At 70.5% G+C, this 54,686-nt stretch carries 53 protein-coding genes, 1 tRNA gene, 2 pseudogenes and 1 riboswitch (2 of these 57 cut by a window edge); of the genes and pseudogenes, 20 read left to right on the top strand and 36 right to left on the bottom strand.

The window, feature by feature from the left end; translation table 11 throughout:
• Together ACFTZC_RS06820 and ACFTZC_RS06815 are read right to left on the bottom strand one after the other, a co-directional pair.
• Positions 1-599: the 5' portion of a YidC/Oxa1 family membrane protein insertase gene (locus ACFTZC_RS06820; RefSeq protein WP_382887513.1), read on the bottom strand. 172 nt of this gene lie to the left of the window's left edge; 599 of the gene's 771 nt are visible here — the first part of the coding sequence; the start codon lies at positions 597-599; its stop codon lies beyond the left edge, outside the window.
• Positions 600-728: 129 nt separating this feature from the next.
• Positions 729-1,049, bottom strand: a complete 321-nt coding sequence (locus ACFTZC_RS06815; protein WP_382887511.1) for a DUF6412 domain-containing protein — start codon at positions 1,047-1,049, stop codon at positions 729-731.
• Between the two features lie 252 nt (positions 1,050-1,301).
• Between ACFTZC_RS06815 and ACFTZC_RS06810 the strand changes: the two genes are divergently transcribed.
• The 3 genes from ACFTZC_RS06810 (at position 1,302) to ACFTZC_RS06800 (ending at position 4,410) form a co-directional block, all read left to right on the top strand.
• Positions 1,302-2,303 carry an SEC-C metal-binding domain-containing protein gene (locus ACFTZC_RS06810; protein ID WP_382887509.1) on the top strand — a complete coding sequence of 334 codons (1,002 nt, stop codon included), beginning with the start codon at positions 1,302-1,304 and terminating at the stop codon, positions 2,301-2,303.
• Positions 2,304-2,542: 239 nt separating this feature from the next.
• Positions 2,543-3,781, top strand: coding sequence for a DUF262 domain-containing protein (locus ACFTZC_RS06805; protein WP_382887507.1), 1,239 nt, complete (start codon positions 2,543-2,545; stop codon positions 3,779-3,781).
• Positions 3,782-3,789: 8 nt separating this feature from the next.
• Positions 3,790-4,410: a HEPN domain-containing protein gene (locus ACFTZC_RS06800; RefSeq protein ID WP_382887505.1), complete on the top strand. Its 621-nt coding sequence runs from the start codon at positions 3,790-3,792 to the stop codon at positions 4,408-4,410.
• Between the two features lie 68 nt (positions 4,411-4,478).
• Here ACFTZC_RS06800 and ACFTZC_RS06795 read toward each other — a convergent pair whose 3' ends face one another.
• From ACFTZC_RS06795 to ACFTZC_RS06785, 3 genes and pseudogenes are all read right to left on the bottom strand, one after another.
• A complete protein-coding gene (locus ACFTZC_RS06795) occupies positions 4,479-5,594 on the bottom strand; it encodes an MrcB family domain-containing protein (RefSeq protein ID WP_382887503.1) in 1,116 nt (371 codons plus the stop codon).
• Between the two features lie 150 nt (positions 5,595-5,744).
• Positions 5,745-5,960 carry a hypothetical protein gene (locus ACFTZC_RS06790; protein WP_382887800.1) on the bottom strand — a complete coding sequence of 72 codons (216 nt, stop codon included), beginning with the start codon at positions 5,958-5,960 and terminating at the stop codon, positions 5,745-5,747.
• 69 nt (positions 5,961-6,029) lie between these two features.
• Positions 6,030-6,380: pseudogene (locus tag ACFTZC_RS06785) on the bottom strand (ATP-binding protein); the annotation flags it as partial.
• A gap of 192 nt (positions 6,381-6,572) precedes the next feature.
• On the opposite strand from ACFTZC_RS06785, the gene ACFTZC_RS06780 reads away from it, so the two are divergent.
• The 3 genes from ACFTZC_RS06780 (at position 6,573) to ACFTZC_RS06770 (ending at position 8,757) form a co-directional block, all read left to right on the top strand.
• Entirely contained in the window at positions 6,573-7,421 is an 849-nt protein-coding gene (locus ACFTZC_RS06780) for a helix-turn-helix domain-containing protein (RefSeq protein WP_382887500.1), read from the top strand.
• Complete coding sequence (locus ACFTZC_RS06775; RefSeq protein WP_382887499.1) at positions 7,418-7,636, top strand: DUF397 domain-containing protein; 219 nt, start codon at positions 7,418-7,420, stop codon at positions 7,634-7,636. The genes ACFTZC_RS06780 and ACFTZC_RS06775 overlap by 4 nt, the downstream gene beginning before the upstream one ends.
• 269 nt (positions 7,637-7,905) lie before the next feature.
• Positions 7,906-8,757: a DUF1963 domain-containing protein gene (locus ACFTZC_RS06770; RefSeq protein WP_382887497.1), complete on the top strand. Its 852-nt coding sequence runs from the start codon at positions 7,906-7,908 to the stop codon at positions 8,755-8,757.
• A 15-nt stretch (positions 8,758-8,772) separates the two neighbouring features.
• On the opposite strand, the pseudogene ACFTZC_RS06765 reads toward ACFTZC_RS06770, so the two are convergent.
• Positions 8,773-9,187, bottom strand: a pseudogene (locus tag ACFTZC_RS06765) (TipAS antibiotic-recognition domain-containing protein); the annotation flags it as partial.
• Between the two features lie 109 nt (positions 9,188-9,296).
• On the opposite strand from ACFTZC_RS06765, the gene ACFTZC_RS06760 reads away from it, so the two are divergent.
• Positions 9,297-9,833, top strand: a complete 537-nt coding sequence (locus tag ACFTZC_RS06760) for a hypothetical protein (protein WP_382887496.1) — start codon at positions 9,297-9,299, stop codon at positions 9,831-9,833.
• Positions 9,834-9,836: 3 nt separating this feature from the next.
• Complete coding sequence (locus ACFTZC_RS06755) at positions 9,837-10,142, top strand: hypothetical protein (protein ID WP_382887494.1); 306 nt, start codon at positions 9,837-9,839, stop codon at positions 10,140-10,142.
• Between the two features lie 66 nt (positions 10,143-10,208).
• Here the strand turns inward: ACFTZC_RS06755 and ACFTZC_RS06750 are convergent, their stop codons facing one another.
• The 4 genes from ACFTZC_RS06750 to ACFTZC_RS06735 all read right to left on the bottom strand — a co-directional run bounded on the left by ACFTZC_RS06750 (position 10,209) and on the right by ACFTZC_RS06735 (position 13,181).
• Positions 10,209-10,487, bottom strand: coding sequence for a hypothetical protein (locus ACFTZC_RS06750; protein ID WP_382887492.1), 279 nt, complete (start codon positions 10,485-10,487; stop codon positions 10,209-10,211).
• Positions 10,488-10,663: 176 nt separating this feature from the next.
• A complete protein-coding gene (locus ACFTZC_RS06745; protein ID WP_382887490.1) occupies positions 10,664-11,131 on the bottom strand; it encodes an NUDIX hydrolase in 468 nt (155 codons plus the stop codon).
• 77 nt (positions 11,132-11,208) lie between these two features.
• A complete protein-coding gene (locus tag ACFTZC_RS06740) occupies positions 11,209-12,084 on the bottom strand; it encodes an NAD(P)-dependent oxidoreductase (RefSeq protein ID WP_382887488.1) in 876 nt (291 codons plus the stop codon).
• 641 nt (positions 12,085-12,725) lie between these two features.
• On the bottom strand, positions 12,726-13,181 hold the full coding sequence (locus tag ACFTZC_RS06735) for a hypothetical protein (protein WP_382887487.1): 456 nt from the start codon (positions 13,179-13,181) through the stop codon (positions 12,726-12,728).
• Positions 13,182-13,292: 111 nt separating this feature from the next.
• Between ACFTZC_RS06735 and ACFTZC_RS06730 the strand changes: the two genes are divergently transcribed.
• Positions 13,293-13,724 carry a hypothetical protein gene (locus ACFTZC_RS06730; RefSeq protein ID WP_382887485.1) on the top strand — a complete coding sequence of 144 codons (432 nt, stop codon included), beginning with the start codon at positions 13,293-13,295 and terminating at the stop codon, positions 13,722-13,724.
• 96 nt (positions 13,725-13,820) lie between these two features.
• Here ACFTZC_RS06730 and ACFTZC_RS06725 read toward each other — a convergent pair whose 3' ends face one another.
• From ACFTZC_RS06725 to ACFTZC_RS06715, 3 genes are read right to left on the bottom strand one after another with little or no spacing between them, the layout of a single operon-like run.
• Positions 13,821-14,858, bottom strand: coding sequence for an ABC transporter ATP-binding protein (locus ACFTZC_RS06725; protein WP_382887484.1), 1,038 nt, complete (start codon positions 14,856-14,858; stop codon positions 13,821-13,823).
• Entirely contained in the window at positions 14,855-17,836 is a 2,982-nt protein-coding gene (locus ACFTZC_RS06720; RefSeq protein ID WP_382887482.1) for an ABC transporter permease, read from the bottom strand. Before ACFTZC_RS06720 ends, ACFTZC_RS06725 begins: the two co-directional genes overlap by 4 nt.
• A gap of 1 nt (position 17,837) precedes the next feature.
• Positions 17,838-21,443 (bottom strand): FtsX-like permease family protein, encoded by a 3,606-nt coding sequence (locus tag ACFTZC_RS06715; RefSeq protein ID WP_382887480.1) that lies wholly within the window; start codon positions 21,441-21,443, stop codon positions 17,838-17,840.
• Between the two features lie 259 nt (positions 21,444-21,702).
• Between ACFTZC_RS06715 and ACFTZC_RS06710 the strand changes: the two genes are divergently transcribed.
• Positions 21,703-22,368 carry an ABC transporter ATP-binding protein gene (locus tag ACFTZC_RS06710; RefSeq protein ID WP_382887781.1) on the top strand — a complete coding sequence of 222 codons (666 nt, stop codon included), beginning with the start codon at positions 21,703-21,705 and terminating at the stop codon, positions 22,366-22,368.
• Between the two features lie 189 nt (positions 22,369-22,557).
• Here the strand turns inward: ACFTZC_RS06710 and ACFTZC_RS06705 are convergent, their stop codons facing one another.
• Positions 22,558-23,985 (bottom strand): DUF445 domain-containing protein, encoded by a 1,428-nt coding sequence (locus ACFTZC_RS06705; protein WP_382887478.1) that lies wholly within the window; start codon positions 23,983-23,985, stop codon positions 22,558-22,560.
• A 155-nt stretch (positions 23,986-24,140) separates the two neighbouring features.
• Here ACFTZC_RS06705 and ACFTZC_RS06700 point away from each other — a divergent pair, with 155 nt between their 5' ends.
• Positions 24,141-25,550, top strand: a complete 1,410-nt coding sequence (locus ACFTZC_RS06700; RefSeq protein WP_382887476.1) for a GDSL-type esterase/lipase family protein — start codon at positions 24,141-24,143, stop codon at positions 25,548-25,550.
• A 148-nt stretch (positions 25,551-25,698) separates the two neighbouring features.
• Here ACFTZC_RS06700 and ACFTZC_RS06695 read toward each other — a convergent pair whose 3' ends face one another.
• The 4 genes from ACFTZC_RS06695 to ACFTZC_RS06680 all read right to left on the bottom strand — a co-directional run bounded on the left by ACFTZC_RS06695 (position 25,699) and on the right by ACFTZC_RS06680 (position 29,280).
• Complete coding sequence (locus ACFTZC_RS06695) at positions 25,699-26,415, bottom strand: DUF1707 domain-containing protein (RefSeq protein WP_382887475.1); 717 nt, start codon at positions 26,413-26,415, stop codon at positions 25,699-25,701.
• 32 nt (positions 26,416-26,447) lie between these two features.
• Complete coding sequence (locus tag ACFTZC_RS06690; RefSeq protein WP_382887473.1) at positions 26,448-27,437, bottom strand: ATP-binding cassette domain-containing protein; 990 nt, start codon at positions 27,435-27,437, stop codon at positions 26,448-26,450.
• Between the two features lie 96 nt (positions 27,438-27,533).
• Entirely contained in the window at positions 27,534-28,370 is an 837-nt protein-coding gene (locus ACFTZC_RS06685; RefSeq protein ID WP_382887779.1) for an ABC transporter permease, read from the bottom strand.
• Between the two features lie 109 nt (positions 28,371-28,479).
• Positions 28,480-29,280 (bottom strand): ABC transporter permease, encoded by an 801-nt coding sequence (locus ACFTZC_RS06680; protein WP_382887471.1) that lies wholly within the window; start codon positions 29,278-29,280, stop codon positions 28,480-28,482.
• A gap of 197 nt (positions 29,281-29,477) precedes the next feature.
• Between ACFTZC_RS06680 and ACFTZC_RS06675 the strand changes: the two genes are divergently transcribed.
• Positions 29,478-31,943: a transglycosylase domain-containing protein gene (locus ACFTZC_RS06675; protein ID WP_382887777.1), complete on the top strand. Its 2,466-nt coding sequence runs from the start codon at positions 29,478-29,480 to the stop codon at positions 31,941-31,943.
• Here the strand turns inward: ACFTZC_RS06675 and sugE are convergent.
• The 3 genes from sugE to ACFTZC_RS06660 all read right to left on the bottom strand — a co-directional run bounded on the left by sugE (position 31,927) and on the right by ACFTZC_RS06660 (position 33,166).
• Positions 31,927-32,247 carry a quaternary ammonium compound efflux SMR transporter SugE gene (sugE, locus tag ACFTZC_RS06670; RefSeq protein ID WP_365813014.1) on the bottom strand — a complete coding sequence of 107 codons (321 nt, stop codon included), beginning with the start codon at positions 32,245-32,247 and terminating at the stop codon, positions 31,927-31,929. The genes ACFTZC_RS06675 and sugE overlap by 17 nt on opposite strands.
• A gap of 34 nt (positions 32,248-32,281) precedes the next feature.
• Positions 32,282-32,353: riboswitch (guanidine-III (ykkC-III) riboswitch) on the bottom strand.
• 65 nt (positions 32,354-32,418) lie between these two features.
• Positions 32,419-32,721, bottom strand: a complete 303-nt coding sequence (locus tag ACFTZC_RS06665) for a co-chaperone GroES (protein ID WP_329827408.1) — start codon at positions 32,719-32,721, stop codon at positions 32,419-32,421.
• A gap of 115 nt (positions 32,722-32,836) precedes the next feature.
• Positions 32,837-33,166 carry a DUF3618 domain-containing protein gene (locus ACFTZC_RS06660; RefSeq protein ID WP_382887469.1) on the bottom strand — a complete coding sequence of 110 codons (330 nt, stop codon included), beginning with the start codon at positions 33,164-33,166 and terminating at the stop codon, positions 32,837-32,839.
• Positions 33,167-33,302: 136 nt separating this feature from the next.
• On the opposite strand from ACFTZC_RS06660, the gene bcp reads away from it, so the two are divergent.
• The 3 genes from bcp to ACFTZC_RS06645 all read left to right on the top strand — a co-directional run bounded on the left by bcp (position 33,303) and on the right by ACFTZC_RS06645 (position 35,566).
• On the top strand, positions 33,303-33,770 hold the full coding sequence (bcp, locus tag ACFTZC_RS06655; RefSeq protein ID WP_382887467.1) for a thioredoxin-dependent thiol peroxidase: 468 nt from the start codon (positions 33,303-33,305) through the stop codon (positions 33,768-33,770).
• Between the two features lie 114 nt (positions 33,771-33,884).
• Positions 33,885-35,381, top strand: a complete 1,497-nt coding sequence (gene proP, locus ACFTZC_RS06650; RefSeq protein WP_382887465.1) for a glycine betaine/L-proline transporter ProP — start codon at positions 33,885-33,887, stop codon at positions 35,379-35,381.
• Positions 35,382-35,482: 101 nt separating this feature from the next.
• Positions 35,483-35,566, top strand: a tRNA-Leu gene (locus ACFTZC_RS06645).
• A gap of 58 nt (positions 35,567-35,624) precedes the next feature.
• Here ACFTZC_RS06645 and rdgB read toward each other — a convergent pair.
• From rdgB to ACFTZC_RS06630, 3 genes are all read right to left on the bottom strand, one after another.
• Entirely contained in the window at positions 35,625-36,227 is a 603-nt protein-coding gene (rdgB, locus tag ACFTZC_RS06640; RefSeq protein ID WP_382887463.1) for an RdgB/HAM1 family non-canonical purine NTP pyrophosphatase, read from the bottom strand.
• A 76-nt stretch (positions 36,228-36,303) separates the two neighbouring features.
• A complete protein-coding gene (gene rph / locus ACFTZC_RS06635; RefSeq protein WP_382887461.1) occupies positions 36,304-37,035 on the bottom strand; it encodes a ribonuclease PH in 732 nt (243 codons plus the stop codon).
• Positions 37,036-37,170: 135 nt separating this feature from the next.
• Positions 37,171-37,404, bottom strand: coding sequence for a PTS glucose/sucrose transporter subunit IIB (locus ACFTZC_RS06630; protein ID WP_365813002.1), 234 nt, complete (start codon positions 37,402-37,404; stop codon positions 37,171-37,173).
• A 179-nt stretch (positions 37,405-37,583) separates the two neighbouring features.
• Here ACFTZC_RS06630 and ACFTZC_RS06625 point away from each other — a divergent pair, with 179 nt between their 5' ends.
• Positions 37,584-38,864, top strand: coding sequence for a PTS transporter subunit EIIC (locus tag ACFTZC_RS06625; protein ID WP_382887458.1), 1,281 nt, complete (start codon positions 37,584-37,586; stop codon positions 38,862-38,864).
• A 152-nt stretch (positions 38,865-39,016) separates the two neighbouring features.
• Positions 39,017-40,303, top strand: coding sequence for a PTS transporter subunit EIIC (locus tag ACFTZC_RS06620; protein WP_382887456.1), 1,287 nt, complete (start codon positions 39,017-39,019; stop codon positions 40,301-40,303).
• A gap of 143 nt (positions 40,304-40,446) precedes the next feature.
• Here ACFTZC_RS06620 and ACFTZC_RS06615 read toward each other — a convergent pair whose 3' ends face one another.
• The 8 genes from ACFTZC_RS06615 to clpS form a co-directional block, all read right to left on the bottom strand.
• A complete protein-coding gene (locus tag ACFTZC_RS06615; RefSeq protein WP_382887454.1) occupies positions 40,447-41,205 on the bottom strand; it encodes an MBL fold metallo-hydrolase in 759 nt (252 codons plus the stop codon).
• A gap of 311 nt (positions 41,206-41,516) precedes the next feature.
• On the bottom strand, positions 41,517-42,467 hold the full coding sequence (locus ACFTZC_RS06610; RefSeq protein ID WP_382887452.1) for a PLP-dependent cysteine synthase family protein: 951 nt from the start codon (positions 42,465-42,467) through the stop codon (positions 41,517-41,519).
• Positions 42,467-42,772, bottom strand: coding sequence for a MoaD/ThiS family protein (locus ACFTZC_RS06605; protein WP_382887451.1), 306 nt, complete (start codon positions 42,770-42,772; stop codon positions 42,467-42,469). The genes ACFTZC_RS06610 and ACFTZC_RS06605 overlap by 1 nt, the downstream gene beginning before the upstream one ends.
• Before the next feature lie 159 nt (positions 42,773-42,931).
• Positions 42,932-43,048 carry a putative leader peptide gene (locus tag ACFTZC_RS06600; RefSeq protein WP_365812991.1) on the bottom strand — a complete coding sequence of 39 codons (117 nt, stop codon included), beginning with the start codon at positions 43,046-43,048 and terminating at the stop codon, positions 42,932-42,934.
• Positions 43,049-43,168: 120 nt separating this feature from the next.
• Complete coding sequence (locus ACFTZC_RS06595; protein ID WP_365812989.1) at positions 43,169-43,582, bottom strand: M67 family metallopeptidase; 414 nt, start codon at positions 43,580-43,582, stop codon at positions 43,169-43,171.
• 134 nt (positions 43,583-43,716) lie between these two features.
• Positions 43,717-45,195, bottom strand: coding sequence for an amino acid permease (locus tag ACFTZC_RS06590; RefSeq protein WP_382887449.1), 1,479 nt, complete (start codon positions 45,193-45,195; stop codon positions 43,717-43,719).
• Positions 45,196-45,719: 524 nt separating this feature from the next.
• On the bottom strand, positions 45,720-46,322 hold the full coding sequence (locus tag ACFTZC_RS06585) for a DUF2017 domain-containing protein (protein WP_382887447.1): 603 nt from the start codon (positions 46,320-46,322) through the stop codon (positions 45,720-45,722).
• On the bottom strand, positions 46,322-46,627 hold the full coding sequence (clpS, locus tag ACFTZC_RS06580; protein WP_329826863.1) for an ATP-dependent Clp protease adapter ClpS: 306 nt from the start codon (positions 46,625-46,627) through the stop codon (positions 46,322-46,324). Before clpS ends, ACFTZC_RS06585 begins: the two co-directional genes overlap by 1 nt.
• Positions 46,628-46,770: 143 nt before the next feature.
• Between clpS and ACFTZC_RS06575 the strand changes: the two genes are divergently transcribed.
• Together ACFTZC_RS06575 and ACFTZC_RS06570 are read left to right on the top strand one after the other, a co-directional pair.
• Positions 46,771-48,099 carry a nicotinate phosphoribosyltransferase gene (locus tag ACFTZC_RS06575; RefSeq protein WP_382887445.1) on the top strand — a complete coding sequence of 443 codons (1,329 nt, stop codon included), beginning with the start codon at positions 46,771-46,773 and terminating at the stop codon, positions 48,097-48,099.
• 388 nt (positions 48,100-48,487) lie between these two features.
• Positions 48,488-49,093 (top strand): isochorismatase family protein, encoded by a 606-nt coding sequence (locus tag ACFTZC_RS06570; RefSeq protein ID WP_382887443.1) that lies wholly within the window; start codon positions 48,488-48,490, stop codon positions 49,091-49,093.
• A gap of 34 nt (positions 49,094-49,127) precedes the next feature.
• Here ACFTZC_RS06570 and ACFTZC_RS06565 read toward each other — a convergent pair whose 3' ends face one another.
• Both ACFTZC_RS06565 and ACFTZC_RS06560 read right to left on the bottom strand, forming a co-directional pair.
• Positions 49,128-49,454: a hypothetical protein gene (locus ACFTZC_RS06565; protein ID WP_382887441.1), complete on the bottom strand. Its 327-nt coding sequence runs from the start codon at positions 49,452-49,454 to the stop codon at positions 49,128-49,130.
• 124 nt (positions 49,455-49,578) lie between these two features.
• Complete coding sequence (locus ACFTZC_RS06560) at positions 49,579-52,002, bottom strand: immune inhibitor A domain-containing protein (protein ID WP_382887439.1); 2,424 nt, start codon at positions 52,000-52,002, stop codon at positions 49,579-49,581.
• 460 nt (positions 52,003-52,462) lie between these two features.
• Here ACFTZC_RS06560 and ACFTZC_RS06555 point away from each other — a divergent pair, with 460 nt between their 5' ends.
• A complete protein-coding gene (locus tag ACFTZC_RS06555) occupies positions 52,463-52,756 on the top strand; it encodes a hypothetical protein (protein ID WP_382887437.1) in 294 nt (97 codons plus the stop codon).
• On the opposite strand, the gene ACFTZC_RS06550 is transcribed toward ACFTZC_RS06555, so the two are convergent.
• Together ACFTZC_RS06550 and ACFTZC_RS06545 are read right to left on the bottom strand one after the other, a co-directional pair.
• Positions 52,750-53,589 (bottom strand): RDD family protein, encoded by an 840-nt coding sequence (locus ACFTZC_RS06550; protein ID WP_382887436.1) that lies wholly within the window; start codon positions 53,587-53,589, stop codon positions 52,750-52,752. The genes ACFTZC_RS06555 and ACFTZC_RS06550 overlap by 7 nt on opposite strands.
• An 85-nt stretch (positions 53,590-53,674) precedes the next feature.
• Positions 53,675-54,686, bottom strand: partial view of an RDD family protein gene (locus ACFTZC_RS06545; RefSeq protein WP_382887434.1) — the 3' portion only. Its footprint extends 422 nt past the window's final position; 1,012 of the gene's 1,434 nt are visible here — the last part of the coding sequence; its start codon lies off the right edge, out of view; the stop codon is at positions 53,675-53,677.

Genomic DNA, 54,686 nt, shown 5'->3' with positions numbered 1-54,686 from the left:
ATCGCGCCGAGGCCGGGCACCTGCTGCCCGTCGGGGCCGGCCGGCATCGCGGGCGCGTTCGCCATCTGCGCCTTCGTACGCCGGTAGTTGAAGGTGGCGACACCGGCGACGATGGCGAAGAGCGCCAGGTAGACCAGCCCGGCGCCGCCGAGGACGCCGCCGTCGGCGAGCGCGTGCGTCCAGCGGCCGCCGAGGGGCGCGGCGAAGAGGGAGTGGCCGAGGAGTTCGTTGGCCTCGCCGCCGATCTCGCGGCTGGAGAAGAGGTGGTACATCAGGAAGAACGCGGGCATCTGCGCCAGGCTCGGCAGGCAGCCGGAGAGTGGCGAGACCTTCTCCTTGGTGTGCAGTTCCATGAGCGCCTTCTGCATGCGCTCGGGGTTCTTGCCGTGCTTCTTGCGCAGTTCGGCGATCTGCGGCGCCAGCTTCGTGCGCGCCTTCTGCCCGCGGGCGGCGGCCCGCGACAGGGGGTGGATCGCGAGCCGTACGCACGCGGTGAACAGGACGATCGCCGCGGCGGCGGCGCCCGCGTGGAACAGCGGCTGGAGCAGCTCGGCTAGCTGGCCGACCAGGTGGGCGAATACGGACATGAACGCGGACAAGAGGGAGCCCTCCGGGGGTCTCGTCGTGCCGGACGAAGGACGCTGCGGCATGGCGGCGGCAGCGAGGCATGACGACCCGCGTGGGGAGACCCGGGCGTGAACCGCCCGGGGCCGGGGTGCGAGGGATCCCTACGCGAAGGCCGCCGGCACCGTACGCCCGGGGGCTCGGGGCCGGGTGCGGCCGGAGGCGTCGGGATCGCGCTGGGGCAGGAAGGCCGTACGTTGCTCGCGGTCGCGGATGGCCGTCCGTACCCGGTGCCGGGGCTGGGCGGGCACGGAGCGCGCGCTGATCACGGCGCAGACGACGAGCGCGGAGCCCGCGGTGGCGGTGGCGGTCGCGGCGAGCGCGACGGCGGCGGAGAGGCTGCCCGCGTCGAGGAGCAGGAACTCGGCGAGGAGGAAGATCAGGAGCACGGCGGGGCGCAGCAGGCGCAGCGCACTGCGGACCATATGCCTGCCTCCTCCGCTTTCCGCTCCGTCCACCACGTCCTCTTCGTTATACACGATGACCTGTCGGCACCGAGTCGTACAGAAGAAGGAGAATGCCCCGCCCCCCGACCCCCGGCAGCGCCCGGTAACGGCCCCCGGAGGAGCGGCGGAAGCCCGGCGAACCCGCTCCACGGCCCCGCCGGTCCGACCCGTCCCCCGCGCCCGGTCCCCTTGCCCTCCACCCGTGCCCGGTACGGCAGTACGGTGTGGACCATGCGCCCCGACATGCTGCCTGCCGACCACACCGCGGAAGCCGAGCGCCTGCTCCGCACCGCCGAGCGGTACCCCGAGGACCACGAGCCCCTGCTCCTCCGGGCGGCGGCCCACCTGGAACTCGCCGGCGACCGCGAACGCGCCACCGGCCTCTACGACACCCTCCTCGCGGCGTCCCCGGAACACCCGCACCTCGTGAAGGCGCTCCAGGCCGCCAACCTGTGGGAGTACGGCCACGAGGCGGAGGCCCGCGCGATCATCGAAGGACTGCGCACCGCGGCCCCGCTGGACCCGGCGCCCTGGGAGATCGTCGCGGAGACCCTGGAGTCCCACGACGAGCTGGAGGCGGCCCACGACTCGTTCACCAGCGCCCTGAACCTCCTCCTCGCCCCGGGCGAGGAAGTCCCGTACCCCACCCACTCCCTCCTGATCGGCCGCCACCGCGTACGCCGCCTGCTGGGCCTGGACCACGACACCTGGGACGCCCTGGCCGACCGCGTCAACCCGGCGGCGGTCCCCCTGGACGAGCTTCACGACCCGAAGCGCCTCTGGTCCCTGGGCTCCGACAACCCCGCCGAGCTCCAGGCCGAGATCACCCGCCTCCGCGCCGAACTGGGCTCCTACCGCACCGCCCTGTCCCGCCCCTTCCCGGTGGCGCTCCTGCACTGGCCGGCTGGGGAACTGGCCGAACTCCTGGCCGCGTACCCCACCCTCACCGCCGAGTACCCCTCGCACGAGGCCCACCTGACCCAACTCGAAGCCGCCCTCCGCGACCTCGCCGCCACGGGCACCCCGAACCTGGGCATCGTCACGGCGACGGTCCCCTCGTACGAAGCCTTCGCAGCCTCCGAACAGTCCTCCCCCACCCAGCCCACCCTGCTCCCCCTCTACGCCACCACCCTGGCCGCCCGAGGCCGAGCCACCCCATGGCCACCGTCCCGCAACGCGGCCTGCTGGTGCGGCTCGACCAAGGCTTACCGGGACTGCCACGGGGTAAGTTGACGCCGCGCCCCTCAAAGGCGGTTTCCGGCCTGCTTCCGAAGCCAGTCCCTGACCTCACGTCGAAGTGAGGGCCGGACGGCTGAGTTGAAAGGCAGGGGCCGCAACCGCGTGCCCGCGACGCTAACCGAAGCTACCAGCCAGAGGCCCGCCAGCTGCCACTAAAGAGCAGGGGCTAAATCCTTCCTCTTGGAGGATCGGGTCTGCCAAACTAGCCAGTCGCGAGGTTCAGATGTACGTGGATGAGATCTGTAGAGGCTAGGAGCAACGTGGCTAATCACAACGAGCCCGACTGGGACGACGCAGACGGAGAAGAAGACGACGCAGCTGCGGCGGTGACCTCAGAGGAAGTTACACGAGCCGTGGTCACAGACACGGACTGGACAGCCGAAACCATTTTGAGCCAGTTGCGTCGAGGCAACATTCAGCTTAACCCACGATTCCAACGACGGGACGCATGGAATAAACCGAGAAAGAGTCGATTCATTGAATCCCTAATTCTCGGGCTGCCGATCCCACAGATCGTCCTTGCCGAAGACAAGAATCGACGCGGAAAATTCATCGTACTAGACGGGAAGCAGCGCCTCTTGGCTCTCCGACAGTTCGCGGCAGGGTCATCCTTCGCGGCCTCTGAAGAGGAAGAGGGCTTCAGGGGGTTTTCCCTAACGGGTCTTGAAGTGCGCGAAGATCTACGACTCGCCACCCTCAAGAAGATGGAGAGCGATGACTCCTATGTAGACGACCTAAATTCGTTCCTTAACGAGACAATTCGAACAGTTGTTGTGCGGCGATGGCCTAATGAAGATTTCCTCAATCTGGTCTTTCTCCGACTAAACACAGGTAGCGTCAAGCTGTCCCCCCAGGAACTCCGACAAGCACTACATCCAGGCCCATTCACGGATTATCTGGATGATTTTGCGTCTGACAGCGAATGGCTACGGGCGGCACTGCGCATAGACAAGCCAGATTTCCGAATGCGAGATGTTGAGGTACTCCTAAGATATTTTGGATTTCAGTTCACACTGGACGAGTACACAGGAAATCTGAAAAAGTTCCTCGATGACACCGTAAACCTCCTGAATGCCCAGTGGTCAAAAGAAGAGTCCCACATCAAGCAAGTCGGACAGAACTGCGATAGAACCATTGAGGCCACGTTCAAGATATTCGGCGATAATTCATTCTACCGTTGGGCCAACGGCAAATACGAAGGACGGTTCAACAGGGCCGTTTTCGACGTCATGACTTACTATTTCTCCGACCAGGCAGTGCGCTCTAAGGCTGTATCTTGCGCGGCCCAGGTCGAAGCAGCCTTCCGGGATTTGTGCGACAACAATCAGCGTTTTGTCGAGTCGATCCAGACAACCACCAAGACACCCATCGCCACTCATCGACGACTGTCCCTTTGGGGCGAATCCCTAAGCGATGCAATTGAAACGCGAGTGCGCATCCCCGAGCTCCGCGACAATCGGCTCGTCCCATAGGAGCAGAGATGGCATCTTCACGTTTCGAGGAGCTAGAAAAAAGAATAAAAGAGCTACGCCATCATTTCCTACCAGTAGAATTCGACCCGACGGGCCTTTACGATGAAAACGTCTACGAACTTACGCGAGCCTTCAGGGTTCTCACCCATGCGGAATTTGAGTCATTCATCGAAGATCGTGTCATCGAGGTTGTCGATGATGCCGTTTCCGGCTGGAAATCTAGTGGAGTGATCTCCACAAGTCTCTTGGCGATAATGGCACACAGAGAATCGACCTCACCGATCCCAGGGTCTCTGACCGAGGTGGTCTCCAAGAGAGGCAAATATTCTTCACTATTAGAAGCACGCATACAAACCGCACGAAGCGATCTTCACCGCTACGCACGCAATCAAAATCATGGAATAAAGGAGAAAAATCTCCTCCGCATGCTCCTGCCAATTGGCTTCCAGGAAACAGAAATAGATTCTGGATGGCTAAGCGCCACAGAGACCTGGGCCACAGCACGAGGGGACACCGCCCACAAAACGTCAAAACTGCAAGTGCAACCAAATCCACAAAATGAACTTAAGACGGTAACCGTGGTACTGGAGGGGTTTCGCGAAATCGATGCACAGATGGAATTCAAATAAAGAGGAACTCGATTCACTTATGCCGTTTTCAGCAAACCGACAAGCAGTTGACTACCGACAATGCAAACTCATCCAGTCATCCCCCACCCTTCAGCGAGAGGCGACCCTCTCCAACCTCCGCCATCTCGCCAGATTGAAGCAATTCCCCTTTTCTCCAAATAGCCCGAGTAAACACCAACCCCCTCAGTGAATAGGCCTACGAGATAGGGCTCACTCTTCCTTCGCTCGCGATAAAGAAAGTGACTATATTCGTAAAGCTGCCCAACAACCTGCCGGACAGCCTCCGTGGGATTGCCGCCACGAATAACCTTCGCCTCCACCAACCACTCATCACCGGTAATTGAATCCTGACCCTGGCGATGCAACACAAGATCTTTAGGGTGCATCAATTTCGTTGTCGGCCTGAACCCACATGACGTTACATGAATCCCGAACGACTCGATAAGAGCCTCATGGTGACGCTTTTTCACCTGCTGCCGCTCCTTGATATTCGCGATGTAGTCTGAACTGTCCTTGGGTTTAAAACCCGCGAGCGGATCATCTTCACTCACAACATGGCCGTCAGGCGCATAGTTCACATCGAACAGACTTGACTTATCCTCAAACCACCACAAGCGATCTGCCACATAAGTCCGCTTGAGTAGCTCTGCCGCATGTACGAGGTCCTCCCGCAGAACTTCCTCACCAGGAAGAGCTGTTGTCTCGTAGCGGCGAGCGATCACACTCGCCGCTTCGTAGGCTTTCGGCCGATCGGCATGATGCCGCAACTCAGGCTCGTCAACCCATCCAATCCTTCGCTGCGCGGCCACCGCTCTACGAAGTCGGGCTGCTTGACGCCGAAGATGTGCCTGACGTGCTTGCCCTCTACCTAGCCGGTCCTCCAGATGTGTGATGCCCTGCTGGAGGGTCAGCGTCACTGTCTGAAGATCAGCGCTAAAAATGTAGGCCAGATACAGCCCTTTTCCCGGTTCCTTGTTAACGTCAGGGTCAAACACTCCAATCCACGGTGTCGCAGCGGGAGTTGTCTGCCCCCCGTACCCCTTCGCGAAGAGCCCTGGCGGGAGCAACAAGTCTGACCTCTGCGCAACCCCCCTCAGCACCCGCTGCCCCACAACGTCCCTCTTCGCCCCTGCGTTCGCGTCGTACGTGTCAGCAACTTCGCGCAGCAGCCCGTGTATGCCCATGGTGCAAACCTAGAACAAGGCAGCACGTTTTTCGATCAGATTGACCGGCGTCGCTTGACACGCACAACCCGGCGGTCGAACGCTGCTGGTAGGCGCTCCAACGAGTCCGTCCGTAGGGTTCTTTCAACCCTGCTGGTCAGCTGCAACGCCTCAACTGGCTTCGTCCAACTCCGCCTCGTAGTGGGTCTGAGCACGGTCGAGGGCTTCGTCCGGGTCGCAGCCGTGGGCCCGTAGCCAGTGGAGGAGGTCGGCGATCATGTCGATCGCCACCTCTTCCGCCACCGCTACCGAGAGCGGGCTGTTCGTCTCGGCGCCCAGGGGGCGTCTTGCCGCGTAGGAGGTGAGGAGCGCTTCACTTCGGGTCACCCGGGGGCCACCCGTGTGGCCCGAGGGCGAGGTCAAGGTAGTGGCGAGTTCGCACCACACGACCTTCGCGTCTGGGCGGAGTGTGATTCCCCATCGATCCGCGAGTTCGTCCACCAGCAACATTCCGCGTCCCGACTCCGCGTCCTCGGAAGGAGCGAGCAGAGTAGGGAGCGCGCGGGGAGCCGGGTCGCGGAGTTCGAGGCGCACGTGGGTGCCTTGTATCGAGACCGCGAGGGTTGCCGGAGTCCCGTCACCAACATGTCTGATGACGTTGGTGACCATCTCGCTGACACAGACCTGAGCAGCTGCGATGACTTCAGGCAAGCCCCAGAAATTCATGTGCATCTGGAGCACTCGCCGCAGGCCGGCAACCTCTCTCGGTTCCGCCAGGAACGGAACCTCCCAAGGTTTTCTCTGCATGCAGCCGTGATGGTCAGGGGACATGAGCCTCACCTTCCGCCGTTCCGCGTACGGACAGTTACGTGTTGTGTGAGGATGACAGTCGCGCGTCCCGATATGCAATGTGCACGAGAGGATTCCCTCCAACGAGTGATTGGCGGGTCACTCCCTTTCGGATGGGATGGAACCTCCCCTGTGTCATGAGGAGTTGAAGTGGCCGGATCACCTACTGCACGCCGTCGTCGGCTGGCGATCGAGCTGAAGAAGTTGCGCGAGGAACACGCCCTGACCTGCAATCAAGTCGGCAAGGAGCTGGACTGGAGCGGCTCCAAAGTCAACCGGCTGGAGACAGGCCAGGGACGGGTGCAGCCATCGGACGTCGATGCGCTGTGTCGGTTCTACGGAACCTCGGACGAGCTGCGCGAACTACTGAAGGCTCTTGCGAAGCAGTCGAAGACCAAAGGTTGGTGGCATGCGCACGGCGACGCCGTGCCGTCTTGGTTCTCTGTCTACGTGGGACTCGAACAGGCTGTCAGCAGTCTGCGGACCTACCAGGGCGAGTTCATCCCTGGCTTGTTGCAGACAGCCGAGTACGCCTCTGAGCTGAGTCGGGTCACCCCAGACCTGTCGCCCGATGACATCCCGCGTCTCGTCGACGTCCGCATGCGACGTCAGGAACTACTCACCGAGGCCAGTCCGCCCGACTTCTGGGCGGTGGTGCATCAGAGCGCAATCTTGCAGGTCATCGGGAATCGACAGGTGATGGCCCGCCAGCTCGAACGTATGCTGGAAATGGCGAAGCTTCGGAACGTTACGGTGCAGGTACTGCCCTACGACGCGGGGACTTATCCAAGTACCGGCCCCTTCACCGTGCTCGGCTTCCCGGAGCAAGAGGACCCCGACATGGTGTATCGGGAAGGGCTGACGGACTCGGTCTATCTCGAACTCCCCACGGACGTAAGCATCTACACCAAGGCGTTCGACCACCTCAGGGCCCTCGCCCTGAGCCCGCAGAGATCAGCTTCGCTGATCCGCTCATCCATGGAGGATCACGCTCGATGACCCTGCCCCTCATAGGAGACCAGTGGCGGAAGAGCAGCTACAGCAACGGTGCCGGTGGTGAGTGCATAGAGGTAGCGTCCACTGAAGCGGTCGCAGTAGGGGTCCGTGATTCCAAGGACGTTGACGGGCCGCAGCTGGTCTTTCGGCAGGCCAGTTGGACCGGGTTCGTGAGCGCGTTGCGGCATCAGCGGCTCGGGGGACATCTCGGAGCTTGAGCTTCGAGGGTCGGGGCGGCGGATGCGGGGGGAGCGAGCTGGGGGTTTCGAGGTGGTGGACGGGCCGGGGCTCAAGCTTCGGGGGTCGAGCCCTGCTTGTAAGGATTGGTTGGTTGTTGATTCCCACCCACCCTCCCTACCCGGCGAGGGCGGTTGGCCGCCCGCTGCGGCGCTCCGAGCTCGCCGTGGCGAGGGACCGGGCGGCTTGTCGGTGGGGTGGTGCGGCTTCGAGGGGGCGGAGTGTCAGACCATCCTTCTAGGGTTCTGCCATGACTCCTGAGATGCAGTACCGGTTACGTTCTTTCCGTGAGGCGGCGCTCGCGAAGGGCATCCCCGCCGACGACGTGGAGCGGTGGGTGGCCACCGGCCGGCCGTGCGCGACGATGATGGTGCGCGGGGAGGGGCCGGTCGTGGGGCGGTTCGGTGGGCCGCTCCTGCTTCCCGCCGGTACCGCGGACCCCTTGTCCCCCTTCGTCGCCTCCGTCGATCTCGCGGCGCTGCCCGCCGACGTGACGGACCTCTCCCTGCCTCCCGACGGCCAACTGCTGCTGTTCGCCTTCCCCGCGACCGGCTACGACTACGAATGCATGGGCAGCGTGGTGTACGTCCCCGCCGGTACGGCCGTGGAGGAGCGGGACAGGTGTTCCTGGAACGAGGACGACGAGGACGAATACCGCGAGATGTTCGAGGACTTCCCTCAGGGGCCGATGCGGATGACGACCGATGTGTCGCTGCCTCACCACTCGGCGGTCGAAGTCTCCAAGGGGTGCATATCGCTGCCCGGGCATCCCCGCGCCGAGGAACTGGTCGATGTGTGGGAGAGCATCGAGTCCGGCTCGTACCCCATCGGGAAGGATCTCCAGATCGGTGGATACTCCGACGAGGAGGCTGTCTACACCGACCCGCTCGCGCATGCTGTGGGCTGGGCCGTGAAGTCGGTGGAAGCGGGCCGGTGGGAGGGACCGGTTTCGGCTGACGTCGAGGACTGGGTGCTCCTCGCCGACTGGTACTGCGACGTCAGAGACCATGAAAGCGCCACCGTCCACTGGGTGATCCAGCGCGAGGACCTGGCCGCGCGGCGCTTCGACCGCGTGTTCACCGATGTCTTCTCGAACCCCTGACGCCTGTGCACGGCGCTACTGCCAGGTCGCTGTGTCGGGGTCGATGCCGGGGGCACGTGCGCCGGCGTCGATGATGCGGCGGAACCATGTGGCGAGGCCGGTGTGGATGCCGTTGTAGTGGGCGGCGAAGTCCGGATCGGCCTCGTACCTGCGGCCGAGGCAGACCTGCATCTGCCGGGTGAGGGGAAAGTACGAGGCGAACGCTTCGCGGTGGCGGTCGACGAGCTGATTCGCCTCCGGGCTACCAGGGAGGGGTGACGCCCGCGTCCATCGCATCCCCCAGGGCGCGTTCGAGGCCGGTCATCGTGTCGGCGATGGCCTGCCACTCCTCCGGGCCGCGCGAGGCCGAGCCTTCGGCGTACTGCCGCCATTGCGTCGTGTCCCCGTAGCGCTGACGGGCTTGGACGGCCCAGTCCGGGTTCCGCCAAGGCCTCGGCGCCGAGTACGCCGCCGAGGTCAGCCGCCGGTGAGCAGCCGGGTGCCGCTGAGCCGCGATATCCGGTATTCGCAGAACATGCGCTTGTGGAACCCTGTCCCTCATGCGCGAGACGACCCCCTACGACGATGACCGAGCCGCGTACTCCCGCCATGGACTGGCCCGTCTCGTGCTCTCCGACCACGCCAGGGACGTGGCTGACGGCGCCGCCGGGCTGGTGGGCACCCGCCACGATGCCGACACCGGGCTCGCCGGTCGTGTCAGCCAAGCCCGGCAACTCATCGAACTGGCCGAACAGACCCTGGTCTCGGCCGTCATCTACGAAGTCGAACGCGGCAGCTCGTGGGCTCAGGTCGCGGCCTACCTGGGAATCAGCACCGACGAAGCCCGAGAGCGATACACCCCCGCCCTCCATAAGTGGAACACCGCATTCGAGGAGCCCTACAAACTGGACGAGACGGGCCGCAAGCGCATCCCGCAGCTGCCCACCGCGGCATACGACCCTGCCTGGGCATGCACCCAGCTCGATCGGTGGGCCTTCCTCCAGCGCATCGGAATCAACGACGAACAGGCCGTCAGCGCCAATCTCGTCATGGCCGGCACCGTGGACGAGCGGAACCCGGAAGCCGAGGAGAACTGAACAATGGGACTCACCGGGCTCGATCCTGAGAGAGCTGCACGACTCGCGGCTCTGACTGCCGAACTCCGGCCCCTGCTCGCGACGGGCACGGAGATGGCAGCCATCCAGGAGATACTCAGCGCGCGTGGAGTCGGCGTGATGGACTCCGTCATCGTCACTCGCGAACTGCTGGGCGCCGGCCCTGATGCTCTTGGGCCGGCAAAGACGCTGGTCCTGACCAGCCCAGCACGGCATACCCAGCGAGCGCAGCACCAGATGCTGGTCGAGGAACTTGTCGCCGCCCTCGACCATGTCGACACCCAGACCTGATCGTCGTCCCGAGGCGATCGCCGTTACCCATAGGTGGTGTTGCCGTGCTGTCGGGCTGTTGGGGGCTCAGTTCCCCGACTGTGCTGTGGGGTTGTTCCGGCCTGCCAGGCGGGAGAGGAGCCTTTCGTACACCGTTGTCGCCGCCGCGACAACGGTCGCCAGCACCGCCAGTGCGAGGACGCCCAGCAGCGCGGGCCACTCGCGCCACGCGTCGCGGCACCGGAAGCTGTCGGACGGCAACTCGATCAGCGGGCCCCGGCACATAGGCCTGCCGCGGTAATCGGGACCGTAATCGGCGATCAACAGCCAAGCGAACACCCCCCAGATCACCAGGGCCAGGAGCATCCACGCGATCGACCACACCTCCCTACGGCGTGCCTGCCGACGGTCCTCTTCGGCACGTTCCGGTGCGGCAGTCCCGGAATCGGGTGTGTGCGGCGCCGACGCTTGGGCAGTCATGTTTCCCCCTCTTGACCAGCGGTGATCTGAGGGCAGTTCATCACATTGTGCGGGACGGCGGCTCAGTGCTGGATCAGGCCGCCCACCGGGACGGGAGCGGTGTGGCCGGTTGGCGGAAGCGTCTGTGCCAGGGCGAGGCCGATATCGACCAGCGATGACCGCCGCAGGAAAGCGACCTCGGGGACCGGGGTCCAGACCGCCTCGGCGGTTTCGCCGTTCGGCTCGGGCCGGAGCCGGCCACCGGTGATACGGACCCGGTAGAAGACACCGACATTCTGGTGCTCGACTCCCGCCCGCGCGGTGGCCGCAGGGATCACCCGTGAGTCCACACCCAGCAGGCGGTCCACCACGGCGTCGCAGCCGGTCTCCTCGGCGACCTCCCGGATCACCGCGTCGAACGGATCCTCCGCGTGCTCGACCCTGCCGCCCGGGAGGGTCCAGGTGCTCTCGCCCTTCGGCGGTACGTGACGGGCGAGCAGCACCCGCCCGTCCTCGATGCATACGGCGTACGCCGCCAGTCGGAAGCTCATACCCCGGACCTTAGAACTCGCCCGGACAGGCGCGAAGATCACTCCAGGGTCTCGAACGCTCAGGTATGCGCGAGTTCTCAGCCCGGTTGCTTGATGCTCTCGATGATTCGGGCGAAGCCTTCCTCCCCATGGCCCGCATCGATCTGGCGTTGGACGAGCCGCTGGACCATGGTGACCACCTCGGTGCTGATGCCCTGGTCGGAACTGGCGGCCAGGAGGTCACCGAGGTGGGAGAACTGGAGGCTCTGCTGCCCTTCGACGGTGTAGTCCCCGCCGTCGATGACTGCGGCGAATCCTTGGAAGGCGCCGGTCATGGCGGTCAGCCACGGTGTGGCCTTGGCAGCGAACTCGCCCGCCGTCACTCCGGCCGGCGCAACCATGGCGGCGCCGTGCATGAATCCGGCGAACATGACGTACATGCCCGCGAGCAGGGCGAGATCGTACAGGGACGCCAGCCCGGCATCCTCACCGAACCAGGTACTGGTTCCCCATAGGTCGAGCAGCGGCCTGTACTGATGGAAGACATCGGCCGATCCGCTGTAGAGGATCGATGCCCCAGGCCGGCCGATCATGTCCGGTACGGCCATGATGCCGCCGTCCAGATACGCGACCCCGGCTCGGGCGGCCCAGTCGGCCAACTCTCGTGACTGAGCAGGTGACGTCGTGGTCACGTTGACCAGGGTTCGTCCGGCCAGCACATCGGAGAGCGGATCGAGCACCTCATGGACCGACGCGTGGTCCAGCAGACATGCGATCACCAATCGGCCGGCCCGGACCGCGTCTCCGGCCGTGTCGGCGGCCTTGGCGCCCTGCGCAACGAGGTCATCCGCCTTCCCCGGTGAGCGGTTCCAGCATGTGGTCGCGTATCCGGCCTTCACCAGGGCGCCCGCGAGAGCGCTGCCCATCGCCCCCAGCCCGAGAACACTCACCTGGACGCTGTTGTCAGTTGTCATTTCGTGCGCTCCCCCTCGTGTCTGTCCTTCGGCTCGATCCTCTCCGCAGCCAGTGGAGTTGACCAGTACGGACCATTTAGTCGGGTACGCACCCGTGAGTAAGTACCTCCTGGGCTGCTCCATCGCCTCTGTCCGCGCGAGCTCTTACTCCGGCGACCCACTCGGGCCCCGGGTGGCAGCCTCCGCGCCCGGAGCCCGCCGACCGGGCGGGGGCTCCGGGCGCGTCCGGCATGGCGCCGTATCGGGGCACCTGGCCGGCGGCGACGGCGCCGCCCTGGCGTTCGCGCAGCAGGTCCAGGCCCGCAAGGCGGTTGCCGAGTGCCTCTCCGCCACGACGACGCTGTGGCTGCCCCTGTACGGGCTGGGCGCCGCGCTGCTGGTGGGGGCGGTCGCGTGGTTCCGCGACCGGGCCCGGGCACGACGCCCGGCCCGGTGGGCCCCGCCGGGCGTCCGGCCCGGTTGCCGGAGCGGTCTCGGGCTTATGCCGTGCTCGCCTCCGTCGGGCGGCGGTGTCCCGCCCTGTCACTGTCGGCCGCCGACTGCGCCGAGTTGGAGGCGCTGGCCGCCGAATGGTTCGTACGGGGAGCCGATGAGGAGGACGTGCTGCGGGCCCTCACCGGTGGGCTGCCGGTGCCCGTTCATTATCCGGCCGGGTTCGTAGGGTCGCGGCTCGTGGCCAAGCTGCCGCCCGAGTTGGTGGCCGTGCCGGTGGCATCGGGGCCGTCGGGGCCGGTGGTGGCCGTCCTGGAATGTGCGAGCTGCCGGGCGCCGGGGCGGCCGGAAGCGCTCGTCGACGGAGAGCGCGGTGCCTGCCGGGGCGAGCCCGTGTCCGTACGGCATCCCGCCGCGCTGCCACCTGAGCGGGTCCGGGCCCTCGCCACCGAGGTACGGAGCGCCCGGCGGGCGGGGACGACGTAGGCGCGCGAAGTGGGTGCCGATGACCGCCTCGTAGAGGTGTCCGGCGAGGACGCGGTCGCCTCGACGCCCGCGACGACGCGGAGGTGGACGAACCCGTTGCGGATCTCGCCGGTGCCGGTCATCTCGCCGGGCAGGTCGTACGTGGTGACGGTGTGCTTGAGCGCGGCGCCTTCGGACATGGTGGAGACGGTGAAGGAGTGGTGTGCGCGCGGCCAACACGCCCGCCACGGCTGTGACGTGACATCGCTCAGCTCATAGGGTGATCACTGCATCACACAACGGGAGGTCCTATGTCTCACACCACCACACCCACCATCGTCCCCAGGCGCGCCCGTCTCGGCCGCCGCGCTGCCGCCGCACTGCTCGGCGCCGCCGCCCTGACCGGGCTGACCACGGTCACCGCGCCGACCGCCGGCGCCGCCACGTGGGACCACACGTACTCCGGCAAGGGAGTCACGGTCTACGTGAAGGAGCGCGGGGACATCATCAAGGTGTGCGACACGTCCAAGAACGGCCACTCGGCCTGGGTCGCGGTCATGGACATCAGTAACAACATCGATCACTACAAGCTCAAGGCCAGCGGCGGCAAGGGCACCTGCGCCACACACAGGGCCAGCGAAGGCGGCAGGTACGACCTGGCCGAGTACTCCCGGATCGCCCTCAACTACGAGGGCGCGGGCGGCAATGGTTCCTACTACGTGAGCTACGTCAACGACCACTGACAGTCGCGACGGCCCCTGCGCGCCGCGCGCGGGCCGTCCGCCGTGCCCCCGCCGCATTCGCGGCGGGAAGCGGGCCTCCGCCGTGGCACGGGCCGGTCAGCGCGTCGCCCCGTCCGCCCCGTGCCCGCCGTCCGGCCACACCTGGATGTGATCCTGCTCCAGCTCCAGCATCACCCGCTGCTCCATGCCGAGCGCCGATGTGTACTCCGCGGGCAGCTGGAGCCGGCCGGCCCGGTCCAGCATCGCGTACTCCCGGGCCACCACCGACTCCTGGCCCTCCGCGTCGATCTCCGTACGCCGCAGGACCTCCGACGACGTACGGCCGTCCCGGATCGCGACCGTACGCCGGACCTCGTCCTCGACCGCCTGGTCGTGCGTGACGATCACGATCGTCGTCCCCAGCTCCTCGTTGGCCCGGCGGAACGCCGCGAAGACCTGCTCGCCCGACGCCGAGTCCAGCTCGCCGGTCGGTTCGTCGGCGAGGAGTACGGACGGGGAGTTGGCCAGGGCCACGGCGATCGCGACACGCTGCTGCTGGCCGCCGGAGAGCTGGTGCGGGCGGCGGTCCGCGCAGTCGGTCACGTCCAGCATCGCGAGGAGTTCCCTCGCCCGCTCGCCCTTCGCCCTCGACGTCCGGGCGGCGCGCGGCAGCTTCGGGCCCCGCGGGCCGCCGCGGCCCCGTAGCTGCATCGGCAGGGCGATGTTCTGGACGGCGGTCAGGTACGGGAGGAGGTTGCGTGCCGTCTGCTGCCAGACGAAGCCGACCACCTCGCGGCGGTACTCCAGGCGGACCTTCGCGTCCATCGCGAGCAGATCGCGGCCCGCGACCCCGGCCGCGCCGGCCGTGGGGACGTCCAGGCCCGCGAGGATGTTCATCAGCGTGGACTTCCCGCTGCCGGACGCCCCCACCAGGGCCATCAACTCGCCTTCCTGGACGGTGAGATCGAGCCCCTGGAGCGCCTGGACCTCCACGCCGTCCGTGGTGAAGACCCGGACCAGCCGGTCGCAGGTGATCAGCGCGTCGTGCCCGTAGGACGGACGGTCCCGGTGCGCCGTCGCCTGCCGTTCCAGCTCGCTGAGGGTGGGGGTGGGCTCGGAGGGGTCGGGGCCGGGGGTCCGGGTCGGTTTCGTCATCGCGCGTCTCCCACTCTCAGTTCTGTGATCGATCCGCGTCTGCCCGCCCACCATGCCTGACCGGCGGCGACCGCTCCCGCGAGGAGCAGCACCCCGGCCGCCGGGAGCCCGAGGGACCAGCCGTCCGTACGGAGCGTCACGCCGCCCACCGAGGACGCGGAGGCCACGGCGAGCTGGGCCAGGTCGATGCCGGGGGCCAGCAGCCGGATGGTGGACCAGCCGACGAGGACACCGCCCCCGGCGGCCAGCAGCGCCTGCGGCAGGGCCTCCAGGCCGAGCAGCTGACGGCCCTGGCGGGTGGTGAGGCCCATGGTGCGCAGCCGGGCGAGCAGGGCGCCGCGTTCGGGCGCGGTGTGCAGGAGGGAGAGGAGGAGGGCGATGACCGCGTAGGCCGCGCCGGCCAGGACGGCGACGGTGTAGATCAGTTCGGCGCCCGACTGGAGCGGCGACGCGGTGAACCCCGCCCGCTCCTCGCTCAGCAGGCTCACCTCCGGGTCCTGGGCCCCGTTCGGGGAGGCGGAAGCCCCGGAGTCCTTGGAGTCCTCCCCGGCCCGGGCGTCCTTCGCCGCCGCCCGCAGCTCGCCTCCGTCCAGCCCGTCTCCCGTGACCAGCAGGGTCGTCGGTGCCGCCGCCGTCAGGGCCGCGCTGTCCACCAGCAGGAATTCGGAGCGCGGGACGGCCGGGGTGTGGGGCCGGACCGTGGTGATCCGTACGGTGATCTCACCCGCCGACGAGACGATCCGGCGCGGCTCCGTCCCCAGCCGCTCGGCGGTGCCGGGGGACGCCACCGCGTTCACCACGCCGTCCTGGCCCGGCGCCGTCAGCGCGTCGGCGGGGAACGCCCCGAGGTCCAGGTGCCGGGCCAGCCGGGTGTACGTGCCGGGTTCGACACCGATCAGGGTGACGGGCTTCTGCAACTCGGCCGCGGCCCCCGTCCCCGCGGTCCCGGTGTCGGTCTCCGTGGACGGTCCCGGTTCCGCGAGCGTGTCGATCCGTACCGGCGCCACGTCCCGTACGCCGTCCACCTGGCGCGCCGCCCGTTCCGCGCCGGCGGGCAGCGGCAGGGCGTCGCGCGGGGTGGAGATCCGCGCGTCCGCGCCGACGGCCAGCAGGGCGGCCCGGTCGCGCGCCTCGGTGATCCCGGACAGTACGGAGCCGCCGAACGCCGCCGTCGTCAGCGCGATGAGCAGGGCCAGCAGCGGCAGCGCGGTCGACGACGCCGGGGAGCGGCCCGCGCGCGCCAGCGCCAGGAAACTGATCGCCCCGCGCAGCCGCGCCGCCGGACGGGCCGCGTAGCGCAGGGGCAGCGGGTAGAGCCGTACGAGGACGAACGCGGCGATCAGTGCCACCAGGACGGGGGCCGCGCTCACCAGCAGGTCACCCGCACCGCCGGACGAGCCCGACGAGCCGGATGAACCGGACGAGGTACCTCTGCGGCGCAGCGCCGCCACCGAGGCCACGGCCAGCAGGAGCAGGGTCAGTTCGGCCACGGTACGGCGGCGGCTCGGCCGGGCCGCCGTCAGGTCCTCGCGGCCCCCGTACGCACGCGCCCTGCGCAGCGGCGGGACGGCGCGCAGCGGGAGCACCACGCAGGCCAGCAGCGCGACGGCGGACGCGGCGAGCACGGCGGGCAGCAGGCGTACCCCGGTCGCGCCGCCGGGCCCGGCACCGATCCCCGCCCCGGTTCCGTCCACCAGGAGCACCGCGAGCAGCAGCCCGGCCCCGGCGGCGGGCAGCGCGATCACGGCGCTCTCGGCGAGCAGCCGGCCGCCGATGCCGAGCAGGGAGCCGCCGCGTGAGCGCAGCAGGGCGAGTTCGGCGGTGCGGCCCGCGGCGATCAGACCGCCCGCCATCGCGAGGACGACCGCGGCGACGGTGCCGATCCCGAAGGCCGCGACGACGACCACGCGCGCGATCTCCTCGCGCGTCGCGAGGTGGGAGCCGACGACCGCGCCGAGGCCGGTCCGCACGACCGCGTTCCCGCCCGCGATCTCCCGCATCCGCAGCAGGTCGGGGCCGCTCTCCAGGGACGCGGTACGCCGCCCGAGCTCCACCGCGTCCGCGGCGGTCAGTGCGCCGGTGACGGGGGCGAAGCGCCAGTACTTCTCCGCCTCCGTACGGGTGCCGAGGAGCGCGGGCGCGGCCTCGGGCGCCAGCAGCAGCCCCGCCTCCCAGCGGAGCGCGGGCGGCAGGGTCGGCAGGGCGTTCAGCCCGGGGGTGCGCAGGAGCGGTTCGGCGGACCAGTAGCTTCCCCCGGGGGCGCGGGGTTCGACCAGGCCGGTGATCCGTACGGTGAGGGCCGGTGTCCCGTAACTGTCGCTCAGGTTGAGTACGGAGCCGACGCGCAGCCGCAGTTCGCGGGCGGTCGCCGTGGTCACGGCGGCCTCCACCTCCGTCGTGCGCGGGCCGACACCCGGCCCCGCAGCCGGCAGGCGTCCGCTCCGTACGGTGGCGTGCGCGGCCACGTCCGACTGCGTGGCCAGGGTGAAGCGGGGCGGATACCCCTCGGGGCGCGGCAGCCAGCGGTCCGTGCCGGTCAGGGGCTCGCCGGTGCGTACCCCGTAGGCGGACTGGCCGAGGTCCACCCGCAGCGGGCTCGGCAGGCTCGCTGCCGCCTGCCGGTGCACGGCTTCGAGCGCGTCGGGGAGCATCGCGGCCACCCGCTGGGGCTCGGGGAGCTCCAGGCCCGCCTGGGGAGCGGTCAGTTGCACGACGGTGCCGGTGGCGGGCGTGCCGGCGATCTCGCGGCGCAGCCCGTCGGTCTCGTACGCGTCGACGGCCCGGGGGAACGCGGCGGCGAGGACGGCCGTGAGCAGGACGAGCGCCCCGAAGGCGGCGGCGACCCCGGGCGCGGTCCGCAGCCGGGTGCGGACCCAGGGTGCGACGGGGCGCGCGCCACCGGTTTTCCGAGGCGGTTCGGGAGTGGCGGGTTCGGGAGTGGTGGGTCCGGGGGTGGCGGGTTCGTGCGCACGGGTCATGTCAGTGGTCCCTCTGGTGGCGGAGCGCGGCCGCGAGGCCGGCGCCGCGCCGGGCGGCGAGGACGGCGGTGATCAGCAGGGGCACGGCCGCGACGCCCGCGAGGAACAGGGTCACCTGGGGCAGCGGGAGTTCCACGAGCACCTGGGGTACGGGCCGGGCCGCGCCGGAGGTCAGCACGGTCAGCGGGACGAACGCCCTCGTCAGCAGCACGCCGAGCGCCGCGCCGACGGCCAGGCCGATGCCGATCAGCACGCCCTGTTCCGTCACGACCAGCCGGGCGAGTCCCCGGCGGGGCGCTCCGAGGGCGCGCAGGACGGCGAGTTCGGCGGTGCGTTCGCGCAGGGAGGCGGCGGCGCCGACCGCGAAGCCCACGGCGGAGAGCGCGGCGGCGGCCAGCGCCACGGCGATCAGCGCGGAGCGCGGCCCGTCGCCGAGCGGGTCGCCGAGCAGTCCGGCCGCCGTCTCGTCGCGTACGAGCACCCGGGCGGGCTCGGTGCCGTCGGAGCGGTCACGGAGCGCGGCGGCGACCTGCGCGGCGGCGCCGGGGGCGGTGCTGAGCCACCACTCGGTGGGGGCGAGGGAGCGGTCGGTCCGCGCGGCGAGGGCCGCGTTGACGGCCCGCAGGTCGACGAGGAGGGCGCCGCCGTCGCCGGTCTCCGCGCCCGTGGCCGCCTGCGCGTCCGCCGGTGGGCCGGTCGCCGCGGCCGGGTCCGGGTCGGTGTCCGTGCCGGTGCCCGTCGTCGCTCCGGTCGTGGGCAGCTCCCGTACGGTCTTCACGATGGTCACCCGGACCTGTTCGCCCGCCAGTGTCAGGTCGACGCTGCCGCCTGGGGCGGCCCCGGTGGCACGGAGGAAGGCGTCGGTGGCGACGGCCGCGATCCGCCCGGGGGCGGGGGCGCCCGCGACATCGAGCCGTACGGAGAAGAAGCCGGAGTCCTGGGAGGCCTGCCCGGCCGGGTAGGTGACGGTCAGGAGCGCCGGGGCGGACGGGGATGCGGAGTCGGGGGCGGACGCGGCCGGTTCCAGGTCCTTCGGCTCGCTCTCCCCGGCGCCGGCCGTCACCGTGGCGCTGCCGCGCCAGCGCACGTCGTCCGGTACGGGGACGGGCACGGGGGCGGGGGCGGCTCCGGTGGCTCCGGTCGCGTCAGTGGCTCCTGTCGCGCCGGTCGCGAGCAACCGCTCGACGGTCAGCCGGTGTTGCTCGGACTCCTGCCCGGCCACCCCGCCGAGCCGCAGCCCCGTCAGGCGGAGCGGCCCGGCCGGGGCGCTGTGGGTGCGTGCGGCGGTCAGGTCGAGATCGACGGTGGCCCGGTGGAGCCGCCCGTCGACCGGGACCTGCCCGGCGCTGAGCCGGTACGGGATGCCGTAGCGGTCCTCGACCACCACCAGCAGGGCGGCGGCGCGCCCGGTCGGCGAGGCGCCCAAGTCGCCCGAGGCGTTCTTCCCGGCCGTGAGCCGCACGTCGAGGCCGAGCCGGCGGGTGTCGTCGGGCAGGGCGATCCCGGTACGTTCCCGGTCCTCCCGTACGGGCCCGTCCGCCCCCTCGTCCGTTCCCTTGTCCGCCCCTTCGTCCGCTCCCTCCGCCGTCACCCCGGCCGTCACCCTGCCCAGCACGCTCTCCGCGGGTTCGTCGGCGAGGTCGGCGCGCAGCAGCAGCCCTTCGTCGGCGTGTGCCGTGTCCAGCGCGAGCACGGTCGCCGACAGGCCGCCGGAGAGGCCCGCCTCCGTACGGTGCGCGGGGGCCGCCTGGCGTACCCCCGGCAGCGCGGCGTAGAGACCGGCCTGGCCGGGGTCGGCGGGCCGGCCGTCCAGGACGCGTACCGACGCGCCCGTGGCGAAGTCCGCCTGGTCGCGCTGCGAACGGTCCCACGACGCGCTCTGCCCGAGGGCGAGCAGGCCCGTCGCCACCGCGAGGACCAGCAGCAGGGCGGGCCCGGCGCCGCGCAGCGACCGGCGGGCGAGGCGGTGGGCGGCCAGCGCGCCGGGCAGCGCACGGCTGCGCGCGGCGCGGCGCTCGGCGAGCCGGGCCAGGGGCGGCAGCAGGCGCAGGGTGAGCACCGTACCGGCGAGCAGCGCCAGCGCGGGCGCGGCGACGAGCAGCGGGTCGATACCGAGGCGGCCCTCGCGGTCGCTGCCGAGGGCTCCGGTCCCGGTGCCGGTCTGCCGGTCCAACTGCCAGTAGGCCAGGGCCGCGACGACCAGCAGCGCGAGGTCGGCGCCCGCCCGTACGGGTGCGGGCAGGGCGGCGGCCCGGCCGCGCCCTCCGCCGGTCGCCTCGGCCGTCCCGGGCGCCCCGGCGTTCCCGGCGAGGGCGGGCAGGACGACGACCGCCGCGCAGCCGAGGGCGACCGCCGCCGCGACCAGCCACACCGGCCAGGGCGGCAGATCACCGAGGCCGGCCCCCGCGCCCGCCGCGCCGTCACCGGGCACGCCATCACCCGCCGCGCCGTCGCCGAGCGCGGACGAACGGGCGAACAGGCCGGTCAGCGGGGCCGCGAGGAGCGGGGCGCAGAGCGCCGCCGGAAGCGCCAGGAGCAGCGCCTCCGTGGCGGCGAGCGCGGCCAGCCGGGCGCGCGAGGCACCGCGCGCCCGCAACAGGCCGGTCTCGCCCGCCCGTTCCGCGCCGAGCGACCGGGCCACCAGGAGCAGCGTGTACGCGGCGAGCAGCAGCAGCTGGAGCGCGACGATGACCAGGGTGGACCGGGACACCAGCAGCGCCCGCTCGGTCCGGTCGAGGAGGGCCGGCAGCGCGGTCGTCACCGTCGCGGCGCCGCCGAGCGCCGGTTCCTCCCGCAGCCGCTCGGGGACCTGGGTGGCGGCGGTGCGCAGGGCGTCGAGCCGGTCGGTGGTGATGCCCCGGTAGTCGGCGGCGGCCAGCCAGCCGGTGGCGGCGCGCGAGACCTGCCCGGCGGTGAGGACGGACGCGTCCGTGAGGAGCGGGCCGTAGGTGGTGAAGTCGACCTCGCGGATGCCGCGTCCGCCGAGCGCGTCCAGCCGCCAGTACGGGTCGGTGGGGTCGGTGGCCCGGTAGACACCGGTGATCCGGACGGTCAGCCGGTCGTCGGTGAGCCGGTCGGTGAGCGCGATCCGCGCGCCCGGGGCCAACTCCAGCCGCCGGGCGGCCTCTTCGGGCAGGGCCACGGGGATGCTCTCCCCCGCGTCCTTCCCCCCACCCGTGCCCGTGCCCGGCAGCTCGCCCGCCACGAGGGTGATCCGGGAGCGGTCCAGGGCGGCGAAGTGGGTCAGGTCCGGCTTGTCCCCGGCCACGGGCGCGGTGGACGACCGGAGCGCCCCGGGCAGCGCGTACGGTCCCGAGCGCTCCAGCTTCCGTACGGTCACGGGCAGCCCGTCGAACGACTCGCGCGCGCCCCGGGCCACGGCCCGCTGCGCCGCGTCCCGCTGCCGCTCCGGAACGTCCGCGCTGATGACGAGCACGGCGGAGGCGGCGTCCCGGCCGCGCAGCGTCTCGCGCAGGGCGGTGTCCCCCACGGAGGTCGAGAACGCGGTGAGGGAGGCGAGCACACAGGTGGTCAGCACCACCGCGAGCAGCGCGGCGGCCAGCAGCAGCCGATGCCCCGCCGCGCGCAGAAAGACGAACCCCGTCACACTTCCCCCGACAACCCGTGCGCCGTCCGGCAGAACGGCTCCTTCTCCGGGTCTCCCCCGTTGATCCACGTCCAGCCAAACAGAAAACCATCCCATTGCCTACCCTGCGGTGCCCGCACATACTGTGGCCGGGCGACAACCACAGCCACGACGCGCGGGGGATGCGCCCATGACGGAACACACCGGCACGCACGACACCGGCACACACGACACCAGCGCCGGGCGGAACACCACCCCGCCCCCCGGCACCACCGGCCCGATGGTCAGCGTCGAGGACCTGCACCGCTCGTACGGCACCGGTCCCACCGCCGTCCACGCGCTGCGCGGCGCCTCCCTCGACATCCCGCGCGGTGAACTGGTCGCCCTCAAAGGGCGGTCCGGGGCCGGCAAGACCACCCTGCTCAATCTGATCGGCGGCCTGGACGCGCCGGACCGGGGCCGGGTCGTCGTCGACGGCACCGACCTCTCGTCACTCGGCGGGAACGAACTCCTGGAACTCCGCCGCGACCGCGTCGGATTCGTCTTCCAGTCCTTCGGCCTGATCCCCATCCTCACCGCGGCGGAGAACGTGGGCGTGCCGCTGCGGCTGCGCAAGGCGGCGGCGCGCGAGCGCGAGGAGCGGGTGGCGCTGCTGCTGGCCCTCGTCGGCCTCACCGACCACGCGGCGCAGCGCCCGGGGGAACTCTCCGGCGGTCAGCAGCAGCGGGTGGCCATCGCCCGCGCCCTCGCCAACCGGCCGGCCCTGCTGATCGCCGACGAGCCGACCGCTCAACTGGACGCGCACACCGGGCTCGCGGTGATGGAGCTGCTGCGTACGGTCGTACGGAGCGAGGGCGCGACCGCGCTGGTCGCCACGCACGACCCTCAGCTGCTCGAACTGGCCGACCGTGTGGTGGAGCTGAGCGACGGCCGGATCGTCCCGTAGCGGCGCTGTCGCTCGTCCTCACCTCATGAGGCGGGCCGCAGAAAAGTTTTTTCGTACGCGTTGAACACCCTGGGGCCGGGCCGCGTACTCCATGGCAACTCCCCCATGGTGGCTGGGCGCGTGAACGGACGACAGGGTCCGGTACACGCGCCCAGCACTTTTTTTGCGATCAGGCCGGGGCCGGTTTCCTCACGCGCCCAGCGCGTGCGACACCGTGTAGATCAGCAGCCCGGCCAGCGCGCCGACCACCGTGCCGTTGATCCGGATGAACTGGAGGTCCCGGCCGATGTTGGCCTCGATCTTCTTCGACGTGTCGGCGGCGTCCCAGCTCGCGACGGTCTCCGAGATCAGCGAGGTGATCTCGCCCCGGTACGTGGAGACGAGATACGCCGCCGCGTCCTCGACCCACCCGTCCACCTTCCCCTGGAGCCGGTCATCCGTCGCCAGTCGGCCGCCCAGCGAGAGCAGCGAGGCGCGCGCCCGCAGGCGCAGCTCGCTGCGGTCGTCCTCGGCCGCCGAGATGATCATGGTGCGTACGGATGCCCAGGCCGAGGCGATGATGTCCTGCACCTCGGGCCGCGCCAGCAGCTCCGACTTCAGCCGCTCGACCCGCGCCCGGGTGTCCGTGTCCGACTGGAGGTCGGCGGCGAAGTCGCGCAGGAAGCGGTCGATCGCGCCGCGCGCCGGGTGCGTCGGCATGTCGCGCATCTCGGTGACGAAGCGCACCAGCTCCTTGTAGACGCGGTCGCCGATCCTGCGGTCCACGAAGCGCGGCGTCCACCCCGGGGCACCGCCCTGGACCGCGTCCATGACCGAGTCCCCGTGCTCCACCAGCCAGTCGTGCGCCCGCGCGCAGATCAGGTCGACGGCGCGGTGGTGGGCGCCGTCGGCGACGACCTTGTCCAGCGTCTTCCCGATACCCGGCGCGATCTCCGCGGCGTCCGCGCGGCGGGTGATCGCCTCACCGACGACGGCCTGGACGTCCGCGTCCCGCAGGACGGTGAGGGCGCCGCGCAGCGCCGTCGACAGCTCGGCGGTGACGCGGTCGGCGTGGTCGGGCTCGGCGAGCCAGGTACCGAGCCGGCCGCCGATGCCGAGGGCGCCCAGCCGGCTGCGTACGACATCGGCGGAGAGGAAGTTCTCCCCGACGAAGGAGCCCAGCGAGGCGCCGAGCTGGTCCTTCTTGTGCGGGATGATCGCGGTGTGCGGGATGGGCAGGCCCAGCGGGTGCCGGAAGAGCGCCGTCACCGCGAACCAGTCGGCCAGCGCGCCGACCATGCCCGCCTCGGCCGCCGCGGCGACATAGCCGGCCCAGGGGCCCGCACCGGAGTTCTTCGCCCAGGTCGCGAGGACGAAGACCAGCGCGACGAACAGGAGCAGGCCGGTGGCGGTGGTCTTCATCCGGCGCACGCCGCGCCGTTTCTCCTCGTCGGCGGCCGTGTAGGAGAAGCCGGGCAGGGTCGTCGGCCGCCTGGCGCCCGTCCCGCCGGAGGCCGCCGTCCGCCGCGCCCCGGCCGGCCCGGCGGCGCCTGCCGCGCCTGCCGTCCCTGCCGCTCCTGCCGCTCCCGGCGTCAGCTCTTCACGCGGAGCCGACTTGTCCGGATCCGTACGTTCCATCCGCTCCACCCGTCCGCGTACACACTCATGGGCCTCGTGGCCGGACCCACTCGTACACATTGTCCCTTCCTGACGTACTCCCGGGGCGCGCGCCGAGTTCCCCGGGCGATGCCGGATGATGGAGACGAACACAGGGGTGAGGGGATACGGGGGACATGACCAGACAGCGCGGATTTGCCCTGCTCGGGGGGCTGATAGGGGTGGTGGCGCTGGTGTGCGCCGCCATATTCGGCGGGTTCGGCCTGCTGACCGCGGGGCCGGGGGTCCCCTCCGGCGGCGCGGCGGGCTCGAACGGTACGACGGGTTCGAACGGTACGGCGTCCGGCTCGAACGGTACGTCCGGCTCGAACGGCGCGGCGACGGGCGGCGGCGGTACGGGCGAGGCGCGGGCCCAGGCCCCGGCCACCGGCGGCCGGGCCGCGCCCGCCTCCGCCGACGCCTGGACCGGAACGTGGGCCACCGCCCCGGCCGGCGCCGAGAAGGGCGTCCCGTACGGCTATCCCGGGCGTTCCATCCGTAACGTCGTGCACACCAGCATCGGCGGTACCGGCGTCCGCGTCACCCTCTCCAACCTCTACAGCCCCACCCCGCTCCTGGTCGGGCACGCCTCCGTCGCAGTCGGCGCGGGCGGCCCGCGCGCGGCCGGAGGGACCCTGCGGCAGCTCTCCTTCGGCGGGCGGGCGGCGGTGACCATACCGGCCGGCGGGCAGATCATCAGCGACCCGGTGGTGATGCGCGTGCCCTACGACGGCGATCTGCTGGTCACGCTCCACACGCCGGTCGCGAGCGGGCCCGTCACGTACCACCCGTACGCGCTCCAGACCTCGTACCTCGCCGACGGCGACCGGACGCGGGACACCACCGGGGTCCCGTACACCGAGCCGAGCAGGTCCTGGCGGTATCTCACCGCCGTCGACGTCCAGAACCGCGACGCGCGGGGGGCCGTGGTGGCCTTCGGCGACTCGATCACCGACGGTGTGGGCTCCCGCCCCGACGCGAACCACCGCTGGCCGGACATCCTCGCGGCGCGGCTGCGCGACCGGGACATCGCCGTGCTCAACGAGGGCATCGGCGGCAACCGGATCCTGGCGGACTCCGCACGGGACCGGAAGGGCGCGAGCGGAGTCTCCCGCTTCTCGCGCGACGTCCTCGAACGCGCCGGGGCCCGGACCGTGGTCATCGACCTCGGCGTCAACGACATCCTGCGCGGCGCCGAGCGCGACCCGGCCAGGATCACCGCCGGGCTCAGGGAGCTGACCCGGCAGGCGCACGCGCGCGGGCTGCGCGTCATCGGCTCGACGCTGACGCCGTTCGGCGCCTACCGCGGGTACAGCCCGGCCGCCGAGTCCGTACGGGAGCGGGTCAACGCGGAGATCAGGGCGGGCGGGGTCTTCGACGACGTCGTGGACTTCGACCGGGTGGTGCGCGACCCGTACGCCCCGCACCGGATCAGGCCGCTGTACGACTCGGGCGACGGCCTGCACCCGAGCGACGCCGGATACCGGGCGATGGGCCGCTCGCTCAGCCTCGACCTGCTGGAGGCGAAGGCCCCCGCCGAGCTGTAGCGGGAAGCGGAGGCTCGCCCGAGGCCGGAGACGGGACCATGACCGCAGGCGGGACCATGACCGGAGGCGGGACCGTGACCGGAGGCGGGACCGTGACCGGAGGCGGGACCGTGACCGGAGGCCAAGTCGGGACGGCGGGCCCGGACGGTCAGTCCAGTTCCTTCCGCTCCGCCTTCTTCTCCAGCCGCTGCCGCTTGCGCTCCTCCTTGAGCCTGCGCTTCTCCGCGTCCCGGAGCTTGCGCTCCACCCCGACCCCGCCCATCAGCGCGAACCCGGTGACGACCACCCGCGGCGAGCCGGGGCTCACCGCCGATCCGTCGTGCGGCGCCTCGCCGAAGCCGCCCATCAGGCCGAAGCCCCTGACCTCGACGTCCATGTCCGGCGGGACCGTGACATGGACACCGCCCATGAAGGTGAAGCAGCGGATCACCACGTCGCGGTCCTCGAACCGGGCCTCGCGCAGATCGATCTCGCCGCCCGCCTGGAAGACGACCGCCGTGAACTTCCGGCCCACCGTCCACGTCCCCCTGCGGCCGAACCCGCCCCAGAACGCGAACGCGCCCTTGGACGTGGCCGGTTCGCGGCCGACGCGGTCGGCCCAGGCGGTCGGGGCGCTCTCCCCGTCCCCGTCCCGGGCCACGGCGCCGTCCGCGATCCGCGCCACGTCCGTCGTCGTCCCGGGCGCGGGGAGGTCCCGTACCAGCGGAACCAACTCGCCGTGCGTACGCGCCTTGTAGGCCACGCCGAGCCGCTCGTCGAACTCCTCCATCGTGAGCCGGCCCTCGGTCATCGCCTCACGGAGTCGCTCCGCCACCTGCTCTCGCTCGGCGTCGGAGGCACGCGTCTCAGGCCGTTCACTCGTCATAGGAGCAGAGTAGCCACCGCCTGAGGCCAACGTCACACAGCTGATCGATCCACGTACATCTTGGCGATGACCGACTCGATGTCCGGCTCCCGCACCGAGAGATCCACCAGGGGATACTCCGCCGCGATCCGCGCGACCAGCGGCGCCGCCGACTCCGTCGCCGGGAACGCCAGCCACTGCCGCGGCCCCTCCACCTTCACCACCCGCGCCCCCGCACCCACGCCCGCCACGTCGACCGGCGGCAGCTCGCGCTCCAGGTCGACGACGAGCGTCCGTTCGCTCTCCCCCACCTCGTGCAGCCCGGCCAGGGCCCCGTCGTACAGCAGCCGCCCGTGGTCAATGACCATCACCCGGCGGCAGAGCTGCTCGATGTCGGTCAGGTCGTGGGTGGTCAGCAGCACCGTCGTCGCGCGCTCCGCGTTCAGGTCGCGCAGGAACTCCCGCACCTTCGCCTTGGAGACCACGTCGAGCCCGATCGTCGGCTCGTCCAGATACAGCACCTCCGGGTCGTGCAGCAGCGCCGCCGCGATGTCGCCGCGCATCCGCTGGCCCAGCGAGAGCTGCCGTACCGGTACGTCCAGCAGCTCACCGAGATCCAGCAGCTCCACGCACCGCTCCAGATTGGTCCGGAACCGGGCGTCGGGGATCCGGTACATCCGGTGCATCAGCCGGTACGAGTCGATCAGCGGCAGATCCCACCAGAGCGTGGTGCGCTGCCCGAAGACCACGCCGATGCGGTGCGCCAGCCGCGTACGCTCCCGCGACGGGTCGATGCCCGCGACCCGCAGCCGGCCGCCGCTGGGGGTGAGGATGCCCGTGAGCATCTTGATGGTGGTGGACTTCCCGGCGCCGTTCGGGCCGATGTAGCCGACCATCTCGCCGCGCGGCACCCGGAAGCTGATGCCGTCGACGGCCCGCACCCGGTGCTTCTCGCGGCGCAGCGGGCCGGTCTTCCGGCGCACGTCGAAGACCTTCTCGACGCCGTCCAGCTCGATGAATCCCGCCGCGTCGTCCGTCGTCATCCGCGTGCCCTCTCTCTTCCGTTCCCTGGTTCCTGTCCCGGCGTTCCTGTCCCTGTCCCGGCGTTCCTGTCCCGGCCCCGTTCCTCCGCACCCGGCTCAGCTCCCCGTGCTGCGGTACGCCCGGAGCCCCGCCCGCCACGCCGCCATCGCCAGCGCGCAGCACCCGCACGCCACCACCGGCGGCAGGAACGCGACCGCGGCGGGCAGCCCCAGCGGGTTCTCCCGGCCCAGCACGTAGAGCGCCGGGATCCAGTTGACGAAGGCCAGCGGCACCAGGAACGTCACCCCGCGCACCAGGTCCTTCGCGAAGACCGTCGGCGGGTACTGGAGCAGCGTCGTCCCGCCGTACGTGAACGAGCTCTGCACCTCGGCCGCGTCCTGCGCCCAGAACTGGAACGCCGCGCCCGCCACGAACACGGAGGCGAAGATCGCCGCCCCGCAGACCACCATCATCGGCACCATCAGCACCCGTACGGGCGTCCAGTCGATGTCCACGACGAGCAGCGCGTACCCCAGCACCAGCAGCCCCTGGACGACCCGGCCCACCCGGCGCAGCGCGAACCGGTCCGCCGCGACCTGCGCCAGTACGGGGACGGGCCGCACCAGCAGCGTGTCGAGCGTGCCGTCGCGCACCCGGCGCCCCAGCCGGTCCATCGAGCCGAGGAGCAGGTCGGCGAGGCCGAAGGCGGTGGCGGACGTCCCGTAGAGGAAGGCCACCTCGGGCAGCGAGTAGCCGCCCAGGGCGTCGACGTGCGTGAACATCACGAGGATCGCCACGAAGTCGAAGAGGGTCACCGCGAAGTTCCCGAGCGCCGTCATCGCGAAGGAGGCGCGGTAGGTCATCGTCGAGCGCATCCACATGGCGACGATCAGTCCGTACGCCCGCAGCCCGTCCCGCAGCACCGCCGCACGTGAGGCCCGCGGAATCCACATCTCCGGCCGGTCGCGCTCCGGCTCCCCGGAGAGTTCCGGCTCCCCGGAGTTCTCCGGTGCCCCGGACCGTCCCCGGCCGGAGATGCCGGAGACGTCCGACAGCGTCTCGTCAGCCACCCTGGACCACCACCCTGCGCGTCGCCACGCCCTGCAGCAGCCGCCCGGCCACCAGCAGCGCCGCCGCCCAGCCGGCCTGGAACGCGTACGCCCCCGCCAGGTCCCACCCGGCCCGCCGGCCGAGGAAGACATCGGCGGGGACCTGGAGCAGCGAGGACCAGGGCAGCGCCCGCGCGATCTCGCCCAGCGCCCCGGGGAAAAGGGTGAGCGGCAGCAGCAGCCCGGAGAAGAACGTCCCCGCCAGGAACGAGATCTGCGCCACGCCCGCGCCGTCCAGCAGCCAGAACGCGGAGAGCGCGACGAGATAGCGGATCGCGAAGCTCACGACGACCCCGAGGAACACGGCGAGCAGGAACGCCGGCCAGACCAGCGCCGAACCCGGCATCGCCAGGTCGAAGACGAACGAGCCGAACACCATCGGCGCGATGCCGCGCCCCAGCAGATGGAAGGCCGCGCGGCCCAGATCCCCGGCGAGCCACCAGAGCTGGAGGTCTGCGGGGCGGTAGAGGTCGACGGCGATGTCGCCGGTACGGATCCGCTCGATCAGCTCGTCCTCGAAGCCGCCGCCCATCATGGCGCAGGTCATCAGCAGCCCCTGGCCGAGCCAGACGAAGGTGACGGCCTGGGAGAGGTCGTAACCGCCGAGCTGGGGCCGTACGTCCCAGAGGGCGGTGTAGGTGTACGCGATGATGAAGCCGAACACCGTGTTGGTGAACACCCCGGCCACGGTGGCCACCCGGTACGTCGCGTGACGCCGGAACCCTCCCGCGGCCACCGCTAAGTAGAGCCGCACGAAGGGCCCCTTTCTCTTCCGTCCCGGGCCGCTCGGCCGCAGGCACCAAAGCGCACGACCCTAGTCCGGCCGAACGGGCCACCGCGACCGAATATCCGGGTACCACCGCTCCGGCCCATCGCGTCCGGCCCTCCGGACCGTTCTGGCCGTGTTTCATAGGGCTGCGCAGCGTTTCTTATGCCTGCGTTACGAATGGACTGATACGACACCGTTATGCCGGAGAGTCAGCCTTCGGCCACGGCCGAGGGGTCTCCAGACACATGAACGACGAGCCACAGCAGCGGACCGGTCCGCGCCGGCGCCGTTTCCTCCCGTCCCGGCGCGTGGTGCTCGGCGCGTTCCTGGTGTGCGCGCTCCTCGCGATCGGCGGCTTCGCCCTCGGCTACAAGCTCGTCGGCATCCCGGCCGCCAACGCCGCGGCCACCGCCCAGTCGAACGTGTACCTGTACGCGGACGGCACCGAGATCGCCCGCGACGGCGCCGTCAACCGCGAGAACATCCAGCTCGCGCAGGTACCCAGGACCGTGCAGCGGGCCGTGCTCGCCGCCGAGGACCGCGGCTTCTACAGCGAGCCCGCCGTCGACCCGCAGGGCATGGTCCGCGCCGCCTGGAACACCGCCACCGGCAAGGGCACCCAGGGCGGCTCCACCATCACCCAGCAGTACGTCAAGAACTACTACCTCGGCCAGGAGCAGACGATCGCCCGCAAGGCCAAGGAGTTCTTCATCGCGATCAAGCTCAACCGCGAACAGTCCAAGGAACAGATCCTCCAGGGCTATCTGAACACCAGCTTCTTCGGCCGGAACGCGTACGGCATCCAGGCCGCGGCGCAGGCGTACTACGGCAAGGACGTCGAGGACATCACCACGGCGGAGGGCGCCTACCTCGCCTCACTGCTCAACGCGCCGAGCGAGTTCGACGTCGTCGTCCACCCCGAGAACAAGCCCGCCGCCGTCGCCCGCTGGAACTACGTCCTCGACGGCATGGTCAAGGAGAAGTGGCTCGACGCAGGCACCCGCGCCACCCTGAAGTTCCCCGCGCCCGGCCCGATCCGGTCCGCGGCCACCGGCCTCTCCGGACAGCGCGGCTACCTCGTCCAGGCCGTCGAGGACTACCTGGCCGGCCACCACGTCATCGGCGCCGACACCCTGGCCACCGGCGGCTACCGGATCACCACCACCCTCGACCGCAAGAAGCAGAACGCGCTGGTCAAAGCCGTCGGCAACCAGGTCACCTCGCAACTCGACAGCGGCCGCGCCGCCGACCGCAACGTCCGGGTCGGCGGAGCCTCCATCGACCCCGCGACCGGCCGGGTCGTCGCCATGTACGGCGGCATCGACTACACGAAGCAGTACGTCAACAACGCCACCCGCCGCGACTACCAGGTCGGCTCCACCTTCAAGCCGTTCGTCCTCGCCTCCGCCGTCCAGAACGGCTCCGAGACCCAGGACGGCCGGCCCATCACCCCCAACACCGTCTACGACGGCGACACCGGCCACATGGTCCAGGGCCCCACCGGCCCCACCGGCTACGCCCCCGCCAACGAGGACGACAAGGACTACGGCCCCATCACCGTCAGGACCGCCACCGACAAGTCCGTCAACGCGGTCTACGCACAGCTCGCCCAGGACGTCGGCCCCGACACCGTCAGGAAGACCGCCGTCGCCCTCGGCATCCCGGCCGGCACCCCCGACCTCACCGCCTCCCCCTCCATCGCCCTCGGCCCGGCCACCGCGAGCGTCCTCGACATGACCCAGGCGTACGCGACCCTCGCCCACCACGGCGAGCGCGTCCCGTACACGCTCGTCACCAAGGTCACCAAGAACGGCACGGATGTCGCACTGCCGCGGCGGGCCGCCACCCGGGCCGTCAGCCGGGAGGCCGCCGACACCACCACCGCCGTGCTGCGCGGCGTCGTCGACGGCGGGACCGGCACCGCCGCCCTGTCCGCGGGCCGCCCCGCGGCGGGCAAGACCGGCACGGCGGAGGAGGACCGGGCCGCCTGGTTCGCGGGATACACCCCGAACCTGGCCACCGTCGTCGCCGTCATGGGCGCCGACCCGAAGACGGCCCAGCAGAAGCCGCTGTACGGGGCGCTCGGCCAGGCCCGGATCAACGGCGGCGGCGCGCCCGCCGCCATCTGGGGCGAATACACCGCGGCCGCGCTGCGCGCCACCCCCGTGCAGGACTTCGACCTCCAGGTGGCGGCCGGCGCCGAGGAGAGCGCCTCGCCGGATCCGCAGCAGTCGCTGGAGTCCGGCATGCCCGGCAGCGCCTCGCCGCGGCCCAGCGCCCCGGGCCGCACACCGGGGCAGACCCAGGGCCCGTCACAGGGCCGAACGGGGGGCGCGACCGGCGCGGGCGGCGCCACCACCGGCGGCACCGGCGGAGGCCAGAGCCCGCCCCCGGGCCACCGCCCCCCGCCGCCGGGCGGCACGGGCGGCGGCGCCGACCAGGGGCCGACCACGGGCGGCGGCGCCGGCCAGGGACCGCCCGCCGGCGGGCAGGGCGGCCAGGGAGACACCACAGGCGGCGGTGCCGGAGACGCGAGGGATCAGGGACCGCCGGGAGGCGCGCCCGACGCCGCCGGTACGGCCGGACAGGGCCCGCCCGGGGCCCCACAGCACCAGGACCCCGGCGCCGCGCTCAGTGCCCGGACGTGACCTTCAGCCCCACCACGGCCACCACCAGCAGCGAGACGAAGAAGATCCGGGCGGCGGACGCCGGCTCCCCCAGCACCACCATGCCGAGCACCGCCGCACCGGCCGCGCCGATCCCGACCCACACGCCGTACGCCGTGCCGATCGGCAGCGTCTTCGCCGCCTGCGCGAGCAGCACCATGCTGACCACGATCCCGGCACCCGTGAACACGCTCGGCCACAGCCGCGTGAACCCCTCGGTGTACTTCATCCCGATCGACCAGGCGACCTCGACCAGACCCGCGACGACCAACAGAACCCACGCCATGACGGCACCTCCGGCACAGAAAGCACGGACAACAGGTGCGTCGTCTTTCGATTGACCCGGTACGGCGCGTCTCGTCGGGTTCCCCCCAACGTAGCAAACGGCCCGCGGAAGGTGACCGCGGGCCGCTGAAAGACCGCGGGCCGCTGACGGCCGACCACCGCGGTCGGCGTCCTACAGATAGAGCCCGGTCGAGTCCTGGGACCCCTCGAACCGGTCGGCGGCGACCGCGTGCAGATCACGCTCCCGCATCAGTACGTACGCGACCCCGCGCACCTCGACCTCGGCCCGGTCCTCCGGGTCGTACAGCACCCGGTCCCCCGGCGTCACCGTACGGACGTTCTGCCCCACGGCCACCACCTCGGCCCAGGCCAGCCGCCGGCCGACCTCCGCCGTCGCCGGGATGAGGATGCCGCCGGACGAGCGCCGCTCGCCCTCCGGGATGTCGGTCCTGACCAGCACGCGGTCGTGCAGCATCCGGATGGGCAGCTTGTCGTGTTGGCTGGGGGAGTTCTCGCTCACGCCCCAGAACCTACCTGCCCGCGGCGCGTCCGTACGCCGGAGGGGTGACACGGACCGCCGGGGGAACCGCTCATCCCTTCCGGCGCCTCGCCGGCCTGCCCGCCATCACGAGCAGCCCCACCAGCCCGACCGCGAGCAGCGCCACCGGCACCACCCGCTCCAGCCGGGGCGCACCGTCGTGCCCGACGAACGGCGCGCGCACCCCCGCGACCGTCCTGTTCACGGCGACGAACGCCCGCCCCGCCGTCTGGTCCACCCGGGAGGCCACCCTGGCCTTCGCGTCGCCGACGATCGTCTTCGGGTGCACCCGCACCCCGATCTCGTCCAGCGTCTCGGCGAGCTGCCCGCGCCTGCGGACGATGTCCGCCTCGATCTGCGCCGGGGTCCTGGAATCCGACACCGCGCTGCCTCCGTCGTCGTGTCCGGTAGTCCTTGGGCGACAGTCTGTCAGCTCCGCCCCGACCGCACCCGACGGCACCCCCGATTACGCTCGGGCACGTACGACCGCGAGCCCGCCCCACGACCTACGGAGAACCATGAGCGAGCGACTCACCCCCGGCGACACCGCCCCGGCCTTCACCCTGCCCGACGCGGACGGCAAGGACGTCTCGCTCGCCGACCACAAGGGCCGCAAGGTCATCGTCTACTTCTACCCCGCCGCGCTCACCCCGGGCTGCACCAAGCAGGCGTGCGACTTCACGGACAACCTCGACCTGCTCGCGGGCGCCGGGTACGACGTCATCGGCGTGTCACCGGACAAGCCGGAGAAGCTCGCGAAGTTCCGCGACCAGGAGAGCCTGAAGGTCACCCTCGTCGGCGACCCGTCCAAGCAGATCCTGGAGAGCTACGGCGCCTTCGGCGAGAAGAAGATGTACGGCAAGACCGTGACCGGCGTGATCCGCTCCACGATCGTCGTCGACGAACAGGGCAAGGTCGAGCACGCGTTCTACAACGTACGGGCCACGGGCCACGTGGCGAAGATCATCAAGGACCTCGGCATCTGACTGCCCGGGACGCTGTGACCGAAGTCCCACTTCCGCGGGACTTCGGTTTGCATCCGCCATCGCCGTACAGAAGGTTCCCTTGGACTGCTTCACTCCGAGGAAAGGACCCGCGCCATGGCCGGCCAGGAGCACGACGAGGCGGCCGACCCCGCAGCGGTCAAACGCCACCCCACCCTCTTCCGCACCATCAGGCAGCGGAAAAACCCCAAGCTGCGCCGGTCGGACATCACCGTCACCGACGAACGAGCGGTCAAGCGCGCGGTGAAGGCGGCCTCCCTGGGCAACGCCATGGAGTGGTTCGACTTCGGCATCTACAGCTATCTCGCGGTCACCATCGGGCATGTCTTCTTCCCTTCGGGGAACCCCACGATCGAGCTGCTCTCCTCCTTCGCGACATTCGCCGTCGCGTTCCTCGTACGGCCACTCGGGGGAATGTTCTTCGGCCCGATGGGTGACCGGCTCGGCCGCAAGAAGGTCCTCGCGCTGACGATGATGCTGATGGCGCTCGGCACCTTCGCCATCGGCCTGATCCCCTCGTACGCCACGATCGGCTTCTGGGCCCCGGCGCTCCTGATCCTCTTCCGGCTGGTCCAGGGCTTCTCCACGGGCGGCGAGTACGGCGGGGCGTCCACCTTCATCGCCGAGTACGCGCCCGACAAGCGCCGCGGGTACTTCGGCAGCTTCCTCGAATTCGGCACCCTCGCCGGGTACGTCGGCGCGGCGGGCCTCGTCACCGCGCTCACCGCCGCGCTCGGCTCCGACACGATGGAGGCCTGGGGCTGGCGCGTACCGTTCCTCATCGGCGGCCCGCTCGGTCTGATCGGCCTCTACCTGCGACTGCGCCTCGACGAGACGCCCGCCTTCCTGAAGCTGGAGTCGGAGAGCGCCCACGCCTCGGAGGCGGCGGACACGGTGGAGGCCACGACGAAGGACGACCTGGTCGACATCTTCCGCCGGTACTGGCCCGCGCTGATCCTCTGCATCGCGCTCGTCGGCGCGTACAACATCACCGACTACATGCTGCTGTCGTACATGCCGACGTACCTCTCGGACCAGCTCGGCTACAGCGAGACGCACGGGCTGCTGATCCTGCTGGGCGTGATGGTCGCGCTGATGCTGGTCATCAGCCAGGTCGGCAAGCTCAGCGACCACTACGGCCGTAAACCGCTGCTGATGACCGGCATGCTTGGCTTCTTCTTCCTCTCCCTGCCGGCCTTCCTGCTGATCAAACAGGGCGGCGTCCCCGCGATCACGGCGGGCATGCTGATGCTCGGCCTCTCCCTGGTCTGCCTCCTGGGCACCATGTCGGCCGCGCTCCCCGCACTCTTCCCCACCCACGTCCGGTACGGCTCCCTGGCCGTCGGCTACAACCTCGCCGCCTCCCTCTTCGGCGGCACGACCCCCCTGGTCATCACCGCCCTCATCAGCCTGACCGGCGACGACCTGATGCCGGCGTACTACGCGATGGCGGCGGCGCTGGTGGGCGTGATCGCGGTGGCCTGCATGAAGGAAACAGCCCGCAAACCCCTCACGGGCTCACCCCCGTCGGTGGAGACGGAGGAGGAAGCGGTGGAACTGGTCCAGTCCCAGACCCCGGAACCGAAGTTCTGACGCTCCGTCAGGCCCAGAGCCCTGCAGGCTCCGTGTGTCCCCCTCTCCCACTCCCCCGTCCCCCGGCAGGTCGCCTCGCCCGATAGCATGGTGGCCTGCTTGCGGCGGTGGCGCAGTGGCGACGCAGCAGACTTAGGATCTGTGGCCTGTGAAAGGGCTTGAGGGTTCGAATCCCTTCCGCCGCACAGCAAACGGCGTGCGTATCGAAGGATCGATACGCACGCCGTTTCTTCTCCCCGGCCCTCAGCCCAGCAGCTCCCGCACCACCGGTACCAGCGCCCGAAAGGCTTTGCCGCGGTGGCTGATCGCGTTCTTCTCCGCCGCCGTCAGTTCCGCGCAGGTGCGTGTCTCGCCGTCCGGCTGGAGGATCGGGTCGTAGCCGAAGCCGCCCGTGCCGGCCGGGGTGGGGCGGAGGGTGCCCTGGAGGCGGCCTTCGACGACGCGTTCCGTGCCGTCCGGGAGGGCGAGGGCGGCGGCGCAGGCGAAGTGGGCCGTGCGGTGGGGCGGGGCGATGTCGGCGAGTTGGGCGAGGAGCAGGTCCAGGTTGGCCCGGTCGTCGCCGTGGGTGCCCGCCCAGCGGGCGGAGAAGATGCCGGGGGCGCCGCCCAGGACGTCGACGCAGAGGCCGGAGTCGTCGGCCACGGCGGGGAGGCCGGTGGCGGTGGCGAGGGCGTGGGCCTTGAGGAGGGCGTTCTCGGCGAAGGTGACGCCGGTCTCCTTGACGTCGGGAATGTCGGGGTACGCCTCCGCCCCGACCAGGTCGTGCGGCAGGCCGGCGCCGGCGAGGATGGCCTTGAGTTCGGTGATTTTCCCGGCGTTGCGGGTGGCGAGGATCAGGCGGGTCATGCCCACCAGTATCCGTACCGTACGGACGCGCCGGGCGGGCGCCCGTACGGTACGGGGCGCACAGGTACGGGGCCGGTCAGGCCGTGCGGGCCAGGGCCTCGTTCTGGACGGCGGCGAGGTCGACGCAGCCGGCCGTCGCCAGGTCCAGGAGGGCGTTCAGCTCCTTGCGGTCGAAGGGCTCGGCCTCGGCGGTGCCCTGGACCTCGACGAAGCGGCCGTCGCCGGTGCAGACGACGTTCATGTCGGTCTCGGCGCGGACGTCCTCCGCGTAGCAGAGGTCGAGGAGCGGCGCGCCGTCGACGATGCCGACGCTGACGGCGGCGACGGTGCCGGTGAGGGGGCGGCGGCCGGCCTTGACGATCTTCTTGCCCTGGGCCCAGGCGACCGCGTCGGCGAGGGCGACGTAGGCGCCGGTGATGGCGGCGGTGCGGGTGCCGCCGTCGGCCTGGAGGACGTCGCAGTCGAGGACGATGGTGTTCTCGCCGAGCGCCTTGTAGTCGATGACGGCGCGCAGGGACCGGCCGATGAGGCGGCTGATCTCGTGGGTGCGTCCGCCGATCTTGCCGCGTACGGCTTCGCGGTCGCCGCGGGTGTTGGTGGCGCGGGGCAGCATGGAGTATTCGGCGGTGACCCAGCCTTCGCCGCTGCCCTTGCGCCAGCGCGGGACGCCTTCGCTGACGGAGGCGGTGCAGAAGACCTTGGTGTCACCGAAGGAGATGAGGACGGAGCCCTCGGCGTGCTTGCTCCATCCACGTTCGATGGTGACGGGGCGGAGCTGTTCGGGGGTGCGGCCGTCGATTCGAGACATGGCCGTGAGCCTATCCGGAGGCGGGGAGGAGCCTGATCCGGCGGTCGTGACCGTGGTCGGATTCAGGCCCCGTCCGTGCGGCGCGGCGTCGGGGGCGGGCCGAGCCCCGGCTGTTGCGCCGCGGCTTCGGCGGACCTACATCATGTCTTCGATGTCCGCCGCGATGGGGTCGGCGTCCGTGCCGATGACCACCTGGACCGCGGTGCCCATCTTGACCACGCCGTGGGCTCCGGCGGCCTTGAGCGCGGTCTCGTCGACGAGGTCGGGGTCGACGACTTCGGTGCGGAGGCGGGTGATGCAGCCCTCGATCTCCTCGATGTTGTCGAGCCCGCCGAGCCCGGCGACGATCTTCTCAGCCTTGGTGGCCATGTCTTTACTCCCTGACGTTCGAACACAGACCGTTTCGTCACCGTAACGCACGGTTGGCCCATCTTCGCGGGCGTGCGGTCACGCCGTACCGAATGATGGCGGGGAGAAGCCTAGCCCAACTGGTCTACACCAGTCGTGGCGGGATGGCGGAGGGGCGGGCGAGGGACGGGAGAACGCCGATGAGCGCCGACAGCACCGCCGCGCCCGGGCAGCCGGCGGGGCCGCGGCAGCGGCGCTGGAGCGGGCTGTTCCAGGGGCTCCAGAAGGTCGGCCGGAGTCTGCAGCTCCCGGTGGCGGTGCTGCCCGCCGCCGGTCTGCTGGTCAGCCTGGGCAATCTCTTCTCGGCGTATCTGCACGGGCCGTTCTGGGACCGGACGGCGAAGGTGTTCACGCAGGGCGGTACGGCGATCCTCGACGGGGCGTTCGGGCTGCCGCTGCTCTTCTGCATCGGCGTGGCGATCGGCTTCGCGAAGAAGGCGGACGGGTCGACGGCGCTCGCCGCGGTCGCCGGTTTCCTCGTCTACCACAACGTGCTGGCGGCGTTCCCGGTCGGCGGCTCGGTGACGAAGGCGGCGCCGGAGGGGGTGCCGCAGAATCCGGGGGTGCTCGGGGGCATTCTGATCGGGCTGCTGACGGCGGTGGTGTGGCAGCGGTTCCACCGGACGCGGCTGGTGGACTGGCTGGGGTTCTTCAACGGGCGCCGGCTGGTGCCGATCCTGATGGCGTTCATCGGTGTGGTGCTGGGCGTGGCCTTCGGACTGCTGTGGCAGCCGGTGGGTGACGCGCTGACGGCGTTCGCCAAGCAGCTCATCGGGCTCGGCGCCTGGGGTGCGGGGATCTTCGGGGTGGCGAACAGGCTGCTCATCCCGATCGGCATGCATCAGTTCCTGAACACGTTCTTCTGGTTCCAGGCGGGTTCGTTCACCAAGCCGGACGGGACGACGGTCCAGGGCGATCTGACCCGGTTCTTCGCGGGGGACCCGTCGGCGGGGCAGTTCATGTCGGGGTTCTTCCCGATCATGATGTTCGGCCTGCCGGCCGCCGCGCTGGCCATCACACACTGCGCGCGCCCGGAGCACCGCAAGCGGATCGCGGGGCTGATGCTCTCCGTCGCCCTGACGTCGTTCGTCACGGGGGTGACGGAGCCGCTGGAGTTCTCCTTCATGTTCGCGGCGCCGCTGCTGTACGGGGCGCACGCGCTGCTGACGGGCGCCTCGATGGCGATCACCTGGGCGCTGGGGGTGCACGCGGGGTTCAGCTTCTCGGCGGGGCTGATCGACTATGTCGTCAACTGGCACCTGGACACCAAGCCCTGGCTGATCATCCCGATCGGTCTGTGCTTCGCGGTGATCTATTACGTGGTGTTCCGCTTCGCGATCACCGTGTTCGACATTCCCACGCCGGGGCGGGAGCCTGAGGAGCTGGAGCGGGAGGGCGAGCAGCAGAACACCAGGGCGTGAGGGCCCGGCGGGTCCGCCGGAGCGTAATCCACGTCACATTTTTCGCCGAATTGCGGCGGTTCCTTATCCCTTCCTCACCGTGTACAACTGGTCTAAACCAATAGTGGTGTAGACCACGCGGCCGCGTGCCGCGTTCCCCCTGGAGGAAGTTGATGTCCACGGCCAGCGCCGCCCCCGCGGCGGAGAACAAGCCCGCTGCGGAGAAGCCGAAAAGGGGCAGCGCTGTCATGTCCGTGATGCAGCGTATCGGGCGCAGCCTGATGCTGCCCGTCGCGGTCCTGCCCGCCGGGGCGCTGCTCGTCCGGCTCGGGAACGCGGACATGCTCGGCCGTGACTCGTTCCCCGCGTTCGTCACGAAGATCGCGGGCTTCATGGCCGCGGGCGGCAACGCGATCCTGGACAACATGCCACTGCTGTTCGCCGTGGGCATCGCGATCGGCTTCGCGAAGAAGGCGGACGGCTCGACCGCGCTCGCCGCCGTCACCGGCTATCTGGTCTTCAAGAGCGTGCTGGCCACCTTCACCGACTCCAACCTGCCCAAGGTGGCGCAGGTGGTGGACGGGAAGGTGGTGATGACGGACGCGCCCGTCGACGCGAAGGTGCTCGGCGGTGTGGTGATGGGCATCGTGGTCGCCCTGCTGTACCAGAAGTTCTACCGGACGAAGCTGCCGGACTGGGCGGGCTTCTTCGGCGGCCGGCGTCTCGTCCCGATCCTCGCCGCCTTCGCGGGGCTCGTGATCGGCATCGTCTTCGGCTACATTTGGCCGGTTCTGGGCGCCGGACTGCACAACTTCGGTGAGTGGCTGGTGGGTTCGGGCGCGGTCGGCGCGGGCATCTTCGGTGTCGCCAACCGTGCACTGATCCCGGTGGGCATGCACCACCTCCTCAACTCGTTCCCGTGGTTCCAGGCCGGTACGTTCGACGGGAAGAGCGGCGACATCAACCGCTTCCTGGCGGGCGACCCGACGGCGGGGCAGTTCATGACCGGCTTCTTCCCCATCATGATGTTCGCGCTCCCCGCGGCCTGTCTGGCCATCACGCACTGCGCGCGCCCCGAGCGCCGCAAGGCCGTCGGTGGCATGATGCTCTCGCTCGCGCTGACCGCGTTCGTGACGGGCGTCACGGAGCCGATCGAGTTCACGTTCATGTTCATCGCGCCCGTGCTGTACGCGATCCACGCGGTGCTGACCGGTGTGTCCATGGCGCTGACCTGGGCGCTCGGCATGAAGGACGGCTTCGGCTTCTCGGCGGGCGCGGTCGACTTCTTCCTCAACCTGGGCATCGCGACCAACCCGTGGGGGCTCGCGCTGGTCGGGCTCTGTTTCGCGGCCCTCTACTACGCGATCTTCCGCTTCGCGATCGTACGGTTCAACCTTCCGACGCCGGGCCGGGAGTCGGACGAGGAACTCGCCGAACTCCGCAAGGCGGAGGCCAAGTAGGCGGCTCTCCCGCTCCCCCAGGGCCCCGTGGGCCCGGCCGATGTCAGGACCGGCCGGGCCCACGGTCACGTGCGTCGTGCGCCGGATCGCGTACGCCGAGTCCTCGGGCGCCGGGTTCCGTGCGGCGCGTCCCGTGCGGCGCGTCAGATCTCGTAGACCGCACCCGGAACGGCCAGTTCCGCCGGGCCCGCGTACACGTCGCGCGCGTCGGCCAGGTTCCGGTCGCCGTCCGTCCACGGCGGCACATGCGTGAGGACGAGCCTGCGGGCGCGGGCGCGGGCGGCGTGGGCGCCGGCCTCGCGGCCGTTGAGGTGCAGGCCCTCCACGTCCTCCTTGCCGTACGTGAAGGCCGCCTCGCAGAGGAAGAGGTCCGTGTCCTCGGCCAGCTCGACCAGCGGGTCGCAGACGCCGGTGTCCCCGGAGTACGTGAGGGACCTGCCCTCGTGCTCGACGCGGATCGCGAACGTGTCGACGGGGTGCGCGACCTTCTCCGTACGGACGGAGAACGGGCCGATGTCGAACGAGCCCGAGCCCGGCTTGAGGGTGTGGAAGTCGAAGACCTCGCTCATCGCCTTGTCCGAAGGGGTGTCCGCGTACGCCGTGGTGAGGCGCTGTTCGGTGCCTTCGGGGCCGTAGACGGGGATCGCGTCGCAGCGTCCGCCGTCGAAGCGGTAGTAGCGCGCGACGAAGTAGCCGCACATGTCGATGCAGTGGTCGGCGTGGAGGTGGCTGAGGAAGATGGCGTCGAGGTCGTAGAGACCACAGTGGCGCTGCAACTCTCCGAGGGCGCCATTACCCAGGTCGAGGAGCAGCCGGAAGTCGTCGGCCTCTACGAGGTAGCTGGAGCAGGCCGATCCCGCGGAGGGGAACGAGCCCGAACAGCCGACGACGGTGAGCTTCATGGAGCGGGAACCTCCGTGGCGTGGACGGCGGGGCGACGGGGGTCGTGCGATTTACCGAGCGTAAAGCGCGAAAGGGCTGGTCGCTCCTTCACAGTGGTCCGTTGTGGGGGAACTCACCCAGGACGTCACTGGTTCGGATGGTCCGTACGGGTGGGCCCGCTCCCCGCGCCGTGTGGCCCGTCCGCCTGTGCGCCCTTTCACACTCCTTCGCACTCCTTCACGCCCCTTCTCACGTACAGCACACGCGGGCGGGGCGGCGCGGCGGCGCGGGGACCACGGCACCGGCCCCTGCGCCGCCCCGGCCGCGGGCACTACGCCCAGAGCTGGCCGTGCAGCCTCTCGATCGCCTCTTCGGTCGTCGCCGCGGTGTAGACGCCCGTCGACAGGTACTTCCAGCCGCCGTCCGCCACGACGAACACGATGTCGGCGCTCTCCCCCGCCTTGACCGCCTTCCGGCCCACACCGATCGCCGCGTGCAGCGCCGCGCCGGTGGAGACGCCCGCGAAGATGCCTTCCTGCTGGAGGAGTTCGCGGGTACGGGCGACCGCGTCCGCCGAGCCGACGGAGAAGCGGGTGGTGAGCACCGAGGCGTCGTACAGCTCGGGGACGAAGCCCTCGTCGAGGTTGCGCAGCCCGTAGACGAGGTCGTCGTAGCGGGGCTCCGCCGCGACGATCCGGACGGAGTCGACGTGCTCGCGCAGATAGCGGCCGACGCCCATGAGCGTGCCGGTGGTGCCGAGGCCCGCCACGAAGTGGGTGATGGACGGCAGGTCGGCCAGGATCTCCGGGCCCGTCGTGGCGTAGTGGGCGCCCGCGTTGTCGGGGTTGCCGTACTGGTAGAGCATCACCCAGGAGGGGTTCTCCGCCGCCAGCTCCTTCGCCACCCGTACGGCGGTGTTGGAGCCGCCCGCGGCGGGGGACGAGACGATCTCCGCCCCCCACATGGCGAGCAGGTCGCGCCGTTCCTGCGAGGTGTTCTCCGGCATGACGCAGACGATGCGGTAGCCCTTGAGCCGGGCCGCCATGGCGAGCGAGATGCCGGTGTTGCCGCTGGTGGGCTCCAGGATCGTGCAGCCGGGGGTGAGCCGGCCGTCCTTCTCGGCCTGCTCGACCATGTGGAGCGCCGGCCGATCCTTCACGGAGCCGGTCGGGTTGCGGTCCTCCAGCTTGGCCCAGATCCGTACGTCGTCCGACGGGGAGAGCCGGACGAGACGGACCAGGGGCGTGTTGCCGACCGCCGCCAGCGGGGAGTCGTACCGCATCAGACGGAGCGCTTCGGGTCGGGCGCGCCGCCGGCCACGGCCGGGAGGATAGTGACGCTGTCGCCGTCGGCGAGCTTGGTGGCGACGCCGTCCAGGAAGCGGACGTCCTCGTCGTTGAGGTAGACGTTGACGAAGCGGCGGAGCTGGTTGTCCTTGGCGGGGTCGATCAGCCGCTCCCGGATGCCGGCGTGCCGGGTGTCGAGGTCGGCGAAGAGCGCGGAGAGCGTGTCGCCGGTGCCCTCGACCGCCTTGGCGCCGTCGGTGTAGGTGCGGAGGATGGTCGGGATGCGGACCTCGATGGCCATGGCATGGGCTCCTGTCGGGAGACGTCGTGACGGGCGGGAGACTGCGTGACGGGCGCGCGGCTCGGGCCCCCCGCGCGAGGGGGTGGTGCGGCTTGCGGAGATGCGACGACGTGCGAGTACGTACGGGTACGGAGGACCGCGCTCCGGGCAGGCCGTCGCTCAGCCGGCGGCGCGGCCGGGACAGATGGCGCTGGCGAGGCGGCACAGATCGACGTGCAGCCGCGCCACGAGCAGCGGTGTGCTCGGCGTCTTGTCGCTCACGTCGATGGAAACCATGCGCTCATCGTATCGATTCCCGTTTGGCGCCCGGGCATGCGTTCCCAGTCCGTGGACGTCTGACGTCCAGGGAGTGGACAGCCGGGCGGAGAGGGCACAGGACCTGCGGCGTGGGGCCGGTCAGACGATCTCCACGGGCTCTTCCTCCACCGTGCCGTCCACGATGCGGTACGAGCGGAACTGGAAGGGGCCGGAGCCGTCGGTGTCGGCGGTGGAGACCAGGACGTAGTGGGCGCCGGGCTCGTTGGCGTAGGTGATGTCCGTACGGGACGGGTACGCCTCGGTCGCGGTGTGCGAGTGGTAGATGATCACCGGTTCCTCGTCGCGGTCGTCCATCTCGCGGTACAGCTTGAGGAGGTCCACCGAGTCGAACTCGTAGAAGGTGGGCGAACGGGCGGCGTTCAGCATGGGGATGAACCGCTCGGCCCGGCCGGTGCCCTCGGGGCCCGCGACGACGCCGCACGCCTCGTCGGGGTGGTCGGCTCGCGCGTGCGCGACGATCTGGTCGTGCAGGGCCTGGGTGATGGTGAGCATGAAGAAAATATAGAGGGACCGGCACACGCGCCCCCGGATCAGGGGGTCGGCCAGGATCCGGGGGCGGGGCGGGGCGGGGCGGGGCGGGGACGGGAACGGGCAGGCGGGCAGGCCTCAGGGGGTGCCCGTGCGGGTCAGTCGGCGGCGGGGGCGTACTCCGGGGTGCCGGAGGGCCCGGAGGGCTTCGGCCGCTCCGGGGCGCGGTTCTTCACGTACCGCCAGCCGATCGCGAGGAAGACGGCCCAGACCGCCCCCACGTAGAGGGAGATCCGCGCGTCGCTGTCGTACGCGATGAGGCAGGTGACCAGGGTGAGGAAGCCGGCCGCGATCCAGCTGAAGAGCGATCCGCCGGGCGCAGGGAAGGACGAGGCGGGCAGCCGGCCCGCCTCCACCGCGCGCCGGTAGCGGATGTGGCTGATCAGGATCATCATCCAGGTCCAGATGCCGGCGGCGGTGGCGACCGAGGTCACATAGCCGAACGCCTTTTCCGGGACGATGTAGTTGAGGATCACACCGACGCCCATGAGGGCGACGGAGACGGCGATGCCGACGGCCGGGGTCCGGCGGGCGTTGAGCCGGCCGAAGGCGCTCGGTGCCTCGCTGTTGGCGGCGAGGTCGCGCAGCATCCGGCCGGTGGAGTACATGCCGGAGTTGCAGGAGGAGAGCGCGGCGGTCAGCACGACGAAGTTGACGATGCCTGCGGCGAGCGGGATGCCCATCGTCTCGAAGGCGTGGACGAAGGGGCTGGTGCCCTCCTGGAACTCGGTCCACTTCACGACGGAGAGGATGACGAGGAGCGCGCCGACGTAGAAGACGATGATGCGCCAGGGCAGCGTGTTGATGGCCTTGGGGAGGGTCTTCTCGGGGTTCTCGGACTCGCCCGCCGTGACGCCGACCAGTTCGACGGCGAGGTAGGCGAACATGACGCCCTGGAGGGTCATCAGGCTGGAGCCGATGCCGTTGGGGAAGACTCCCTTGTGCTCCCAGAGGTTGGCGGCGGTGGCGGTGTCACCGGCGTCCGAGAAGCCGAGGGTGAGCACGCCGAGGCCGATCACGATCATGCCGATGATGGCGGTGACCTTGATCATCGAGAACCAGAACTCGACCTCGCCGAAGATCTTCACCGAGATCAGGTTCACCCCGAAGAGGACCACGAGGAAGACGAGCGCGCTGACCCACTGGGGGATCTGCGGGAACCAGAAGTGGATGTAGATCGCGGCGGCGGTGAGTTCCGCCATGCCGGTGACGACCCACATCAGCCAGTACGTCCAGCCGGTGGCGAAGCCGAAGAAGGGGCCGAGGAACTCGCGGGCGTACTCCGCGAAGGATCCCGAGACGGGCCGGTAGAGCAGCAGTTCGCCCAGCGCCCGCATGATGAAGAAGATCACGACGCCGGCGAGGGCGTACATGAGGATGATGCTGGGACCGGCCTTGGCGATGTTCGCCCCGGCGCCCATGAAGAGGCCGACGCCGATCGCGCCGCCGATGGCGATCATCTGGACCTGGCGACTGCCGAGTCCGCGCTCGTACCCCTCTTCACCCGGGCCGTGCCCGGCGGGACCGCCGGCGGGCCCTTCGCCGCCGTACTCCTTGTCGACCTGCGCAGAGGTCATGGTCGTGCGCCCTTTCTCCATGCAGATCCGAGACCGTGCCCGGCCGCGGACCAGTTTCGTGATCCCCCCCCGGAAGTGGATGGAGTGCCGCCGGCGTTCGGCCGGTCGGAAAACACCCCCGGGGACAGGGGTGGCGTCCCCGGGGGGTCCGGCAGATCTATCACGGGAGGGCGGGCGGCCGGCGCCCGCGACTGTGGCACAGCCCACAGGAAAAAGGGGACGAATCGCACCGCGAACCGCAAAGAAGGCCGCGGTGGTGACGGGATCGTTATGCCGAATTGAGCGTCATTTGAGCGAATGGCGGGTGCATCGCGGGCGGCGGGCGGACGGCTCACGGGAGGCGGGCGGATGACCCGCGGGGCGCCCCGGCGGCTCGTCGCCGGGGCTGCGCGAGGGTCGCGTCGGCGCGATGCCTCGCGCCGCCGGGAGGCCCCGCGCCGCGCCGTCGAGCGCCGGCACCCCGACGCCACCAGGGCCTCGGCCCCCGGCCCCCGGCCCTCAGTGCCTCAAGGACCTCAAGGGCCTCAAGGCATCAGCGTCTCCACGAGTGTCTCCTGGAGGGCGCCGAGCCAGAGGTACGCCATCACCATCGGCTTGCGCGGGTCGGAGTCCGGCAGCCGGTACAGCTCACCGCCCTCGTCCTCGTCGGTGACCTCCAGCCGCGTACCGATCGTCAGGCGCAGGTCGTTGAGGGCGCCGAGCCAGTGCCGGCAGTCGTCGGGCGTCAGCTTCAGTACGGCGCCGCCCTCGCCCGTGGCGGTGAGCGCGTCCAGCGTCCGGACGAGCGCCATGCCGTCCTCGCGCTTACGGTCCCGCAGGTCGTTCTCGGTGAACCGCCGGAACTCCGAGGAGTACTCCTTCAGCTCCTCCTCGTCGGCGCCGGAGCCCGGCCCCTCCGGGTCGCCGTAAGCGTCCGGGAAGAGCCGGGCCAGCGCCGGGTCGCCCGGAGGTTCGCTGGGGCCCGGGGTGAAGAGCGCGGCGAGCGGGTCCTCGCCCTGGGCGGGTTCGTCGGCGGGGCCGATCAGCTCCAGCAACTGCACGGCCAGCGAGCGCAGGATCGAGATCTCGACCTCGTCGAGCGCGACGGCCGCGCCGCCGCCCGGAATCGCCTCGAAGCGGCCGGCCATCAGGTGCGGTCCTGCGAGAGGGTCGCCCAGAGCCCGAATCCGTGCATCGCCTGCACATCGCGCTCCATCTCCTCGCGGCTGCCGCTGGAGACGACCGCGCGGCCCTTGTGGTGGACGTCGAGCATCAGCTTGTGCGCCTTGTCCTTCGAATAGCCGAAATAGGTCTGGAAGACGTAGGCCACGTAACTCATGAGGTTGACCGGGTCGTTGTGGACGATCGTCACCCATGGCACGTCGGGTTCGGGGACCGCGAAGGTCTCCTCGGCCGATTCGGGGCGTTCGATCTCAGTCGGAGCAACACTCACGGTTCGGGACGACCTTCTTCTCTGCGGGGGGCGCCGGCATGCCGCGGCCTCACGCGTCCCATGCTGCCACCACGTGAGCGGTGTCGCACAAACGGCCACCGAGAAATCGTCAGAGTGACGAGTATTCGGGGTAGCATCGTCCTATGAACACTGCGGACCTTGGGCTGCCGGTGGACATTCCGTCGACCGCGCTCTTCACCGATCAGTACGAGCTGACGATGCTCCAGGCAGCGCTGCGGGCCGGTACGGCCGACCGGCGCTCCGTCTTCGAGGTCTTCACCCGGCGGCTGCCCGAAGGCCGCAGGTACGGGGTCGTGGCGGGTACCGGCCGGGTCCTGGACGCCGTGGAGAACTTCCGCTTCGACCCCGGTCTGCTCGGCTTCCTGCGGGACAACGAGGTCGTCGACGAGCAGACCCTCGCCTGGCTCGCCGCGTACCGCTTCCGGGGCGACATCTGGGGGTACCCGGAGGGCGAGGTGTACTTCCCCGGCTCGCCGATCCTGCGGGTCGAGGGCTCCTTCGCCGAGTGCGTGCTGCTGGAGACCGTGATCCTCTCGGTCCTCAACCACGACTCGGCGATCGCCGCCGCGGCCTCCCGGATGGCGACGGCCGCGGGCGGGCGCCGGCTGATCGAGATGGGGGCGCGCCGCACGCACGAGCTGGCCGCGGTGGCCGCCGCGCGCGCCGCGTACGTGGGCGGCTTCGACGCCACCTCCGACCTGGCCGCCGGGTTCCGGTACGGCATTCCGACGGTCGGCACGAGCGCGCACGCCTTCACCCTGCTGCACGACAGCGAACGCGACGCGTTCCGGGCGCAGATCGACTCGCTCGGCCGGTCCACCACGCTGCTGGTCGACACGTACGACGTGGCCGAGGCCGTACGGACCGCCGTGGAGATCGCGGGGCCCGAGCTGGGCGCCGTACGGATCGACTCGGGCGACCTGCTGCTGGTCGCGCACCGGGTACGGCAGCAGCTCGACGAGCTGGGCGCGGCGAACACCAGGATCGTCGTCACCTCGGACCTGGACGAGTACGCGATCGCCTCGCTGGCGGCGGCGCCGGTGGACGCGTACGGCGTCGGTACGCAGCTCGTCACGGGCAGCGGGCACCCGACCTGCTCCATGGTCTACAAGATCGTCGCGCGGGCCGCGTCGGCGGACCCGAAGGCCCCGCTCCGGCCGGTGGCGAAGAAGTCGCTGGGCGGGAAGACCTCGGTCGGCGGGCGCAAGTGGGCGGCGCGCCGGGCGGACGCGCAGGGGTACGCCGAGGCCGAGGTGCTCGGCACCGGGGCCGTGCCGCAGGAACTGCTGGACCGGCAACTGCTGGTGGAGCTGGTCAAGGGCGGCGAGATCATGGCGCGCGAGCCGCTGGACGTGGCGCGCGAGCGGCACCGGGCGGCGCGGGCGGCGCTGCCGATGTCGGCGACGCAGCTGTCGCGGGGGGAGCCGGTCATTCCGACCGAGTACGCGTGAGCGGCCGGGTCCTGGGGCACGCGAGGACGAACGGGGTACGGGGAGGGTACGAGCGGGCCCCGGGCCGGGTACGGGCCCGGTAACGGGAGAGGACCGGGCGGTCCCGGTGACGGGACAGCACCGGGCGGGCCGGCGGCGGACGGGCCGGACGGCCGCGCGCCGGGTGCGTGGGCCGCGGGTGCGGGTGAGACTGGAGGGACAGCGGATGCGCCGTACGAGAGCGGGTGCGCGCCCCCTCCCGCGCGGCGGCCGGAGTCTCTACGCTCGCAACCCGGCCGCCCCTCCCCCGGCCGCCGTACCGCCTCCCGTACCGTCACCCGTCAGTCCCCCAGCCCCCCCCAGCCCCCTCAGCTCATCGCTTTCCCGCTTCCTCAGTGAAGGACCCGCTATGCACCGCGCACTGATCGTCGTGGACGTACAGAACGACTTCTGCGAGGGCGGCAGCCTCGCCGTGGCCGGGGGCGCCGATGTCGCCGCCGCCATCACCGAACTGATAGGCCAGGCGACCGCCGGTTACCGGCACGTGGTCGCCACCCGCGACCACCACATCGACCCGGGCGACCACTTCGCGGTGCCCCCGGCCGTACCGGACTACGTCACCACCTGGCCGGTGCATTGCGTGGCCGGCACGGAGGGCGTGGGCTTCCACCCGAACTTCGCCCCGGCGGTCGCCTCCGGCTCGATCGCCGCGGTCTTCGACAAGGGCGCGTACTCGGCCGCGTACAGCGGTTTCGAGGGCTTCGACGAGAACGGCGTCCGGCTGGCGGACTGGCTGAAGGCGCGCGAGGTGACCGAGGTCGACCTGGTCGGCATCGCCATGGACCACTGCGTGAAGGCGACCGCGCTGGACGCGGTCCGCGCGGGCCTCACCGCGCACGTGCTGCTGGACCTGACGGCGGGCGTGGCCGAGGAGACCACGGAGCGGGCCCTGGCGGAGCTGCGGGAGGCGGGCGTGCAGCTGACGGGTACGCCGGTGGTGGCGGCCCGCGGCTGACCGCCGGCCCTGGGGCCGTGGCGGCTGCGCAGCGTCAGTACCCCATCACCGCGGGTCTCAGCAGCGCCCGGATCGGCTGCCACAGCTGGTCCGCCGTCCCCGGCGCGTCCGGTGTCGTACGCCAGAGCAGGCCGTCCGGGTGGTGCAGTACGGCCGTGATCTCGTCCGGTGTCGGCGGCTCCGCGTTGCCGCGCAGGTAGACCGCCCGCAGCCCCAGGTTCCGCAGCCTGGTCAGGGCGCGGGCCCGGTTCGCGGCGTGCACCAGGACGCGTACGGTGCCGCCCTCCGCCGCCGGTCTCGGCAGGTTCAGTGCCACCACCACGGTGCCGTTCGGGAGCTTGCTGAAGCCTCCGCTTGCCATGTCCTCATCGCCCCCGTAAGACGTCGTGTCAATAAGAGATCCGTAGGACGCACCTAAACACGATCGGCCGCCGCCCGCTAGAGGGCGACGACCGATCATGCGCTTGACCTGCGATTACTCCAGGTTACTTGCCAGACTTACCGACCTTGACCGTCAGCGTCGAGCCGTCGAGCGGCTGGCTGATGATGCTGATCTTGGTGTTGGTGTCAGGAACCTTCACGCTTCCGCCCTTGTTCTCCTCGCTCCAGTAGGTGCCCCTGCGGTCGTCGAAGACCGGGGCGCCCAGGGACGGGGAGATCCGCGTCAGCTGGTCGGCGCGGTGCAGCGACAGACCGCTCGTCGGCCACCAGCTGAAGGTGGAGTCGTACGACTGGATCCGGTTGCGCATCAGCGTGCCGTCCGACCACTTCAGCGGCTTGGCGTGGGCGTCGATCGGCAGGATCAGGCCCTCGCCCGGGTGCTGGCTGGTGTTGTTGTCCTTCTGCGAGGTGTCCCACAGCCAGATCAACAGGCCGTTCTGGTAGGCGAAGTGCTCGACCTTGCCGTCGTTCGGCGCGGTGAAGCCGAAGTTGTACGGGCCGACCTTGAGGGTCTTGTCGTACGAGACGTACTGGCGGTTCTCCGCGATGTAGTACTGCTCGTACTCCTGGGTGAAGGACTCACCGATACGCGAGAAGCCCTTCGCGGTCCAGCCCGCGTCGTCGCCCTCGGCGTTGTCGGTGAAGAGCGGCGCGCCGTCGGCCGTGAGGGTGATGGCGTCGGCGGTGAAGCCCTTGCCGGCCACGCCGCCGTCCGTCTGGTAGCGGAAGCGCAGGTCGAACTTCTGGCCCGCGTAGGCGTCCAGCGGGAAGCTGAGCTTCTTCGCCGTGCCCGAGACACCGGTCAGGGCCGGCTTGTCGGCGGCGTCGCGGGGCAGGGACTTGCCGTCCGCCGTGCCCTCCAGCGGCGTCCAGTTGGCGCCGCCGTCCGTGGAGACCTCGGTGTAGAGGTAGTCGTAGTCGGCCTCTATGTCCCACCAGCCGGTCAGGTCGAGCGACGCGGCGGACTTACCGGTCAGATCCACCGAACGGGTGAGAGTGTTCTTGAGGTCGTCACCCATGTCGCTCCACCACTGCTTGGAGCCTTCCGCGGGCTTCACGACCGTCGTCGTCTTCTCCTTCTCGGGGAGTTCGACGACGAGCGCCTGCGGGTTCTTCGTGTTGTACGCGGAGACGCCCAGCTTGTGGGTGGAGTTGGTGGCCGCCTTGGCCTCGGCGTAGTTGAGCCAGCCGAGCTGGAGCTTGTCCCAGGCGGTCATGTCCCCGGGCAGGTCGCCGATCGCGTCCTTGCCGGTGCCGAGCCACGAGCCGGACGACATCAGCGTCCAGAAGGCGGTGGAGTTCTCGCCGCCCGAGGTGTCGTAGAGGTCGGGCAGGCCCAGGTCGTGGCCGTACTCGTGGGCGAAGACGCCGAGGCCGCCGTTCTCCGGCTGCATGGTGTAGTCGCCGACCCAGATGCCGGTGTCACCGACGGGCGCGCCGCCGGCCTTGTTGCCCGCGGGGCCCGTGGAGCCCGCGTTGGTGCCGTACGCGTACCAGCGGTGCGCCCAGAGGGCGTCGGTGCCCTGGACGCCGCCGCCCGCCGACTCGTCCTCGCCCGCGTGGACGATCTGGAAGTGGTCGATGTAGCCGTCGGGCTCGTTGAAGTCGCCGTCGTTGTCGAAGTCGTACCGGTCCCACTGGTCGTACTCGGACAGGTACGCCTTGATCTCGGCGTCGGTCTTCCCCTGGGCCTTCTGGCCGGCGGTCCAGGCGGTGAGGCCGTCGCGGACCAGGTCCCAGACGTTGGCGCAGTTGGTGGAGCCGCAGTAGTTGGAGCCGTAACGGGCCTCGTTCCACGGCACCTTGACCCAGTCGGAGACCGCGCCGTCGACCGAGTAGCGCCCGGAGGACGTCTTCTCGTAGTACGTCTTCAGGGACTCCTTCTGCTGCCCCTTGGCGTCCTTGCCGGTGCCGAAGTACAGGTCCTGGAAGTGTTCCTGGCTGTAGTCGGCCTGCCAGGCGGTGGAGTTGTCCACCTTCCGGTCGGGCTCGGCGATCTCGTTGTGCAGCGGGCCCGGGTCGCCGCCGTACTTGACGACGGGCGGCAGGGGGCCGTCGGCGCCGTCCGGGTCGTACGTCGTCGTGTTGTCGACGTCGTCGCCGAACTCCACGAGAATCGTGAAGATCTTGTCGGTCTTCTCGCGGCCGAGCTCCACGTACTTCTTGCTGTCGAGCTTGACGACCTGGGAGCCGCCGCGCTTCTCCACCTTCGCGTCGCCGGATATGACCTGCTGGAGCGCCGCCTCGCGCTGCTTGGACTGCTGCTTGCTGAACGGGCCGTCGAGGTCGTGGTCGACCTGGCCCTTCTGGGGCGCCGGGTCACGGCGCTCCGCGCCGGACGGGGCGCTGGAAGCGGACGCGGGCTGCTCCTGGGCCTGAGCCGTGGTGAAGGCCGAGGCCGTCGCGGCGGTCGCGGCCAGAGCCACGACCACGGCGGAGACTCGTCTCGCCCGTCGGTTTCTGATCACTTGGTGGTGTTCCTCCCCGGCGCACGCGATCCGCGGACCGGGAGTGTGGGATCCGCGCGCGTCTGCGCGTCATAAGTGACGACATTGGACCGGAGTTGGGGAAGAAAAAACAGATCTTGACTTGAACCCGTCAATTGCACTATGCGGCCTTCCGGATTCGCTATCCGAACAGGGGAGTGAACCGGCCAACGGGCGCATACATCAGGCCTGTTGAAGGGGGGCGTGACTCGATGCGCCCCCCATGCACCGGAGCCATAAGACAGGTCACGCTTACTACCCGTTCCGTCCGGGCATGCACCGTCTAGAGTCGCTATGGAGTGCGACCGCCTTGCGGCGCCCTGGTACCACTTGTCCTCTGTACGAAATACGCGAGACGCACCAAACATCCCCAGAACCAGAGAGTCCCCCAAGCCCCCCAGAACCACACAGATATTGATGCCCCCGAGGGACGGATTCCGCCATGCCGCGTCCGACTGCCGCACAGCTCGCCTACGGCTCCGCCACCATCGTCTGTTCGACGCTCGCCATGCTCCTGCTCTCCGGTACGAGCACGGGGATCGGCGTCGCGGTGATCGGCGTCGCCGCGCTCGGTCTGGGGCTGCTGGTCGCCATGACCGTGCCGCTGCCCCGCAAGGCACGGGCCACGCGGGCGGCCACCCCGCACCGCCACCGGACCACCAGTGACACCGCGACGCGCGGCGAGGTGTCCGGGGCGCGAGCGACGTCGCCGGTCGGTGAGACCGCCCGTCACTGAGTCGCCGTCACCACGACGGTCCTGGCCGCCTTGTCGTGCAGCCCCTGCTTGTACGGCCGGCTGGCCAGGATCGTCACGATGATGATGAGCCACCAGAGGAAGAGACAGCAGAGCAGCGCGGGCACCCAGAGCACGGCGGCGCGCACCAGCGAGGCGTTGCCCTCCGGCACCGAGCCGTCGTTGAGCATCGCGACCCGCAGCTTGAGCCACCGCTTGCCGAGGGTCTGCCCGTACTTCTTCGTCATCAGGGTGTCGTAGCCGACGTACGCGATGATGGAGATCAGCGACCAGACCCACTGCGTACCGGTGTTGACCTGGTTGGTGACCTCGTCCCAGCTTCCGGTGTTGTTCGGCGTGTTGCGCCAGCCGCCGACGAGCAGCGAGATGATCGCCAGCGGGATGAAGATGATCAGCGCGTCGATGACCCGGGCCGCGAGGCGCGTGGCGAACGGCGCGAGGGGCGGCATCCCGGCGAGCGGGTCCCCGCCGTAGGGTGAGCCGCTTCCCCCGTAGGGGTCCTGCCCGTAGGGAGAGCCGCCGTACGGGCCGCCGCCGGGGGCGTTCGGATCGTACGGCGGGGCCTTGGGCGGACCGTGCTCGCCGCCGTAGGGAGCGCCGTACGGGGATCCTCCGGAGGACGGCGGAGGCTCGTGAGCCGGGGGCGGCTCTTGCGGCCCGTGCGGTCCCTGTGGCCCGTGCGGTTCCTGCGGTCCCTGTGACCCAGGGGGTCCCTGTGACTCCCGCGGCCCCTGTGGTTGCTGCGGCCCTTGCGGCTTCTTGAGGAAGGGGTCGTCCTCGGGGGGTGGGCCGGACGGCGGCTGATCATTGCTCATGGGGGCAGTGCACCCCGGCCCGGAGGGGCCCGCAACGGCTGACCCGCCGTTCGGACGAACAGCCCCGCCGGCGCCTCACGCCCCGTCAGCGGGCGACGAAAGTGTGGGCGATCTTGTCGTGCCAGCACTGCCGCCAGGGCCGGTCGAACAGGCACCACAGCACATTGCCGAGCCCCACGACGAGCACGCCGAGCACGCTGTAGACCAGCCAGCGGCGCAGCGCGGCGCCGAAGGCCGGGGCCTCGTGGGTCTCGATGTCCCGTACGTCGATTCCGCAGAGCTTCTTGCCCAGCGTGCGCCCCCACTTGGCGGTCGGCACGGCCTCGTAGAGCACGCCGACGACCAGCAGGGCGGCGAGGACACCGCCGAAGTAGCCGGCCGTGGTGGCGTCGAGCAGCCAGACCGTGACGGTCTCCCCGGTCTGCCTGGCCGCCTCGACCTTGTCGTCGACATGGGCCAGGGCCCGGGTGATGAGCGGTACGGCGATGGCGGCGACGACCGCCCCCAGCACCACCGTGTCGATCAGCCGGGCCACGACCCGCTTGCCGAGACCGGCGGGGCGGGAGGCGGCCTGGGCGCGCGCGGCCTGGAGGAACGGGTCCTCGACCGGCGGCTTCCACGGCACCACGGGCTGGTCGGTCCCGTCCCCCTGGGCGAGCCGGTGCACCTGCTGGGCCCAGGAGGTGGCGCCGCCGCCGGCGCCGGGGCTGATGGGCCCGGGGTCGGGCTCGGGCTCGGGAGCGGGCGCGTAGGACTGCGGGGGCTGGGCGGACGGCTGGGCCGGTGGCGGCTGGTGGGCCGACGGGCGGGCGGGGAGCTGCGGCCTGGGTCCGGCGTCGAGCGCGCGGATCGCCATCGTGCCCGGATCGGGGCGCCCGGCGGTGGCCTCCTCGTCCTTCGCGCGGCGCGCGGCGCGCAGGGCGCGGATGGTCATCGTCGAGTCGGCGGGCGGCTTGCCGCCCTCGCGGGGCCCCGGGGCGCGCCCGGGACCGGCGCCGCCGCGCCGCTGGGGGCGGATCGCGACCGTACCGTCGGTGAGCGGCGCGTTCTCGTCGGCGTCGATGCCGGTGCCGCTTCCGCCGGCGTCCCCGTCCCCG

This window comes from Streptomyces sp. NPDC056987 (assembly GCF_042673865.1).
Taxonomy (GTDB): Bacteria; Actinomycetota; Actinomycetes; order Streptomycetales; family Streptomycetaceae; genus Streptomyces.
This window is presented reverse-complemented; position numbering and strand designations above follow the sequence as displayed.

Coding starts and splice junctions, on each gene's coding strand:
- ACFTZC_RS06815 (WP_382887511.1), bottom strand. CDS start 1,049: ATGGTCCGCAGTGCGCTGCGCCTGCTGCGCCCCGCCGTGCTCCTGATC.
- ACFTZC_RS06810 (WP_382887509.1), top strand. CDS start 1,302: ATGCGCCCCGACATGCTGCCTGCCGACCACACCGCGGAAGCCGAGCGC.
- ACFTZC_RS06805 (WP_382887507.1), top strand. CDS start 2,543: ATGAGATCTGTAGAGGCTAGGAGCAACGTGGCTAATCACAACGAGCCC.
- ACFTZC_RS06800 (WP_382887505.1), top strand. CDS start 3,790: ATGGCATCTTCACGTTTCGAGGAGCTAGAAAAAAGAATAAAAGAGCTA.
- ACFTZC_RS06795 (WP_382887503.1), bottom strand. CDS start 5,594: ATGGGCATACACGGGCTGCTGCGCGAAGTTGCTGACACGTACGACGCG.
- ACFTZC_RS06775 (WP_382887499.1), top strand. CDS start 7,418: ATGACCCTGCCCCTCATAGGAGACCAGTGGCGGAAGAGCAGCTACAGC.
- ACFTZC_RS06770 (WP_382887497.1), top strand. CDS start 7,906: ATGACTCCTGAGATGCAGTACCGGTTACGTTCTTTCCGTGAGGCGGCG.
- ACFTZC_RS06760 (WP_382887496.1), top strand. CDS start 9,297: ATGCGCGAGACGACCCCCTACGACGATGACCGAGCCGCGTACTCCCGC.
- ACFTZC_RS06755 (WP_382887494.1), top strand. CDS start 9,837: ATGGGACTCACCGGGCTCGATCCTGAGAGAGCTGCACGACTCGCGGCT.
- ACFTZC_RS06750 (WP_382887492.1), bottom strand. CDS start 10,487: ATGCTCCTGGCCCTGGTGATCTGGGGGGTGTTCGCTTGGCTGTTGATC.
- ACFTZC_RS06745 (WP_382887490.1), bottom strand. CDS start 11,131: ATGAGCTTCCGACTGGCGGCGTACGCCGTATGCATCGAGGACGGGCGG.
- ACFTZC_RS06740 (WP_382887488.1), bottom strand. CDS start 12,084: ATGACAACTGACAACAGCGTCCAGGTGAGTGTTCTCGGGCTGGGGGCG.
- ACFTZC_RS06735 (WP_382887487.1), bottom strand. CDS start 13,181: ATGTCCGAAGGCGCCGCGCTCAAGCACACCGTCACCACGTACGACCTG.
- ACFTZC_RS06730 (WP_382887485.1), top strand. CDS start 13,293: ATGTCTCACACCACCACACCCACCATCGTCCCCAGGCGCGCCCGTCTC.
- ACFTZC_RS06725 (WP_382887484.1), bottom strand. CDS start 14,858: ATGACGAAACCGACCCGGACCCCCGGCCCCGACCCCTCCGAGCCCACC.
- ACFTZC_RS06720 (WP_382887482.1), bottom strand. CDS start 17,836: ATGACCCGTGCGCACGAACCCGCCACCCCCGGACCCACCACTCCCGAA.
- ACFTZC_RS06710 (WP_382887781.1), top strand. CDS start 21,703: ATGGTCAGCGTCGAGGACCTGCACCGCTCGTACGGCACCGGTCCCACC.
- ACFTZC_RS06705 (WP_382887478.1), bottom strand. CDS start 23,985: ATGGAACGTACGGATCCGGACAAGTCGGCTCCGCGTGAAGAGCTGACG.
- ACFTZC_RS06700 (WP_382887476.1), top strand. CDS start 24,141: ATGACCAGACAGCGCGGATTTGCCCTGCTCGGGGGGCTGATAGGGGTG.
- ACFTZC_RS06695 (WP_382887475.1), bottom strand. CDS start 26,415: ATGACGAGTGAACGGCCTGAGACGCGTGCCTCCGACGCCGAGCGAGAG.
- ACFTZC_RS06690 (WP_382887473.1), bottom strand. CDS start 27,437: ATGACGACGGACGACGCGGCGGGATTCATCGAGCTGGACGGCGTCGAG.
- ACFTZC_RS06685 (WP_382887779.1), bottom strand. CDS start 28,370: ATGTGGATTCCGCGGGCCTCACGTGCGGCGGTGCTGCGGGACGGGCTG.
- sugE (WP_365813014.1), bottom strand. CDS start 32,247: ATGGCGTGGGTTCTGTTGGTCGTCGCGGGTCTGGTCGAGGTCGCCTGG.
- ACFTZC_RS06665 (WP_329827408.1), bottom strand. CDS start 32,721: ATGCTGCACGACCGCGTGCTGGTCAGGACCGACATCCCGGAGGGCGAG.
- bcp (WP_382887467.1), top strand. CDS start 33,303: ATGAGCGAGCGACTCACCCCCGGCGACACCGCCCCGGCCTTCACCCTG.
- proP (WP_382887465.1), top strand. CDS start 33,885: ATGGCCGGCCAGGAGCACGACGAGGCGGCCGACCCCGCAGCGGTCAAA.
- rdgB (WP_382887463.1), bottom strand. CDS start 36,227: ATGACCCGCCTGATCCTCGCCACCCGCAACGCCGGGAAAATCACCGAA.
- rph (WP_382887461.1), bottom strand. CDS start 37,035: ATGTCTCGAATCGACGGCCGCACCCCCGAACAGCTCCGCCCCGTCACC.
- ACFTZC_RS06630 (WP_365813002.1), bottom strand. CDS start 37,404: ATGGCCACCAAGGCTGAGAAGATCGTCGCCGGGCTCGGCGGGCTCGAC.
- ACFTZC_RS06625 (WP_382887458.1), top strand. CDS start 37,584: ATGAGCGCCGACAGCACCGCCGCGCCCGGGCAGCCGGCGGGGCCGCGG.
- ACFTZC_RS06620 (WP_382887456.1), top strand. CDS start 39,017: ATGTCCACGGCCAGCGCCGCCCCCGCGGCGGAGAACAAGCCCGCTGCG.
- ACFTZC_RS06615 (WP_382887454.1), bottom strand. CDS start 41,205: ATGAAGCTCACCGTCGTCGGCTGTTCGGGCTCGTTCCCCTCCGCGGGA.
- ACFTZC_RS06610 (WP_382887452.1), bottom strand. CDS start 42,467: ATGCGGTACGACTCCCCGCTGGCGGCGGTCGGCAACACGCCCCTGGTC.
- ACFTZC_RS06605 (WP_382887451.1), bottom strand. CDS start 42,772: ATGGCCATCGAGGTCCGCATCCCGACCATCCTCCGCACCTACACCGAC.
- ACFTZC_RS06600 (WP_365812991.1), bottom strand. CDS start 43,048: ATGGTTTCCATCGACGTGAGCGACAAGACGCCGAGCACACCGCTGCTC.
- ACFTZC_RS06595 (WP_365812989.1), bottom strand. CDS start 43,582: ATGCTCACCATCACCCAGGCCCTGCACGACCAGATCGTCGCGCACGCG.
- ACFTZC_RS06590 (WP_382887449.1), bottom strand. CDS start 45,195: ATGACCTCTGCGCAGGTCGACAAGGAGTACGGCGGCGAAGGGCCCGCC.
- ACFTZC_RS06585 (WP_382887447.1), bottom strand. CDS start 46,322: ATGGCCGGCCGCTTCGAGGCGATTCCGGGCGGCGGCGCGGCCGTCGCG.
- ACFTZC_RS06575 (WP_382887445.1), top strand. CDS start 46,771: ATGAACACTGCGGACCTTGGGCTGCCGGTGGACATTCCGTCGACCGCG.
- ACFTZC_RS06570 (WP_382887443.1), top strand. CDS start 48,488: ATGCACCGCGCACTGATCGTCGTGGACGTACAGAACGACTTCTGCGAG.
- ACFTZC_RS06565 (WP_382887441.1), bottom strand. CDS start 49,454: ATGGCAAGCGGAGGCTTCAGCAAGCTCCCGAACGGCACCGTGGTGGTG.
- ACFTZC_RS06555 (WP_382887437.1), top strand. CDS start 52,463: ATGCCGCGTCCGACTGCCGCACAGCTCGCCTACGGCTCCGCCACCATC.
- ACFTZC_RS06550 (WP_382887436.1), bottom strand. CDS start 53,589: ATGAGCAATGATCAGCCGCCGTCCGGCCCACCCCCCGAGGACGACCCC.